General features: G+C 69.7%; 46 protein-coding genes and 1 pseudogene (1 of these 47 running past the window's edge). 34 read left to right on the top strand and 13 right to left on the bottom strand.

Annotation, left to right across the window (positions count from 1 at the left end):
* The 24 genes from CSC71_RS10935 to CSC71_RS10820 form a co-directional block, all read left to right on the top strand.
* Positions 1-1,576, top strand: the 3' portion of a protein-coding gene (locus CSC71_RS10935) for a nitric-oxide reductase large subunit (RefSeq protein ID WP_162374409.1). The gene continues 749 nt to the left of window position 1, outside the view; the window shows 1,576 of its 2,325 coding nt (coding positions 750-2,325); its start codon lies off the left edge, out of view; it ends in the stop codon at positions 1,574-1,576.
* A gap of 423 nt (positions 1,577-1,999) precedes the next feature.
* Positions 2,000-3,025, top strand: coding sequence for a sigma-54 interaction domain-containing protein (locus CSC71_RS10930; RefSeq protein WP_246192162.1), 1,026 nt, complete (start codon positions 2,000-2,002; stop codon positions 3,023-3,025).
* Between the two features lie 314 nt (positions 3,026-3,339).
* Entirely contained in the window at positions 3,340-3,660 is a 321-nt protein-coding gene (locus CSC71_RS10925) for a hypothetical protein (RefSeq protein WP_162374408.1), read from the top strand.
* 5 nt (positions 3,661-3,665) lie between these two features.
* On the top strand, positions 3,666-5,174 hold the full coding sequence (locus tag CSC71_RS10920; protein ID WP_162374407.1) for a phage tail sheath subtilisin-like domain-containing protein: 1,509 nt from the start codon (positions 3,666-3,668) through the stop codon (positions 5,172-5,174).
* Positions 5,175-5,187: 13 nt separating this feature from the next.
* Complete coding sequence (locus CSC71_RS10915; RefSeq protein WP_162374406.1) at positions 5,188-5,712, top strand: phage tail protein; 525 nt, start codon at positions 5,188-5,190, stop codon at positions 5,710-5,712.
* Positions 5,712-6,407 carry a hypothetical protein gene (locus tag CSC71_RS10910; RefSeq protein ID WP_162374405.1) on the top strand — a complete coding sequence of 232 codons (696 nt, stop codon included), beginning with the start codon at positions 5,712-5,714 and terminating at the stop codon, positions 6,405-6,407. Before CSC71_RS10915 ends, CSC71_RS10910 begins: the two co-directional genes overlap by 1 nt.
* Positions 6,408-6,414: 7 nt before the next feature.
* Positions 6,415-7,095 (top strand): hypothetical protein, encoded by a 681-nt coding sequence (locus CSC71_RS10905; RefSeq protein ID WP_162374404.1) that lies wholly within the window; start codon positions 6,415-6,417, stop codon positions 7,093-7,095.
* The gene (locus CSC71_RS10900; protein ID WP_162374403.1) at positions 7,092-8,444 is read left to right on the top strand and encodes a Pvc16 family protein; all 1,353 of its coding nucleotides are present in this window, start codon (positions 7,092-7,094) and stop codon (positions 8,442-8,444) included. The genes CSC71_RS10905 and CSC71_RS10900 overlap by 4 nt, the downstream gene beginning before the upstream one ends.
* Positions 8,441-10,384 carry an AAA family ATPase gene (locus tag CSC71_RS10895; RefSeq protein ID WP_162374402.1) on the top strand — a complete coding sequence of 648 codons (1,944 nt, stop codon included), beginning with the start codon at positions 8,441-8,443 and terminating at the stop codon, positions 10,382-10,384. Before CSC71_RS10900 ends, CSC71_RS10895 begins: the two co-directional genes overlap by 4 nt.
* Complete coding sequence (locus CSC71_RS10890; RefSeq protein ID WP_162374401.1) at positions 10,381-10,623, top strand: hypothetical protein; 243 nt, start codon at positions 10,381-10,383, stop codon at positions 10,621-10,623. Before CSC71_RS10895 ends, CSC71_RS10890 begins: the two co-directional genes overlap by 4 nt.
* Complete coding sequence (locus CSC71_RS10885; RefSeq protein WP_162374400.1) at positions 10,620-12,752, top strand: eCIS core domain-containing protein; 2,133 nt, start codon at positions 10,620-10,622, stop codon at positions 12,750-12,752. Before CSC71_RS10890 ends, CSC71_RS10885 begins: the two co-directional genes overlap by 4 nt.
* Positions 12,749-14,314 carry an eCIS core domain-containing protein gene (locus CSC71_RS10880; RefSeq protein ID WP_211367989.1) on the top strand — a complete coding sequence of 522 codons (1,566 nt, stop codon included), beginning with the start codon at positions 12,749-12,751 and terminating at the stop codon, positions 14,312-14,314. Before CSC71_RS10885 ends, CSC71_RS10880 begins: the two co-directional genes overlap by 4 nt.
* Positions 14,257-15,681 (top strand): eCIS core domain-containing protein, encoded by a 1,425-nt coding sequence (locus CSC71_RS10875; RefSeq protein ID WP_162374398.1) that lies wholly within the window; start codon positions 14,257-14,259, stop codon positions 15,679-15,681. Before CSC71_RS10880 ends, CSC71_RS10875 begins: the two co-directional genes overlap by 58 nt.
* Positions 15,682-15,690: 9 nt before the next feature.
* Complete coding sequence (locus tag CSC71_RS10870) at positions 15,691-16,353, top strand: CIS tube protein (protein WP_162374397.1); 663 nt, start codon at positions 15,691-15,693, stop codon at positions 16,351-16,353.
* Positions 16,354-16,363: 10 nt separating this feature from the next.
* Positions 16,364-16,711, top strand: a complete 348-nt coding sequence (locus CSC71_RS10865; protein WP_162374396.1) for a Base plate wedge protein 53 — start codon at positions 16,364-16,366, stop codon at positions 16,709-16,711.
* Positions 16,712-16,713: 2 nt separating this feature from the next.
* The gene (locus tag CSC71_RS10860) at positions 16,714-17,844 is read left to right on the top strand and encodes a hypothetical protein (RefSeq protein WP_170295397.1); all 1,131 of its coding nucleotides are present in this window, start codon (positions 16,714-16,716) and stop codon (positions 17,842-17,844) included.
* Positions 17,841-18,350, top strand: a complete 510-nt coding sequence (locus CSC71_RS10855; protein WP_162374395.1) for a phage baseplate assembly protein V — start codon at positions 17,841-17,843, stop codon at positions 18,348-18,350. Before CSC71_RS10860 ends, CSC71_RS10855 begins: the two co-directional genes overlap by 4 nt.
* Positions 18,351-18,357: 7 nt before the next feature.
* The gene (locus CSC71_RS10850; RefSeq protein WP_246192159.1) at positions 18,358-18,669 is read left to right on the top strand and encodes a hypothetical protein; all 312 of its coding nucleotides are present in this window, start codon (positions 18,358-18,360) and stop codon (positions 18,667-18,669) included.
* 12 nt (positions 18,670-18,681) lie between these two features.
* Positions 18,682-19,050: a GPW/gp25 family protein gene (locus CSC71_RS10845; RefSeq protein WP_162374393.1), complete on the top strand. Its 369-nt coding sequence runs from the start codon at positions 18,682-18,684 to the stop codon at positions 19,048-19,050.
* Positions 19,047-21,641 carry a putative baseplate assembly protein gene (locus CSC71_RS10840; protein WP_162374392.1) on the top strand — a complete coding sequence of 865 codons (2,595 nt, stop codon included), beginning with the start codon at positions 19,047-19,049 and terminating at the stop codon, positions 21,639-21,641. The genes CSC71_RS10845 and CSC71_RS10840 overlap by 4 nt, the downstream gene beginning before the upstream one ends.
* Complete coding sequence (locus tag CSC71_RS10835; protein ID WP_162374391.1) at positions 21,638-24,349, top strand: putative baseplate assembly protein; 2,712 nt, start codon at positions 21,638-21,640, stop codon at positions 24,347-24,349. Before CSC71_RS10840 ends, CSC71_RS10835 begins: the two co-directional genes overlap by 4 nt.
* Entirely contained in the window at positions 24,346-26,460 is a 2,115-nt protein-coding gene (locus CSC71_RS10830; protein ID WP_162374390.1) for a hypothetical protein, read from the top strand. The genes CSC71_RS10835 and CSC71_RS10830 overlap by 4 nt, the downstream gene beginning before the upstream one ends.
* Before the next feature lie 17 nt (positions 26,461-26,477).
* Positions 26,478-29,723 carry a DUF6519 domain-containing protein gene (locus tag CSC71_RS10825; RefSeq protein ID WP_162374389.1) on the top strand — a complete coding sequence of 1,082 codons (3,246 nt, stop codon included), beginning with the start codon at positions 26,478-26,480 and terminating at the stop codon, positions 29,721-29,723.
* Between the two features lie 14 nt (positions 29,724-29,737).
* Positions 29,738-30,247 (top strand): hypothetical protein, encoded by a 510-nt coding sequence (locus tag CSC71_RS10820; RefSeq protein ID WP_162374388.1) that lies wholly within the window; start codon positions 29,738-29,740, stop codon positions 30,245-30,247.
* A 21-nt stretch (positions 30,248-30,268) separates the two neighbouring features.
* Here the strand turns inward: CSC71_RS10820 and CSC71_RS10815 are convergent, their stop codons facing one another.
* Positions 30,269-30,706, bottom strand: coding sequence for a DUF4124 domain-containing protein (locus tag CSC71_RS10815; RefSeq protein ID WP_162374387.1), 438 nt, complete (start codon positions 30,704-30,706; stop codon positions 30,269-30,271).
* 248 nt (positions 30,707-30,954) lie between these two features.
* On the opposite strand from CSC71_RS10815, the gene CSC71_RS10810 reads away from it, so the two are divergent.
* Positions 30,955-32,031, top strand: a complete 1,077-nt coding sequence (locus CSC71_RS10810) for an SAM-dependent methyltransferase (protein ID WP_162374386.1) — start codon at positions 30,955-30,957, stop codon at positions 32,029-32,031.
* A gap of 78 nt (positions 32,032-32,109) precedes the next feature.
* Here the strand turns inward: CSC71_RS10810 and CSC71_RS10805 are convergent, their stop codons facing one another.
* The 9 genes from CSC71_RS10805 to cmk all read right to left on the bottom strand — a co-directional run bounded on the left by CSC71_RS10805 (position 32,110) and on the right by cmk (position 42,342).
* Entirely contained in the window at positions 32,110-33,474 is a 1,365-nt protein-coding gene (locus tag CSC71_RS10805; protein ID WP_162374385.1) for a replication-associated recombination protein A, read from the bottom strand.
* A 41-nt stretch (positions 33,475-33,515) separates the two neighbouring features.
* On the bottom strand, positions 33,516-34,154 hold the full coding sequence (gene lolA, locus CSC71_RS10800; RefSeq protein ID WP_162374384.1) for an outer membrane lipoprotein periplasmic chaperone LolA: 639 nt from the start codon (positions 34,152-34,154) through the stop codon (positions 33,516-33,518).
* Between the two features lie 104 nt (positions 34,155-34,258).
* On the bottom strand, positions 34,259-35,158 hold the full coding sequence (galU, locus tag CSC71_RS10795; RefSeq protein WP_162374383.1) for a UTP--glucose-1-phosphate uridylyltransferase GalU: 900 nt from the start codon (positions 35,156-35,158) through the stop codon (positions 34,259-34,261).
* A complete protein-coding gene (locus tag CSC71_RS10790) occupies positions 35,155-37,062 on the bottom strand; it encodes a polysaccharide biosynthesis protein (RefSeq protein WP_211367986.1) in 1,908 nt (635 codons plus the stop codon). The genes galU and CSC71_RS10790 overlap by 4 nt, the downstream gene beginning before the upstream one ends.
* Before the next feature lie 22 nt (positions 37,063-37,084).
* Positions 37,085-38,053 carry an MraY family glycosyltransferase gene (locus CSC71_RS10785; protein WP_162374382.1) on the bottom strand — a complete coding sequence of 323 codons (969 nt, stop codon included), beginning with the start codon at positions 38,051-38,053 and terminating at the stop codon, positions 37,085-37,087.
* A complete protein-coding gene (lapB, locus tag CSC71_RS10780; RefSeq protein WP_162374381.1) occupies positions 38,053-39,231 on the bottom strand; it encodes a lipopolysaccharide assembly protein LapB in 1,179 nt (392 codons plus the stop codon). The genes CSC71_RS10785 and lapB overlap by 1 nt, the downstream gene beginning before the upstream one ends.
* Positions 39,232-39,416: 185 nt before the next feature.
* Positions 39,417-39,725 (bottom strand): integration host factor subunit beta, encoded by a 309-nt coding sequence (locus tag CSC71_RS10775; RefSeq protein WP_162374380.1) that lies wholly within the window; start codon positions 39,723-39,725, stop codon positions 39,417-39,419.
* 75 nt (positions 39,726-39,800) lie between these two features.
* Positions 39,801-41,492 carry a 30S ribosomal protein S1 gene (rpsA, locus tag CSC71_RS10770; protein ID WP_162374379.1) on the bottom strand — a complete coding sequence of 564 codons (1,692 nt, stop codon included), beginning with the start codon at positions 41,490-41,492 and terminating at the stop codon, positions 39,801-39,803.
* 172 nt (positions 41,493-41,664) lie between these two features.
* Entirely contained in the window at positions 41,665-42,342 is a 678-nt protein-coding gene (gene cmk, locus CSC71_RS10765) for a (d)CMP kinase (RefSeq protein ID WP_162374378.1), read from the bottom strand.
* 179 nt (positions 42,343-42,521) lie between these two features.
* Between cmk and ykgO the strand changes: the two genes are divergently transcribed.
* The 9 genes and pseudogenes from ykgO to CSC71_RS10720 all read left to right on the top strand — a co-directional run bounded on the left by ykgO (position 42,522) and on the right by CSC71_RS10720 (position 49,212).
* Positions 42,522-42,647: a type B 50S ribosomal protein L36 gene (gene ykgO / locus CSC71_RS10760; protein ID WP_010342887.1), complete on the top strand. Its 126-nt coding sequence runs from the start codon at positions 42,522-42,524 to the stop codon at positions 42,645-42,647.
* A gap of 220 nt (positions 42,648-42,867) precedes the next feature.
* Entirely contained in the window at positions 42,868-43,200 is a 333-nt protein-coding gene (locus CSC71_RS10755) for a hypothetical protein (RefSeq protein WP_162374377.1), read from the top strand.
* Positions 43,201-43,230: 30 nt separating this feature from the next.
* A complete protein-coding gene (locus tag CSC71_RS15710; protein ID WP_162374376.1) occupies positions 43,231-43,587 on the top strand; it encodes an excalibur calcium-binding domain-containing protein in 357 nt (118 codons plus the stop codon).
* A gap of 55 nt (positions 43,588-43,642) precedes the next feature.
* Positions 43,643-44,674 carry an agmatine deiminase family protein gene (locus tag CSC71_RS10745; RefSeq protein WP_162374375.1) on the top strand — a complete coding sequence of 344 codons (1,032 nt, stop codon included), beginning with the start codon at positions 43,643-43,645 and terminating at the stop codon, positions 44,672-44,674.
* A gap of 36 nt (positions 44,675-44,710) precedes the next feature.
* Positions 44,711-45,592, top strand: a pseudogene (locus CSC71_RS10740) (carbon-nitrogen hydrolase); the annotation flags it as partial.
* A gap of 10 nt (positions 45,593-45,602) precedes the next feature.
* The gene (locus CSC71_RS10735; RefSeq protein WP_162374424.1) at positions 45,603-46,133 is read left to right on the top strand and encodes a GNAT family N-acetyltransferase; all 531 of its coding nucleotides are present in this window, start codon (positions 45,603-45,605) and stop codon (positions 46,131-46,133) included.
* Between the two features lie 48 nt (positions 46,134-46,181).
* Positions 46,182-46,811, top strand: a complete 630-nt coding sequence (locus CSC71_RS10730; RefSeq protein WP_162374374.1) for a TetR/AcrR family transcriptional regulator — start codon at positions 46,182-46,184, stop codon at positions 46,809-46,811.
* Positions 46,812-46,981: 170 nt separating this feature from the next.
* Positions 46,982-47,860, top strand: a complete 879-nt coding sequence (locus CSC71_RS10725; RefSeq protein ID WP_162374373.1) for an alpha/beta hydrolase — start codon at positions 46,982-46,984, stop codon at positions 47,858-47,860.
* A gap of 116 nt (positions 47,861-47,976) precedes the next feature.
* A complete protein-coding gene (locus tag CSC71_RS10720) occupies positions 47,977-49,212 on the top strand; it encodes a TraB/GumN family protein (protein ID WP_162374423.1) in 1,236 nt (411 codons plus the stop codon).
* A gap of 163 nt (positions 49,213-49,375) precedes the next feature.
* On the opposite strand, the gene CSC71_RS10715 is transcribed toward CSC71_RS10720, so the two are convergent.
* Genes CSC71_RS10715 through CSC71_RS10705 form a run of 3 tightly spaced genes read right to left on the bottom strand, consistent with a single transcriptional unit; the run spans position 49,376 to position 57,127 of the window.
* Positions 49,376-52,456, bottom strand: a complete 3,081-nt coding sequence (locus tag CSC71_RS10715; RefSeq protein ID WP_162374372.1) for an efflux RND transporter permease subunit — start codon at positions 52,454-52,456, stop codon at positions 49,376-49,378.
* A gap of 4 nt (positions 52,457-52,460) precedes the next feature.
* A complete protein-coding gene (locus CSC71_RS10710) occupies positions 52,461-55,958 on the bottom strand; it encodes an efflux RND transporter permease subunit (protein ID WP_162374371.1) in 3,498 nt (1,165 codons plus the stop codon).
* Positions 55,955-57,127 (bottom strand): efflux RND transporter periplasmic adaptor subunit, encoded by a 1,173-nt coding sequence (locus CSC71_RS10705; RefSeq protein ID WP_162374370.1) that lies wholly within the window; start codon positions 57,125-57,127, stop codon positions 55,955-55,957. The genes CSC71_RS10710 and CSC71_RS10705 overlap by 4 nt, the downstream gene beginning before the upstream one ends.
* Positions 57,128-57,671: the final 544 nt, after the last annotated feature.

Here is a 57,671-nt window from a genome sequence, read left to right as displayed (position 1 = left end):
CAGCGTGCTTTTCCTGATCGCCGGCATCGCCCTGCTGGGCTGGCATCATGCCCGGACCCACGAGGATGACCCGCCTGCCCTGCCCGCTACGGATCCGCTGGCCACGCTTCGCATCACTCCCTCCATGCGCGCGACGGCCAAGTACTTCTGGGTGGTCCTGGCGCTGTTCCTGGTGCAGATCCTGCTCGGCGCGATCACCGCCCACTACCAGGTCGAGGGACAGGTCGCCTACGGCTACCCGCTGTCCGAGGTCCTGCCCTACTCCATCACCCGCACCTGGCACACCCAGCTGGCCGTCCTGTGGATCGCGGTGGCCTGGCTGGCCACGGGCCTTTACATCGCGCCAGCGATGTCGGGCCATGAACCCAGGTACCAGCGGTTCGGCGTCAATTTCCTCTTCGTCTGCCTGCTCGTCATCGTGGTGGGCTCGTTTGCCGGCCAATGGATGGCCATCCAGCAGAAGCTGGGGCTGGATCACAACTTCTGGTTCGGCCACCAGGGTTGGGAGTACGCCGACATGGGCCGCTTCTGGCAATGGTTCCTGTTCGTGGGCCTGCTGCTGTGGCTGACCCTGGTCGGACGGGCCCTGTGGCCCGTATTGCGCGGCGCCAGCGGTCCGACCCGCACCGTCGTCGGGCTGATGTTCCTGTCCACGATCTGCATCGGGCTGTTCTTCGCCTCGGCACTGATGTGGGGCGAGCGCACCCACATCTCCGAGGTCGAGTACTGGCGCTGGTGGCTGGTCCACTTGTGGGTGGAAGGCTTCTTCGAGGTTTTCGCCGCGGCGGTCATGGCGCTGATCTTCGTGCGCCTTGGTCTGGTGGGTGCGAAGTCGGCGTCCACGGCCGTCCTGTTCGCCACCATCGTCTTCATGTCCGGCGGCGTGCTCGGGACCCTGCACCATCTGTATTTCGTGGGCACGCCGACGGCCGTCGTCGCGCTCGGCGCCAGCTTCAGCGCACTGGAGGTCGTGCCGCTGGCGTACCTGGGCTTCGAGGCCTACCACACCTACCGGATGGGCAAGGCCACGCCGTGGATGACGCGGTACCGCTGGCCAATCCTGTTTTTCATCGCGGTGTCCTTCTGGAACCTGGTGGGCGCCGGACTGTTCGGCTTCCTCATCAATCCGCCGTTGTCGCTCTATTTCATGCAGGGATTGAACCTGACCCCGCTGCACGGCCACACCGCCCTGTTCGGCGTCTACGGCATGCTCGGCATCGCCCTCGTCCTGTTCTGCATGCGCGGCCTGCGCGGCCAAATGCAATGGAACACCGGCGCGCTGAAAACGGCCTTCTGGTGCCTGAACATCGGGCTGGCGCTGATGGCGCTGCTGACCTTGCTGCCATTGGGCACGATGCAACTGCTCGCGGCCATCGAGCACGGCTACTACTACGCGCGATCGGCGGAATTCATGCAGAAGCCCATCGTCGAGATGCTGGTATGGATGCGCGTACCGGGCGACGTGATCTTCAGCGTCGGCGCGATCGCGCTGGCGTGGTTCGTGTTCCGGCTCTGGGTTGCGCCGCGAAGCGCGCCTTCGGCCGACGGAGCCGAAGAACATGGCCTGGAGCGGTGATATCCCGGCCGGTTGATCGCCATGCCGGGAACATGGCGATCGAGGGATTGCGCCGCGTCGTCGCGTTGGCCGAGGAATTTCCCTGAAGCTTCACCGCTTTCGGAGGAACCGATGACGCCGACGTAGCCGACCTGCGTTGCCCGGGGCGCGCAGGGTCGCTGACGGTGCCAAGCCACGAAGCCGGATCGCCATCCGTGCATTTCTTGACATGGTCTTCACATCGCAAACGCGTTGGCCTGATGGCTCTCCGCCCTGCGTTGTGAATGGCAAACCGGCTGCCATGCGGTAGCCAACAACCCATCGGCAAACTACAACTCACAGGGGGTTGCAGCTTAACCATCGCGATCGCGCGCATGGGGCCCGTTACGGATCGCTCTGCCGGCGACGGCAGCGACCAGGGCCCGTGCACCGGGAGGCATTACGATGACACGGGAACAGGCCCAGCCCCTCGACGCCGCAACGGCATGGACCGAGGAAGCCGATCCCGACTTCCGCCCGCTGCACGGCATGCTCGGCGCATCGCCGGCGTTCCGGCGGATGACCGATGCGATCCGCATGCTCGCCCGGTCCGATGCGCCGGCGCTGATCGACGGCGAAACCGGCTCCGGCAAGGAACTGGCCGCCCGTGCGGTGCATTACCTCAGCGAGCGCCGCGCCCGCCCCTTCGTGCCGGTGAATTGCGGCGCGATCCCGGAAGCCCTGCTCGAGTCGGAACTGTTCGGCCACGTCCGTGGCGCCTTCACCGACGCACGCGGTTCGCGCACCGGCCTGGTGACGCATGCCGAAGGCGGCACGCTGTTCCTCGACGAGATCGACACCCTGCCCGCCAAGGGCCAGGTCGCGCTGTTGCGCTTCCTGCAGGACCGGCGGTACCGGCCATTGGGCCAGTCCGGCGAGCTGGTTTCCAACGCGCGGATCATCGCCGCCAGCAACAAGGGCCTCGAGCGCGAAGTCGAACAAGGCCGTTTCCGCAGCGACCTGCTGTATCGCCTGAACATCCTGCGCCTGCGCGTGCCGCCATTGCGCGAGCGCGGCGAAGACATCCTGTACCTGGCGCAGCATTTCGCCGCGATCTACGCCAAACGCTACGGCCTGTGCAGCCATGGCATCGGCGCCGGACTGCGCGACTGGCTGCAGCAACACCATTGGCCCGGCAACGTGCGCGAGCTGGAAAACACCATCCACCGCCTGGTCCTGCAGTGCGACGGCGAGATCCTGCATGATCCGGAACTGGGCGCGGAGGTTCCGGGCGACGGCCGCCCCGGCGATTTCAAGAGCGCGAAGGCCGAGGCGATCGCCTCGTTCGAAAAGAACTACCTCGCGCTCGTGCTCGCGCAAACCGGCGGCAACGTCAGTGCGGCGGCACGCCTGGCCCAGACCGACCGGCGCGCGCTCGGGCGCCTGTTGAAGAAGCACGGCGTCGATTGCGACCGCTACCGCGGCAGCTGAACCGATCGCGCTTCCCCGCCATCCGCGACCGCCCTGGTTCGTGGCGCGATGCCGCGCGCACGGGCATTGCGGTTGCCCGCGGGCACGGGCCGGGCGATTGCCGCCCCGGTGGTAGGGAGGATTCGTCCCACCCGCCCTCGCCCGCCTGCGCGGCCATTTCCGGGGATTTTCCTGCATCCGGAGCGCGGACGGCTGCGCACTTCCGGACCCAACCCGTTTCAAGAACATTCTTCAACCAGTTGATTCCGATGATGTTTTAGATCTGGCATGGACCCTGCTCCACTGCATGCAAACGGGTCACACCAGGTGCAGCCATGTCGGCAAGCGCAGGGCGGTCGCTAGGCGAACTCCACGACGCGCTGCGCGGCTACATCGCCCGGCACCCGAACGCCGCCGACGGGCTGGACGGCATCCGCTGGTGGTGGTTGCCGCCGCACCTGCAGGGTGTGACCCGCGAACGCTTGCACGAGGCGCTGATGGACCTGGTCGAACGCAACGAAATGCTTTGCACCGCCCTGCCGGACGGCACCGAACTGTACGCGCGCGCGGTTGCGAACCACGACGCGCGCGAACGCAATGGCCATATCCACTCCGTCGTCCCGGCCCCGACGACATCCCCCGAACCGAAGGAGTAGCTTCAATGCCAGCGACTCTCACCTACCCCGGCGTCTACATCGAGGAAGTCCCCAGCGGCGTGCGCACGATCACCGGCGTGGCGACGTCGATAGCGCTGTTCATCGGCTGGGCCGCCCGCGGTCCGCTCGACAAGGCGGTGCGCATCACCAGCTTCGCGGAATACGAGCGCCATTTCGGCGGACTCGACCTGCGCACGCTGCTCGGCTACTCGGTCAAGCACTTCTTCGACAACGGCGGCGGCGACGCCTACGTGTTGCGCCTGGCCAGCACGGAAGCGGAAGACGACGAAGACAACGCCGCGAGCGCCGGCGCCAGCAGCGGCGACCTGTCCTTCGCCGCCAGTTCCCCGGGCGCATGGGCCAACGACTATCGCGTGCGCATCACCCAACGCACGGACGACACCACGCGTTTCAAGCTGGAGGTGCTCGACGATCCCGTCGACGACAACGCCGTCGTCGAAACCTTCGAGAACCTGTCGATGGACCCGACCGATCCGCGCTTCGTCGAGGACGTGATCAATGGCCGTTCGCTGGCGATCACCGTCGACGCCACGGGCACGACGACGCCTTCGGACGGCACCACCGACCTCGACGGAACCGACAGCGGCAGCGACGGAGTGGTCTGGAGCGCTACCGACGGCGATTTCCACACCGCGCTGCTGGCGAGTTTCGGGCTGGGTACGCCAACCGACCGCATCGACCTGTTCAACCTGGTGTGCGTGCCGGGCCTGACCGATCCGGACACGGTGACGACGCTGCAGACGCGCTGCCGCGAACGTCGCGCCTTCCTGATCGTCGATGCGCCGGAAGGCACGCCTGTCGCCGACATGCCCGACGTGCAATCCGACCTGGCCGGCACGGACGGCAACTACGCAGCGCTTTATTACCCGTGGATCCGCTCGCCGGATCCGCTCAAGCAGGGCGCGAGGCGCCCGTTCCCGCCCTGCGGCTTCGTCGCGGGCGTATATGCGCGCACCGACGCAGGCCGCGGCGTGTGGAAGGCGCCTGCCGGGATCGATGCCGGGATCAATGGCGCATCGGAACTGGAGCTGGCGCTCAGCAACGCCGAGAACGGGCAACTGAACCCGCTCGGGATCAACTGCCTGCGTTCGCCGCCGGTATACGGCTCGGTGGTGTGGGGTGCGCGCACCCTGCACGGCCACAACGACCGCGCTTCGGAATGGAAATACGTGCCGGTGCGGCGCATGGCGCTGTTCCTCGAGGAAAGCCTGTACCGCGGCACGCAGTGGGTGGTGTTCGAGCCCAACGACGAGCCGCTGTGGGCGCAGATCCGCCTGAACATCGGCGCCTTCATGCAGAACCTGTTCCGCCAGGGCGCGTTCCAGGGCAGCACGCCGCGCGAAGCGTACTTCGTCAAGTGCGACCGCGAGACCACCACGCAGAACGACATCAACCTCGGCATCGTCAACATCCACGTCGGCTTCGCCCCGCTGAAGCCCGCCGAATTCGTGGTGATCAAGCTGCAGCAGATCGCCGGCAACATCGCCGCCTGAGGAGCGAACGACCATGGCCCAGTTTTCCGTCAATCCGACGCGCTTCGATCCGTACAAGAACTTCAAGTTCCGGCTGAAATGGGACGGCCGCTACGTGGCCGGCATCAGCAAGTGCTCGGCGCTCAAGCGCAGCACCGAAGTGGTCGAGCACCGCGAAGGCGGCGACCCGAGCACCTCGCGCAAGTCGCCCGGGCGCAGCAAGTACGAGCCGGTCACGCTGGAACGCGGCGTGACCCACGACACCGAGTTCGAGAAGTGGGCGAACAAGGTGTGGAACTACGGTTCCGGCCTCGGCGCCGAGGTTTCGCTGAAGGATTTCCGCAAGGACATCATCCTGGAGGTCTACAACGAGGCCGGCCAGCTGGTGCTGGCCTACAGGATCTACCGCTGCTGGGTCTCGGAATACCAGGCCCTGCCCGACCTCGACGCCAACGCCAACGCGGTCGCGATCCAGACGCTGAAGCTCGAGAACGAGGGCTGGGAACGCGACTACGAAGTCACCGAACCGGCCGAGCCGGTCTTCACCGAGCCGGCCTGATGCGGGGCGAAGCGCTGCTGCTGGCCATGTGGGAAGGCGCGCTCGGCCGTCGCGGCGCGCAACGCGAACAGGCGCTGCTCGACGCCACGCCGCGCTCGCTGCCGGAACGCAACCTGCTGGCACTGCGCCGCTACGCGCAGTTGTTCGGGCCGGCGGCGGAGCTGGTCGGGCACTGCGCGCATTGCGGCGCGACGGTGGAGTTCATGATCGACGCCGGGCAGTACGCCGGCGCGCTCGCGCAGGACGCAGCCGGGAACGACGCCGGGGAAACCCGCTGGCACGAACTGGAAGCAGGGAACGGCGCCACGCCGCGCTTCCGCCTGCCGGTGCCGGCCGACCTGCATGCACTGGATGCGTTCGACGATCCGGACGCCTTCGCCGAGGCGCTGTTGGCCCGCTGCGTGGACGGCGGCATGCCGGCGGATGCCGAAACGCGCGATGCGATCAGCCGGCGCATGGAGGCGCTGTTGCCCGGCGCGCTGCTCTCGTTCTCGCTGCACTGCCCCGACTGCGGCGGCACCTGGAACGCACCGCTGGACCCGCTGGAACTGCTGTGGCGCGAACTGCGCCTGCGCGTCGAGCGCCTGTTGTCCGACATCGCCGCGCTGGCGCGCGGTTTCGGCTGGAGCGAGCGCGACATCCTCGAACTCGGCCCGATGCGCCGCGCCGCCTACCTGCAACTGCTGGCCGCCTGAGGACGCCATGCCCGACTTCCTGCGCCAGCCCGCCCCCCGCCAGGCCGATGCCCTGCAGCCGGCATCGCCGCTGCGGCCCATGGCCTGGCCGGGCCCGGCAGCCGCCATGGACGGCATCGAGCCACAGGACGGCGCGACGATGCATGCGCACGACGAAGCCGCAGATCGCCCGGGCGTCCCCGCGCTTCCGCCAACCGCCCACCGGCAATCGCCGGTTGCGGGCGAGCCGCCGCTCGCCGCGCTTCCATCGCAACCTCGGCAAGTCGCGCCTGCGCATCGGCTCCGTGGCGAGACGAACGCGACGGCACAGGCATCGACCGCCGAGCCGGCCGCGGCACGTCTGCAATCGCCCCGCATCGCGACGGCACCGGTCCGTGTCGCCGAACCGCCGTTCGCCGCCATCGACGATGTTCGACAACCACTGCAGGCCGACCCTCCGGCCATCGCACGGCCTTCCGCGGATCCGGCAGGAATTGCCGCCGTCGCCGCACCGATCTCGCCGGCCACGGTCGCCCGCTTCGTGCAGGAACACGCCTCCCCCGCCCCGCCACCGGCGATCCACGTCAGCATCGACCGCATCGACGTGCGCGCGCGTTCCGCCGCGCCATCCCCCGCGGCATCGAGGCCGCGGGCGATGCGCGAACCGCAGAGCCTGCACGACTACCTGCGGGGGAAGGCGACGCCATGAGCTCGCCGCTGGCCATCGGCGCGGTCAGCGCGGTGCTGCGCAACCTGCTCGACGACGCGATGATCACCAGCGCCGTCCCGGCGCTGGGCACCACGGTCAGCGTCAGCGCGGTCGCGCCCGATACCATCGACCTCGACGACGGCAACGCATCGCCGCGGCTCAACCTGTTCCTGCACCAGGTCACGCCGAACAGCGGCTGGCGCAACGCCGCGCTGCCCTCGCGCACGCCATCCGGCGAACGCGCCACCAACGCGCCGCTGGCGCTGGACCTGCATTACCTGGTGACCGCCTACGGCCGCGAGGATTTCCAGGCCGAGATCCTGCTCGGCTACGCGATGCACGTGCTGCACGAACGGCCGTGGCTGGACCGCGCCTCGATCCGCACCGCGCTCAATTCCAACCCGCTCAACGTCGGCATGCTGCCGCCCGCGTTCCAGGCGCTGTCGCAATCGGACCTGGCCGACCAGGTGGAGGCGATCAAGATCACCCCGGCCGCGCTGGGCACCGACGAGATGAGCAAGCTGTGGTCGGCGATCCAGAGCCACTACCGGCCGACCGCGGCGTACCAGGTATCGGTGGTGCTGATCGAAGGCACGCGTCCGGCGCGCAGCCCGTTGCCGGTGCTGTCGCGCGGCCGCGTCGACGAGGACACGCAGCGCGACGAAGGCGTGCGGGTCAACCCCGACCTGCTGCCGGCGACGCCGACCCTGCTCGGCGTCGAGCCGCCGAACAAGCAGAAGACCGCGCGGCTGGGCGAGACCGTGACCGTCACCGGCGTGCGCCTGTCCGGTACCGGCACGCGCGTGCGCCTGGCGCACCGGCTGCGCGAAACGCCGCTGGAAATCGCCGTGACCGTCGATGCGGCCGGGAAGCGCTTCGAACTGGCGCTGCCGAACGACCCCGCCGCGCAATCCGACTGGCCGGCCGGCACTTGGGCGATGAGCCTGCTGCTGACGCCCGACGGCGAGGACGAGGAGCGCGAAAGCAACGCCATACCGCTGCAGATCAGCGCCGCGCCGGTCATAACGGCCAGCGGTGCGCCGCTGAACCTGCCGGCGGCTAGCGTCGTGCGCGGCGCAATGCCGCCGCGGGTGCGGGAGACGCTCGCCTCGCGGCCGCAGGTCCGGCGCGAACAGCGCGCCGTGCTGATGCTCGGTTCGGCGCAGGGCAACGCCAACCCGCGCTCCGCGGACGCGGACCCGCTGGTGTTCGATTTCCCGGACGAACTCGCCGCCGGAACCTACCCGGTGCGACTGCGGGTGGACGGCATCGACAGCGAACTGATCGTCATCGCGGAAGGACAGGCACCGGTGTTCGACCCGGCGCAAAGGCTGACGGTGCCGGCATGAACGTGCACACGCGCATCGCCACCGAAGCGCCGAGCTGGGCAGAACGCAACCAGCGCTGGCTGGTCGCGCGCATCGCGCGATTGCGCGAACGGATCGAGCGCCTCCAGGCCGGCGATGCGGCAGCGACCGACCTTGTCGAAGCCGATGCCGACGCCGAAGTCGATTTCGGCCCGGCGCTGGAGCGCTGCGCCGAATTGTTCGGCCTGAGCCGCTTCGAACGCGACGTGTTGCTTCTCTGCGCCGGCGCCGCGCTCGACGCCGACCTGGCGCGGGTGGTGGCCGCCGTCGGCGGGCACGCCGACGGTGCGCCGACGTTCTCGCTGGCGATGTCGTTGCCCGGCGAACCGCACTGGGATGCGATGTCGCCGCAGGCGCCGTTGCGCTACTGGCGGCTGCTGTCGCTGGACGGCGGCAACCCAAGCCGCGCCGCGATGCGCATCGACGAACGCGTGCTGCACTACCTGACCGGCGTCGCCGCGATCGACGAGCGGCTCGACGGCATGCTCGAGATCGTGTCGGCGCCGCCCGCCGTCGCGCCACCCGACTGGGTGGCACAAGCCGTCGCCGCGCTGGCCAGCGGCACGAACTGCGTGCAGTTGCACCGGCCCGGCGCCGCACCGACGCGCGAACAGATCCTGCCGCTGCTCGCCGCGACCGGGCATGCGGCGTTGTGGCTGCGCGACCTGCCGGACGACCCGCTCGCCCTCGCCCGAACCCTGCGCCTGGTCGACCGCGAAGCGGCGCTGTCGCAGGCGCTGGTCGTGCTCGACGCGCGCGACGGCATTCCCGCCGCGCTGCCGGCGCAGGTGCAGGCGCGACTGCGCAGCGCGCTGGTCGTGGTCGGCGGCGAGCCGGCCAGCGCCCCGGACCTGCGCCTGCGGCGCATCGCGTTGCCGGCATGGACGCCAGCGGAACAAGCGGCCGAACTGGTGCAGCGGTCCCGCCGCCTCGGCGCGACGCCGGACGAAGTCGACCTGCACGCGGCGTTCGCCGAAGCCTGCGAGCAGTTCGCGCTGTCCGACCCGCGCGCGCTCGACGAAGTCGCCACCCTGGTTGCCGGCGCGGGACCGGACCCGCGGTGCGCGGCGGAACAGGCCTGGCGGGCGTTGCGCGAACACAGCCGCGACGGCCTCGACGCGCTCGCCCAGCGCATCGATTCGGGCACGACGCTCGACGACCTGGTGCTGCCCGACGCGCAGCTTGCCATGCTGCGCGACATCGGCCGGCAACTGCGGCACCGGCGCCGCGTGTACCGCGACTGGGGTTTCGCCGCGCGTTCGTCGCGCGGGCTGGGACTGGCCGCGCTGTTCGCCGGCGAAAGCGGCACCGGCAAGACCATGGCCGCCGAGGCGATCGCGAATGCCGCCGGGCTCGACCTGTACCGGGTCGACCTGGCCAGCACGGTCAGCAAGTACATCGGCGAAACCGAGAAGAACCTCAAGCGCATCTTCGATGCCGCGGAAGCCAGCGGCGCGGTGCTGCTGTTCGACGAAGCCGATGCGCTGTTCGGCAAGCGCAGCGAGGTCAAGGACAGCCACGACCGCTACGCCAACATCGAAACCGCCTACCTGCTGCAACGGATCGAGGCCTACCGCGGCCTCGCGATCCTGACCACCAACATGAAGAACGCGCTGGACAAGGCCTTCCTGCGGCGAATCCGCTTCGTCGTGCAGTTCCCGTTCCCGGACGAAGCCGCGCGCGTCGAACTGTGGCGGCGCCAGTTCCCGGCGCAGGCGCCGCTGGACCCGGAGATCCGCTGGGAGCCGCTGGCGCGGCTGCAGCTCGCCGGCGGGCACATCCGCGGCATCGCGCTCAATGCGGCGTTCATGGCCGCGCACGAAGACGCCGCGATCTCGCAACGCCACCTGACCGCGGCCGCGCACGCCGAACTGGCCAAGCTGGAACGCAGCCCGGGCACGCAGACCGGAGGCCGCGGATGAACCGGGAACGTTCCGCCGCTTCCGCGGTCCACCTGCGCATCGGCCGGCTGCTGGTCGATGCGGACGTGCTGCCGAACGGCATCGCGCCGGGCGACCTGCAGGCGCGCCTGCAGGAGGCGCTGGCCATGCGCTTCGCGGAATCCGGTTTCGCCGGCCGCGATGTATCCGGCTGGCTCGACGCCACCGCCGGCGCGATCGAGACGCGGGTGCGGGACGCGCTGCCGGGGACGGCAACATGAGCCTGCTCGCCGCACCGGTCGCGCGGCAGGCCACGCCGATACCGCAGCGGCGCATCCAGCGTGCCTGCCAGTGCGGCGGCAGCTGCGACAAATGCCGCAAGAAGAAACTGCAGCGCGACGCCGACGGCGCTGCAGTGGCGGCGTTGCCGATGCCCGCCGGCCTCGACCGCGGCGGCACGCCGCTGGCGCGGCCGCTGCGGCAACGCCTGGAACCGCTGTTCGGCACCGGCTTCGCCGACGTGCGCGTGCACGACGACGCGGCCAGCCACCAGGCCGCGGACGGCCTGCGCGCCAATGCCTTTACCTGGGGCCAGCACATCCACTTCGGCGCCGGCCGCTTCCGACCGGACAGCGAGCGGGGCCTGCACCTGCTCGCGCACGAACTGACCCATACCGTGCAGCAGCGCGGCAGCGCGCCGGCCGCCGCGGCCGACGGCATCGAAGTCGATGCGCCGGATACGCCGATGGAACGCGAAGCCGACGCCAGCGCCGATGCCGTCGTCGCCGGCCTGCATGCCCGCATCCGCACCGGCGGCATGGCCGGCGTGCAGGCGAAACTGCAACGCGCCCCGCTCAACGGAACCGTCGAACGCAAGATCGACGAGTTCACCACCATCAGCATCACCCGCAACCTGGTCGCGCAGAGATGCCGGGAGCAGGCGGTGACGACAGCGACCCCGCGCAAGAAGATCTTCTTCTGGGACGAGGACGCGCAGGCCGTTGGCCTGAACTACAGCATCTGCAACGGCAAGGTGCAGCTGGAAACCGGGGCGTCCCTCGACTACTCCGATGTCGAGCGCGCCGCGCGCGACCTCATCGGCCGGGTCCGTCGCGATCCGGCTGCCGGCAACGACGCCCTGCGCGACGCCGTGAACAGCGCCTCGCTGTCTGCCAACGGCCACATCACCTTCACCGTCAGCAGGACCCTGGAAGTCAAGGCGACGTCGGAATCCAGCGCCGGCGTGCAGCAGCAATCCGCGCAGGTCAGGCTGCGGGTGCTGGTGAACACCGCCAGCGACAAGGTGCAGGTGCTGGTCGAAGGCGGCGCCGGCATCACGCAGGACCAGGTGCGCAAGGAAGTCGAAACCTTCGTGCGCGGCCAGCTCAACCTCGGGCCGGTCGCCATCGAGGTCAAGTTCACCCATACCGACACCACGCCGGGCGGCGCCCCCGGCACGTCGCAGAACGTGCTCGAAGGCCGGATCGGCACCGGCCCGATCAACGTCGGGCCGGGCACGCTGGACCTCGGTTGCGGCTTCACCCGCATCGGCAACGAACCGCCCGTTTTCACCTGCGGTCCGCGCGTCACCGGGAAACCCGACAAGCCGAAGAAGGTGGATTGCTTCGAATGCGTCTGCCCGCCACCGAAGCCCGAATACACGTGCCGGCGCACGGTCAAGGCGCACGACAAGCTGGAGCGCGAGGCGCGCACGTCGATCGTCAAGCTGCTCTACAAGTACGACCGGGCGGTTCCGGCCAAGCAGGACGACTTCGAGGGCCAGATCGAAGGCATCGGCAGCATGGTCCTCCGGGGCGACTACACCGTGCGGCGCATCGACGGCTTCGCCTCGCCGGAAGGGCCCAATCCGGAAAAGACCACCGAGTACAACAGGGACCTGAGCGAAAGGCGCGCCAGGCACGCCCATGCCGCGATCTCGAAAGCCATCGGCACGGGCGCGAAAACGCCGCTGCCGCCGGCCATCGGACGCGGCGAATTGCTGGGCGAATCCTCGAAGCGACCGGGCGATGAAGCCAGGAACACGGAGCTGGTCGCGGAACTGAAGGCCCGCCTGGAAGGCAGGAGCGACGAGGAAAAACTCGACGTGCTCGGCATCTCCGAAGCGGCGCGCAAGGATCCCGGGCAACGCAGGCAGGTGCTGGCCGACATCCAGGCCTTCATCGACGGCAAGGACGAAAAAGGCGCGCTGTCGCGCCGCGCACGCTGGGAAAAGATATTCCCGCCGCTGCGCCGGGTCGAGGTGGAGCTGTACCAGCCGGAGATAAAGACGCCGGTGAAGGACAGCGACGACCCGCAGGCCTGCGCCGACGAGGACAAGGCGTACGCCGACGCTCGGCTCGGCGAAATACCCGTCGAGCAACGCGTACCGCTCGAGGAATGCAGGCGATGAACCGGGACAACGACCTGCCCCCGCCGCAATCCGCATCGCGGCAGCGCATGCGGGCACCGGACGTGCGCAGGGCGCTGGACGCCCCTGCCGTCGCGCTGCCGCCCGCCCTGAACGGCGAACTCGCGCGGCACTACGGCCGCGACTTCGGCGACGTGCGCATCCACGCCGATGCCGAGGCGGGCGCCTCGGCGCTGGCGCTCGGCGCCGAGGCCTACACCGTCGGCCGCGACATCGTGTTCGCGCCCGGCGCCTACCGGCCCGGCAGCATCGAAGGCCGCCGCCTGGTCGCGCACGAAGCCGCGCACGTGCTGCAGCAGGACGGGCGGGTTGCCGCGGGCGGCGCATTGCGCGTCGATGCGCACGACAGCGCGGCCGAGCACGAGGCCGAGCGCGCGGCGACGGGATTCGGCCGGCCGGAAAGCGCGGCGACGCAGGCGCCGCGGCCGCGGCATGGGCCACCGACCCTGCAGCGCTCGTTGTTCGGTTCGATCGTCGGCGGGTTGCTCGGCGGCGGCGCGGGCGCCGGCATCGGCATCGCCATCGGTTCGCTGCTCGGCCCGGTCGGCATGGTCGTCGGCGGCATCGTCGGCGGACTCGCCGGCCTGGTCGGCGGTGCGATCGTCGGCGACCTCGCCTCGCGCCGCAGCCGCGGCCTGAGCAGCGCCGAGAAGACCTACCTGCGCGAGATCTTCCGCGACTCGGTCGACTACGACGCGGTCACCATCACCCGCGGCAGCGCGCTGTCCGCCGGCGCGGCGCGGACCACCGGCAACACCATCAACCTGCAGGACGAACATTTCGTCGGCGACACCCTGGACCTGTCGGACGCCGGCACGCTGGTCCTGGCGCACGAGATGGGCCACGTCTGGCAATACCAGAACGGCGGCCTGGCCTACATCCCGTCCAGCCTGATTCCGCAGATCAAGGCCGCGGTCACCGGCGGCGACCGCAACGCGGCCTACAACTGGCGCGACGCGGTGCGCAACCACATCGACTGGGCCGACTGGAACGCCGAGCAGCAGGCCGAATGCATCTCCGACTACAACGAAGCGCTGCGCCGGCTGAACGCGGACGCCTATTCCGCCGATGCCGAAGGCGGCCAGCAACGGCTGCGCGACATCGAGACCGTGGTCCTGGCCGAGCCGTACATCGAGCTGGTGCGCGCGCGGGTCGGCGCACCCGGCTCGTCGCGGCGGCGGCGCGAGCCGTCAGCGACGCCGGCGGATGCGGGGGGCGCGCCGGGAGCCGGGCGTCGGTCCGCATCGAGCGCCGCGCGACGACCGATGCCGCGGGGCGCGCGTCGCCATACCGCTCCGTGCCCGGCACCATCGCGGCGAAACCCGCACGGCTGCAAATCGGCGCAGCCGATGGTGCCGGCGAGCGGGAAGCGGAGCGGGCTGCCGATGCGGTGGCCGACGGACGCACGCCGCGCGTGCAGGCATGGCCGGACGGAAATACCCCGCCCTCCCCCGCCGTTTCCCTTCACGACGATGCAGCCGCAAGCATGGACGCGGCGCTGGCCGGCAGCGGGCAGCCGCTGGAGCGTTCCAGTCGCGAGTTGATGGAAGCGCGTTTCCGCCGCGATTTCTCGCAGGTGCGCGTGCATGCCGATGATTCCGCAGCCGCTTCCGCCGAAGCATTGCAGGCCCATGCCTATACGACGGGCCACGACATCGTGTTCAACCGCGGCGCCTACGCGCCGCATACGCAAGCCGGCCACCGCCTGCTGACCCACGAGCTGGCGCACGTGGTGCAGCAATCGGCGCTGTCCGGCGCGCCGCATCCGCTGCGGCGATTGATCCAGCGCCAGCCGACCTCGTTGTCGGCGATCCCGGCAGCCGAACGCCGCGCCATCCACGTCGGCACGACCGCGGTGACGGTACCGACGGCGCGGATCACCGCGTTCTTCACGATCATGCCGAGCGGCCGGCCCAGCGAATCGCGCTCGGTCGGCGCGACCAACAGCTTCGATCCTGCGATCCCGGCCGCGCTGCACACCGGGCTGGGCAGCATCGCCGCCTGGATCGCCGGCGACACCAACGCGCTGCCGTTGAACAGCAGCATCGAGGTCGACCTGGACCTGAGCGCGCACGGCGGTGCGCGCACCACCTATCGGTTCACCCATTTCACCCACACCACCGGCAGCGGGAGTACCGCGAGTTCGGCGACGATCATGCTGATCGAACAGGTCGGCGCCACGCTGGCCGCGCCTGCGGCGCAGACCGTGCCGACCAGCGGGACCTTCACGGTCGGCTCAAGCAGCTTCACCGTCAGCGGCAATTGGACCGACGCCGACTACACCACGCTGCACCAGGCGCTGGATCTGCTGCCGGCGGCATCGCTGACCGCCGCGGCCGGCCTCACATTCCGTCGCATCGGCACGGGCACCGGCGCGGAAGGCGGGCACTACGACAGCGCCACCGACACGGTGGAACTCAACAACCTCGCCTTCCCCGCATCCAGCGACCTGCGCGTCGGGCAGCGCCCGCTGGCGGTGCGCAACGTGCTGCACGAAGTCGGCCACGCGATCGACCTGCGCGTGCTCGAACGCGCCTGGCAGGCCTACAACAGCGCCGGCCAGACCCCGGCCGCACGACGCACGCTGCTGGCCGTGCGTTCCCCATCCGGCAGCCGTTGGGGCGCCGCCGCCGACGGCAGCGGCAACGACGAAATCCAGGAGAACGCCGGCGATGCATCGCCCGCCTTCCGCGCCGCGGTGCGCCGCGACGGCGTGCGCCGCGACACCAGCGGTTCCCGCACCACGCCAGAGGGCACCACCGCCACGCTCAGCGGCGGCGTCACGACCTATTCGGATACCGACTACCAGGAGATGTACGCCGAATCGTTCGCGATGTACGTCGGGGCGCGGGAAACGCTGCGCCAGTTGCGGCCGGCCACCTTCGCCTATTTCCAGAGCCTGTATCCCTGAGCCGCGACCATGAGCCTTTCTTCTTCCCCGAAACTGATCAAGGGCGGCCTGGTGATCCTGCCGCCCGGCGGCAACGGCGCGCCGCGGCGCACGATCGCGCTGCAGTACAACCCGGATTCGCTGTCGCGCAGCTACCAGGTGCAGGGCACCGGCGGCGAAGGCGGCGGCGAGCGCGCGCAACCGTTCCGGCTGAAGGGGCCGGCGATCGAAACCCTGCGCATCGAAGCCGAGATCGACGCGACCGACCAGTTGGAACGGCCCGGCGACAACTCCACCGCCGTGCGCCACGGCATCGCCCCGCAGATCGCGGCGCTGGAATCGCTGGTGAACCCATCGGTCGACGAGCTGCTGGCACTGGACGCGCTGGCCTCCGGCGGCGCGCTCGAGATCCTGCCGCCCGAAGCGCCGCTGGTGCTGTTCGTGTGGGGCCGCAACCGCGTCGCGCCGGTGCGCGTGACCGAGCTGTCGGTGACCGAGGAAGCCTTCGACGCCGCGCTCAACCCGATCCGCGCCAAGCTCAGCCTGGGCCTGCGCGTGCTGTCCACCGACGACCTCGGCTTCCGCCACCGCGGCGGATCCCTGTTCGTCAACCACCTGCGCACGCGCGAATCGCTGGCCGGCCAGTCGGCCAGCGCCGCGCTGGAAACGCTGGGCCTGGACGCCCTGCCCTGAGGAACCGACGATGAGCACCGATCCGATCCAGTTGCTGATCGACGCGGGCGCGATCCCCAGCGAGCCCTTCGACCCGATGAGCCGCTACCGCGGCGTGCCGCTGGCGCTGTTCGAGCGCGGCGCCGGCGAGCCGCCGCTGCCGTTCGTGCGCCGCCGCTTCATCCCGCAGCGCCGCGACATCTCGATCGCGGTGGAAGCGACCGTCGCCGCGTTCGACCGCCCCGACCTGCTCGCCGCGCGCGCCCTCGGCGAACCGTTGCTGTACTGGCGCATCGCCGACGCGAACGCCGTCGCCGATCCGTTCGAACTGAGCGATCGCCCCGGCGAGCGCGTCGCCATTCCGGGGGGCGCGGCCTGAGCATGGACGTGCGTGGCGTCAAGCTGAAGCTGCTGATCGGCCCGGTGCCGGTACCGGCGCCGCGCGAGATCGTCGAGGCGCTGGTCTCGGCGAAGGTCGAGGCCGGCTCCGGCGACGCGCAGAGCGGTTTCGAACTGACCTTCGAACTGCCGGCGCGTTCGCCGCTGCGCACGCTGTTCCTGATCAGCGGCGGCGGTGGCGGCGTGCCGCTGATGCGCGTGGTGCTGGTGGTGACCATCAACGGCCGCGACGAAGTCATCGCCGACGGCATGGCGACGAACGTGGACACCGTGCCCGGCGAAGGCGGCGTGGGCAAGCTGGTGGTCAAGGGCAAGGACCTGTCGGCGCTGATGGACGTGATCGAGATCCCCGGCCTGCCGTTCCCGGCGATGCCGCCGTCGCTGCGGGTGCTGGCGATCCTCGCCAAGTACGCGGCGCTGGGCGTGGTGCCGATGGTGATCCCGAGCATCGTCGACGAGCCGCCGTTGCCGACCGAGCGCATTCCGTCGCAGCAGGGCTCCGACTACGCCTACGTCAAGCGCCTGGCCGGCGAGGCCGGCTACGTCTTCTACGTCGAACCCGGCCTCGCGCCGGGCAACAGCATCGCCTACTGGGGCCCGGAGGTGCGCGTCGGCGAACCGCAGCCGGCGCTGACCACCGGCATGGACGCGCTGACCAACGTCGAGCAACTGTCGTTCAACTTCGACCGCGAACGCAAGAAGATGCCGATCGTCTATTTCCAGGAAGCCAACAGCAAGGTCGGCATCCCGGTATTGATCCCCGACGTCACTCCGCTGAACCCGCCGCTGGGCGCGATCCCGCCGCTGCCGCCGAAGATCGAGAAGCTGGCCGACACCGCGCACCTGGGCGTGGCCGGCGCGCTGGCCAGGGGCCTGGCTTTCGCCGGGCAGAACAGCGATTCGGTGTTCGGCAGCGGCCAGCTCGACGTGGCCCGCTACGGCCGCCTGCTGAAGTCGCGGCGTCTGGTCGGCGTGCGCGGCGCCGGCCTGCCGTTCGACGGCCTGTACTACGTCAAGAGCGTCAGCCACCAGATCGAACGCGGCGCGTACCGGCAGAGCTTCTCGCTGGCGCGCAACGGCCTGATCTCCACGATCCCGACGGTGCCGACATGAGCGATGCACGCTTCTACGGCAAGTTCCGCGGCTCGGTACGCAACAACGTCGACCCGATGATGAAGGGCCGGCTGCTGGTCGAGGTGCCCGACGTCGGCGGCAACCTGCTCAGCAGCTGGGCGATGCCGTGCCTGCCGGTGGCGGGCATGAACATGGGCATGTTCACCGTGCCGCCGATCGGCGCCGGCGTTTGGGTCGAGTTCGAACGCGGCGATCCCGACTATCCGGTGTGGGTCGGCGGCTACTACGCCGAGGCCGACATCCCGGTGCTGGCGCGAATGGTGCCGCCCGGCGTGTCCGGGATCACCCTGCAGACGCTGGCGAAGAACGGCCTGGTGATCAGCGACGTGCCCGGCCCCACCGGCGGCATCCTGATCCAGACCAGCGGCGGCGCGATGATCTCGGTCAGCGACGTCGGCATCGTCATTTCCAACGGCAAGGGCGCGACGATCAACATGACCGGCCCGACCGTCGACATCAACCTCGGCGCGCTGACGGTGGTGTGAGATGCCGATGCCCATCCTCCATCTCGGCGCGACCGTCATGTGCATGCACGCGGGCACCGCGACCGCGACGATGCCGTTCCCGCGGGTGACGCTGTCCGGCCAGCCGCTGGTGCAGGTCACCACGCCCTACGTGATCGCCGGCTGCTCGCTGTCGGCTTCGTCGGGTCCGTTCTGCGCGAGCGGGCAATGGATCGTCGGCGCGACGCGCGTGCTCGCCGGCGGCTTGCCCGCGGCCATCGTCGGCGGCACCGCGGTGTGCATCGCCACCGGCACCGGCATGCAGGCCGTGGCCACGCAGACCCGCGCGCTGGCGACCTGAAGGAGGATGGCGATGGCGCATCTCGACTTCCCCTACCACTTCGACGGCCGCGGCCGCAGCGCGCAGACCGGCGACGCCGACCACGTCCGCGACCTGATCGAACAGGTGCTGCTGACCGCGCCCGGCGAGCGCGTGATGCGCCCGGACTTCGGCAGCGGCCTGCTGCAACTGGTGTTCGAACCGAACAGCGCGCCGATCGCCGCCGCCACCCAGATGCTGGTGCAGGCGTCGCTGCAACAGCACCTGTCGCACCTGATCGCCGTGCAGCGGGTGCAGGTCGAGAACCTCGACGGCACGCTGCTGGTCGGCATCGACTACCGCCTGCTGCGCGACGGCAGCGAGCGGCGCGCCACCGTGCAGGTGGCGGGAGGCGGCGCATGAAATTCCATTGCTGCGACCCGCGCCGGCTCGAGGTGCTGCGCCGCTTCGGCAGCGACAACGCCATCGACTTCGTCGAAGTGCTGGACCGCGCCGCGCCGCCCGGCGTGCCGCGCCAGCGCACGCTGTTCGTGCGCCTGCTGCGCGACGGTTTCGCGCTGGCGCCGGACAACCTCCGCATCGACGGCGGCGAGCGCATCCGCCGCGTCGGCGTGGCGTGGTGCGCGCCGGCCGACGCGCTGCCGGCCGAGGCCGAACCGGGGCTCGTGGATGGCGTCGACGACCTGCCGCGCACGCTGGTGGTGCGCACCGACGGCGAAGGCGATTTCTCGCGCTACACGCTGGCGCTCGTCGCCGATTCCGGCAGCGGCGATCCGCCGCCCGGCTTCGACCCGCGGCTGTCGCGCATCGAGTTCTCGTTCAAGGTCGAATGCCCGTCCGACTACGACTGCGCGCAGTCGCAGCCGTGCCCGCCGGAGCCGGTCGAAATCCCCAACATCGACTACCTCGCGAAGGACTACCCCGGTTTCCGGCGGATGATGCTGGACCGGCTCAGCCTGCTCGCGCCGGGCTGGGGCGAGCGTTCCGCCGCCGACGTCGGCGTGGCCCTGGTCGAACTGCTGGCCTACGCCGCCGACAACCTGTCCTACCGCCAGGACGCGGTCGCCAACGAGGCCTACCTTTCCACCGCGCGCCGCCGCGTCTCGGTGCGGCGCCACGCGCGGCTGGTCGATTACCGCCTGCACGACGGCTGCAACGCGCGCGCCTGGGTGCAGGTGCGCGTGGCCGAAGGCGGCGGCGAGGTGGTGCTGGCGAAAGGCATGCCGCTGCTCAGCCGCGTGCCGGATGCGCCGGCGGTGCTGGAACGCGGTTCGCGCGCCGAGCGCGAAGCGCTGGCCGCCGACCCGGGGGTGTTCGAAACCGCGCATCGCCTGGTGCTGCACGAAGACTGCAACGAACTGCATTTCCATGCGTGGGGCGCCCTCGGCTGCTGCCTGCCGCGCGGCGCCACCGAAGCGACGCGGGTCGGGCATCCGCCGCTGGCGCCGGGCGACGTGCTGGTGCTGTGCGAAGTACGCGGTCCCGCCACCGGCAACGCAGCCGACGCCGACCGCGAACGGCGCTGGGCGGTGCGCCTGACCGAAGTCGAGGCGACGCAGGATCCGTCCGGGCAGCTGTTCGCCGAACCGCCGGTCGATGCGCCGCTCGACGTCACCCGCATCGCCTGGGACGCCGCCGACGCGCTGCCGTTCCCCTTGTGCCTGGGCGTTGCCGAGCGTCCCGGCGAAATCGTCAGCGTCGCCCTGGGCAACATCGTGCTGGCCGACCACGGCCGCAGCCTGCCGCCGGATCCGGAAGAACTGCCGCCCGTGTCCGGGGACGTGCGCCGCTACGCGCCATCGCCGCAGGAATCCGGATGCCGTTGCGATACCGAGCCCGCGCCGCCGGTGCCGGTGCGCTACCGGCCGACGCTGGCCGGGCGCCCGCTGACGCACGGCTTCGACCTCGCCGAACTGCTGTCCGCCCTGCCCGGCTCGACCACCGACCCGTTCTGGCCGGCCAGCCTGCTGCTGCCGCTCGACGTGCGCCACGCCTTGCCGCGCATCGTCCTGCACGGCACCGACGGCGTCGGCGAGCGCCTGTGGCAGTCGCGCCACGACCTGCTCGGCAGCGGCGCCGGCGATCCGCATTTCGTCGTCGAGACCGAACCCGACGGCCTCGCCCGCCTGCGCTTCGGCGACGACCGCCACGGCGAACGACCGAACCCGGGCACCGCGTTCGTCGCGAACTACCGCATCGGCAACGGCAGCGCCGGCAACATCGGCGCCGACGCGCTGGCGCACCTGGTGTTCGACCCCGGCCTGTACGACAACCCATTGGACGTGCCCGACCCCGGCCTGATCGCCGGCGTCGGCAATCCGATGGCCGCCGCCGGCGGCATCGACCCCGAGGACGTCGAAGCCGTGCGCCGCGACGCGCCGTACGCGTTCCGCACCCAGGAACGCGCGGTCACCGCCGCCGACTACGCCGCGGCCAGCGAGCGCCACGCCGAAGTCGCGCACGCCGCCGCCACGTTCCGCTGGACCGGCAGCTGGCACACCGTATTCGTCAGCGCCGACCGCCCCGGCGGCGCGGAAGTGGACGCCGCGTTCGAAGCGCGCCTGCGCCGCCACCTCGAGCGCTTCCGCATGGCCGGCTACGACCTCGAAGTCGATTCGCCGCGCCCGGTGCCGCTCGACATCGCCCTGCACGTCTGCGTGAAGCCCGGCCATTTCCGCAGCGACGTGGTGCAGGCGGTGGAACGCATGCTCAGCGCGCGCATGCACGGCGACGGCAGCCGCGGCCTGTTCCATCCCGACAATTTCAGCTTCGGCGATCCGGTCTGGCTCAGCGCCGTGGTCGCCGCGGCGCAGGCGGTGGAAGGCGTGGCCTCGGTGCGCGTCGATCGCTTCCGCCGCCTGAACGATGGCGGCAATGCCGCGCTCGAGGAAGGCGTGATCCGCATCGGCCGGCTCGAGATCGCGCAACTGGCCAACAACCCGAACTTCCGCGAACGCGGCCGGCTGGTGCTGTCGGCAGGAGGCGGCCAATGAACGCACTCGTTCCCGACGCCAAGGCGCGCGCCGCGCCGCTGCCGCCCGGCAGCGAAGCCTGCGGCTGCTGCGAAGGCATCGACGCCAGCACGCCGCAGCGGCACGCCAACCGCCACGGCCTGTCGGCGGTCGCCTACCGCATCGGCAACCACGCCGATTTCCGCGCCAGCCTGTTCGCCGGCCTGTCCGATTCGCGATTCAAGCCGCTCGACAGACTGCTGACCCGCGACACGGACGATTTCGCCCGCGGCCTGGCCGACGCCTTCGCCTGCGCCGCCGACGTGCTGAGCTTTTACCAGGAGCGCATCGCCAACGAATCGTGGCTGCGCACCGCCGGCGAACGCGTGTCGCTGCAGGAAATGGCGCGGCTGATCGGCTACCGGCTGCGGCCCGGCGTCGCCGCCGAGACCTGGCTGGCGTTCGCGCTGGAACCGCCGCGCGAGCCGCCGGCCAACGCGACGAAGGATCCGGGCGCGTTCGTCACCGGCATCCCCGCCGAGGTCGTGCTCGACACCGGCCTGAAGGTGCAAAGCGTGCCCGGGCCCGGCGAGAAACCGCAGACCTTCGAAACCGTCGAAACGATCACCGCGCGCCCGGAGTGGAACGCCATGCGGCCGTGGCTGTCGCTGCCGCGCGTGCCGGCGCTGCACGACACCCATGCGTGGCTGCAGGGCGTGCGCACCGGGCTGAAGCCGGGCGACGCACTGCTGATCGTCGGCGCCGAGTTCGACGCGAACCCCACCAGCAACCGCTGGGATTTCCGCATCCTCAGCGAAGTCGTCGCCGACGCCGGTCGCGACCGCACCTACGTGGCATGGAAGCGCGGCCTCGGCTCGCTGGTGCCGTCGATGAACCCGGCAGGCAGCGGCGTGCGCGTGTTCGCGCTGCGCCAGCGCGCCTCGGTGTTCGGCCACAACGCGCCGATGTGGCGGACGATGCCGGCGGAATTCCGCAGCGCGTACCAGGGTTCGCCCATCGCGTTGGCCGCCATGGCGCGCAGACTGGGCACGGGCGCGGACGTGGTCGGCGACATCGACGATTTCGAATTGTCCGCCTACCCGGGCAACGACGACTGGCCCGACTTCATCCTCTCGCCGGCCGGACCCACCTCCAACGGCGGCCACGTCGACCTCGACGCCGCCTACCCTGCGATCGCGCCGGGCGGTTACGTGGTGCTCGCGCGCGGCCAGTACGACTATCCGAACGAACCGGCGCCGGGCGGCACCTATCTCGAGCTGTACCGCGCCAGCGCGGTGTCGGAAGTCTCGCGCGACGAGTTCGCGATTTCCGGCAAGTCCACGCGCCTGCGCCTGATCGGCGACAACTACGCGCTGTTCAGCGGTTACGTGCGCGCCACCAAGGTGTTCGCGCAGTCGGAAGAACTGCCGCTGGCCGAGTACCCGGTCGAAACCGCGGTGCAGGACGATGAAATCCCGGTCGCGGTTCCGCCCGCCGGACTCGAGGCCGGGCGCCGCATCATCGTGCAGGGCGCCGATGCGAACGGCGCCGCGGTCGTGCACCAGGCCGTGCTGAGCGGGCCCGCGCGCGCAGCGGGCAAGTACGCGGTCCTGGACATCGCGCCGCCGCTGCCGGTGCAGCTGGAACGCGACACGGTCGTGGTCGCGGCGAACGTCGCGCTGGCGCGCCACGGCGAAACCGTCACCCAGGTGCTCGGCTCCGGCGACGCCAGCCAGGCGCACCAGCGCTTCGAACTGAAGCAACTGCCGCTGACCTTCCGCGCCGCGCCGACCGAGATCGGCGCAGCCAGCGAACTGACCGTACGCGTCGCCGGCGTCGAGTGGAAGGAATGCCCCACCCTGTATGGCGCCGGCGCCAACGACCGCGTCTTCACCCTGCAGACCGACGAGGCCGGCCGCGAATGGCTGCGCTTCGGCGACGGCCGCAACGGCGCGCGCCTGCCCAGCGGCAACAACAACCTGCGCGCGACCTACCGCAAGGGCATCGGCCGCGATGGCAACGTGCGCGCCGACACCCTGACCCAGCCGGTGACGCGGCCGCTCGGCCTGAAGGGCGTCGCCAACCCGGCGCCGGCGCAGGGCGGCACCGATCCGGAACCGGCCGAGCAGGCGCGCGAATCGATCCCGCTGACCACGCGCACGCTGGGCCGCGCGGTGTCGCTGCTCGACTACGAGGACTTCGCCCGCGCCTACGCCGGCATCGCCAAGGCGCAGGCCACGGTGTTGCGCCTGAAGCACGGCCCGGCGATCGGCATCACCGTCGCCGGGCAGGACGGCGCGACCATTTCGCCGGGCAACCCGCTGTGGGGCAACCTGCGCGACGCGCTGCTGGCCAACGGCGACCCGCGCGTGGAACTGCGCCTGCTCGGCTACCAGGCCAGCACGTTCCGGATCGGGCTCAAGGTCAAGTGCGATCCGGATTACGAAAGCGATGCCGTGCTGGCCGCGGTCGAGGCGGCGCTGCGCAGCGCCTTCTCGTTCGCGAAACGCAGCCTCGGCCAGCCGGTGCAGCAATCCGAGGTCGTCGCCGTCGCCCACGGCGTGCCGGGCGTGGTCGCGGTCGACCTCGACCTACTCTACGGTGGCACCGCGCCCCACGCGCAGACCGGGGTCTCGCGGCAGGTGCGCCTGCTCGCCTCGCGCATGCGCGTGTCCGCCGGCACGCCGCTTCCGGCCGAACTGCTGACCCTGCATCCCGGCCCGCTGCACCACCTGGAGGCGATGCCATGAGCCTCGACGCCGAACGCCTGTATGCCCTGCTGCCGGCGGTCCAGCGCCAGCGCGATGCCGAACACGGCCAGCCGCTGCGCGCGCTGCTGGCGCTGTTCGCGCGCGAGCTCGAGGCGCTGGAGGAGGACATCGAGCAGCTCTACGACGACCAGTTCATCGAGACCTGCGAGGACTGGGTCGCGCCCTACATCGGCGACCTGATCGGCTACCGCCCGCTGCGCGGCGCCAGTCCCGCGGTGTCGTCGCCGCGCGCCGAGGTCGCCAACACCATCGCCTATCGCCGGCGCAAGGGCACCGCGCTGATGCTGGAACAGCTGGCGCGCGACCTGACCGACTGGCCGGCGCACGTGGCCGAGTTCTTCGAGCAACTGGCGACGACGCAGTACATGAAGCACCTGCGCCCGCATTCGCTGGCCACCGCCGATCTGCGTTCGCAGGCGGCGATGCGTTCGCTGGGCGGCGCCTTCAACACGGTCGCGCACACCGTCGAAGTACGCCGCCCGGAACGCAGCGCGCGGGGCGGCGGCGGGCGCTACAACATCCCCAACATCGGCATCTTCCTGTGGCGGCTGTTGCCGCTGCGCCTGTCCGGCATCCCGCTGGTGGCGCATCCCGGCGATGCCGGCGGCACGCGGTTCCGCCTGAACCCGCTGGGCGCGGACCTGGCGCTGTTCCGCCAGCCGCGCAGCGAGGACTCGATCGCGACGCTCAGCGAACCGGTCCACGTGCCCGCGCCGTTGCGCGTGCGCGGGATGGCGGCCGCGGTACGCGCGGCGAATGCGCCCGATGCGACCGCGGAAGCGCAACGCCGCGACGACTACGGCCCCGGCGAAAGCCTGGTGCTGCTGCGCCCCGGCGCGCAGCCCGGCGACTGGGAGCCGGTGCCGGTGGAGGAAATCGTGGTCGCCGACCTGCGCGACGTCGACGGCGGCGACTGGAACCACCAGGACGCGATTCCCGCCGGCCGCATCGCCATCGACCCGGAACGCGGCCGCGTCGTGCTCGGCACCGGCGTCGACCCGCAACTGCGCGCGACCTTCCGCTACGGCTTCGCCCGCGCGATCGGCGGCGGCGAGTACGAGCGCACGCCGGAGGGCGAAACGCTAGCGATGCAGGACACGGCCAACGCGTCCGCGGCGCTGCAACCGCACCTCGACGCGATCCGCGGCGGCGGGCGCCTGCTGGTCGAAGACAGCCTGACCTACGCCGGCCCCTTCGCGTTCCGCGTCGATGCGCCGGCCGATCCGCAGGACGCGGGCCGCGAAGTGGTCGTTGCCGCGGCGAACGGCGCGCGGCCGCTGCTGGCCGCCGGCGCCGACATCGAGCTCGACATCGGTGCGCGCGGACGGCTGGTGCTCGACGGGCTGGTGGTTTCCGGTGGCGCGTTGACCCTGGCCGCGGCAGCCGACGACGAACCGCGCGAGCTGGTGCTGCGCCACTGCACCCTGCTGCCGGGACTGGCGCTGAATCCGGATGGCGGCGCTGCGTCGCCGGGTGCGCCGAGCCTGGCCGTCGCGCACCCGTTCGCGAAGCTGACGCTCGAACACTGCATCGTCGGCGCGCTGCAGGTCGCCGACGGCGCCGAGGTCGAGATCGTCGACAGCATCGTCGATGCCGGCGCGCCGACCGCGCCCGCCTACGCCGGCATCGCCGCCGACGCGCCCGGCGGCACGCTGACCATCCGCGACAGCAGCGTGATCGGCAAGCTGCGGGCGAAGGTCATCGAACTGGCCTCGGACTGCATCTTCCACGCCGCGCGCGCCGGCGGCGATCCGTGGCCCGCGCCGGTGTGGGCGCAACGCACCCAGCAGGGCTGCGTGCGCTTCTGCTGGCTGCCGGCGGATTCGATCGCGCCGCGCCGCCATCGCTGCCTGCCCGACGCCGACCACCGCGATGCGCGCCCGCATTTCGCTTCGCTGCGCTACGGCCAGCCGGCCTACCTGCAACTGCGCGCCAGCACCGCAGCGGAAATCCTGCACGGCGCCAGCGACGAAGGCGAAATCGGCGTCATGCACGCCCTGTCGCAGCCGCAGCGCGAAGCCAACCTGCGCATCCGCCTCGACGAATACCTGCGTTACGGACTGAACGCGGGCGTTTTCCACGTCACCTGATTTGATGGAGTCACGCCATGGCCACCGATCTCTCGCGCATCCGCCACGATCCCCTGCTCGACTGGGCGGGCGTGCAACTCAAACAGGGCGGCGTGCTGCTGGACGCCGACGCCAACGAAGCGGCGGCGGTACTCGACCGCCGCCTGCGCGCACTGGCCAGCGACGTGCTCGGTCGCGCCACGGTGTCGCAGACCACGCCGGACGCATTCCGCATCACCATCGCGCCGGGCGACCTCGACATCGGCCGCGGCCGCCTGTACGTGGACGGCCTGCTCGCCGAAAACCACGGCGCCGGCGACGCCGAGTTCGACCCGCTGCTGGCCGAACCGCGCTTCGCCGATGCGGTCCGCTACAGCGCACAGCCGTACCTGCCGGAACCGCCGCCGCTGCCGACCAGCGGCCGCCACCTCGTCTACCTCGACGTCTGGCAGCGCGAAGTCACCGCGCTGGAGAACCCCGGGCTGGTCGAAAGCGCGGTCGGCGTCGATGCGAGTTCGCGCCTGCAGACGGTGTGGCAGGTGCGCGTGCTCGATGCCGAGGCCGGCGCCGGTTCGACCTGCGCCACGCCCGACGGCGAAATGCCCGGCTGGGCCGACCTGATCGCGCCCAGCGAGGGCCGGCTGACTACCGGCACCTTCGAAGTGCCGGCGGTGCAGGACCCGTGCGAGCTGCCGCCGACCGGCGGCTACCGCGGACTCGAGAACCAGCTGTACCGCGTGGAGATCCACGACCCCGGTCTGCCCGGCGCCGGCGCCACCTTCAAGTGGTCGCGCGAGAACGCCAGCGTCGGCGCGCGCGTCGCCAGCGTGGTTTCCGCCACCGAACTGGAACTGGAAAGCCTGGGACGCGACGAGGTGCTCGGCTTCGCCGACGGCGACTGGGTCGAGATCCTCGACGACGCGCGCGAATTCGCCGGCCTACCCGGCGAGATGCGCCGCATCGACATCCCCGACCCGAGCAACCGGCGCATCGTGTTCGCCCCGGCCCTGCCCGCGGCGATGCTGCCGGGCAGTTTCCCCGATGGCGCGTGGCCGGCGCAGCGCAACCTGCGCGTCCGCCGCTGGGACCAGAAGGGCCGCGTGCTGCGCACCGGCGCCGGCGGCAACACCGTGCAGGTCCAGGACCTCGACGCGCCCGCTTCCACCGGCGTGATCGACGTGCCGGCCGCGGGCACCGAACTGCTGCTCGAACGCGGCGTCACCGTGTCGTTTTCCAGCATCGGCACGCGCGGTTTCCGTCGCGGCGACTGGTGGGTGTTCGCGGCGCGCACCGCCGACGCCTCGGTCGAATTGCTCGACGCCGCGCCGCCGCGCGGCATCCACCACCATTACGCGCGGCTGGGCATCTGGGACGTCGGCACCGGCATCACCGATTGCCGGCACCCGTGGCCGCCTTCCGGCGGCGACGATTGCGGCTGCACCCAGTGCGTCAGCGCGGAAGACCACAACAGCGGCCGGCTCACCCTCCAGACCGCGGTCGACCGCCTGCGCGACACCGGCGGCACCGTGTGCCTGAAGCCGGGCAACTACGTGCTGTCCGAGCCGGTGCGCATCGCCGGCGCGCGTTCCATCGCCATCCGCGGCCAGGGCACCGCCACGGTGATCGCCGCGCCGGGCGCCGCGTTCCGCATCGAATCGGCGATGGCCATCGCGATCGAGAAACTGGCGGTGCTGTCGCTGGGCCGCGAATCGGCGATCGAGGCCCGGACCGTGCTCGGCCTCGCGCTGCGCGAGCTGCTGCTGTTCGTATTCCAGAACAGCGACCTGCGCAACGCGGCGATCTCGCTCGGCGGCCTGTGCGCCGGCGTGGCGATCCGCGACAACCTGGTCCTCGCCAGCGACGGCATCCGCACCGACACCGGGCAGCGCGGCGACGATCCGCCCTTCGCCCTGCTCGCCGCGCTGGAGATCGAACGCAACGTGCTGTCGTGCCAGCGCCGCGGCATCGCGCTGGACGGCACGGTCGCGTGGCTGTGGGAAAACCGCATCGCCGCCAACCAGTTGCTGATCTGCCGCAACGGCGGCGTGGCCACCGGCGGGCTTGCCGCACCGGGCGCATCGCTGCACATCGTCGACAACAACCTGGGCCTGCAGGGCAGCGGCATCGCCTGCGCGCGCGGCGGCGCGTGGATTTCCGGCAACAAGCTGCAGTTCCAGAATGCGGAAAGCCGCAGCGGCGTCTTCGACGGCATCGCCCTGGTCGCGGGACTGAATCCCGCCGGCGTCGACCAGATGCAGGTGCTGGCCAACCAGGTCGGCGGCTTCAGCGGCGCCGGCATCGCCATCCGCGCGCCGGTGCGCGACCTGATCGTCAAGCTCAACATCGTCAGCGCCTGCGGCAACGGCATCGTGATGGAAGAGGACGCCGAATCCGACTCGGCCAGCATCGAGAACAACCACGTGCGCGGCATCGTCGGCGCGGCACGGGCCAACGATGCCGGCATCGCCGCCGGCATCTCGGTGCTGCGCACCGCCAGCGCGACCATCGCCGGCAACCAGGTGCACGAGATCGGCACCAGCCAGCAGGCACGCGCGCTGTCGGTCGGGATCATCGCCTCGGGCGTCGAGCGCCCGCGCATCGCCGACAACGAGGTCAGCCGGATCGGCCCGCCGCTGCGCATCGCCGGGCGCGCCGTCGGCATCCTGGTGCGGACGCCGTTCGAACAGGCGGAAATCGCCGGCAACAGCGTGCGCCGCGACGACGAGGCGCAACCCGACGATTCCGAATGGTACGCACTGGTGGTGCAGGACAGCCTGCGTGCGCCCGTCACCGACATCACCAACCGGGCAACCACGGCCGTCGCCCATGTCGCGGGCATGACCACCGTGCGCCTGGACGAACGGCGTACGCTGGTGATGGCCGGCCCCCGCGCCTACGTCGCCGTCGCGGCGCCCGAACTCGCCGCCGCTGCCGCGACCGCGACCGCGGCGGCGGCCGCAGCGGCACGCGGGTCGATCGCCATGGTCAAGGGCAACAGCCTGGCCGCGCGCGGCGGCGCGCCCGCGGTCGACCTGCGCACCAGCGCGGAGGTGATGTTCAGCGACAACCGCTGCGAACTGCTCGGTACCGGCAGGCTCCCCGGCGTGGTGGCGCTGTCGCCGGTGCTGGTGTTCTCGGCGAACCGCATCGCCGGCACAGGCGACATCGGCGCGGCGCTGACCGCGCACTCGGCAACCGTGCTCGGCAACGCGAGCCGGGCGCCGATCCGCCTGAACAACGCGCCGCTCAACGCGCCGTGGGATGCATTGAACGTCATCGGCTGAGGAGGAAAACCGCCATGCGCATCTTCGTGATCAAGCAGGACACCGACCTCAAGGGCGTCGGCGAAACCCTGCTGAAGAAAGCCGGCCAGCCGGACCGCGTTTCGCTGGAGCGGATCAAGTCGCTGAACCCGCACCTCGACGAAACGCGCGTCGCCGCCGGCACCGTGTTGCTGGTGCCGGATTCGCCGGAGTTCGCCACGGATCGGGCCGACCCGGTCCCGGCCAACGGTTTCGAAGGCCTGGAACGCGAAGTGTCCTCGGCGCTGCGCGCCGCCGGCACCCGCCTGCGCGAGGGACTGGCGCGGCGCGAGGAGCAGGACAAGGAAGCCGGCAAGGCGATCAAGAGCGCGGCGGTCGGCAAGCTCGCCACCGACGACGGCGAGTTGCGCAAGCGCCTCGACGACGCCGGCAAGCAGGCCGCCGCCAACGCCAAGGAAGCCAAGCAGGCCGCCAGCCGGTTCGATGCGATGGAAAAGGCGGTCGCCGCCGAGTTGGCCAAGCTGCGCGGCCTGGCCGGCCTGTGACGCAATCCGTCGGTCCGCCGGCTACCGTGCGCTGCCGCAGGCGCGCTCCACTGCGTCGTCGTAGAAGCGCGTGGCGTGCTCGGAACGTTGCGGACCCAGCTTCCCGAACGCCTCCCTGCGCCGCGACTTGGCCGCGCTGCAGGCGTCCACGCTGTAGTAGCGCGGCGCCTTCGCGCCATGCGCGGCGCTGCTGTAATAGAAGCCGGCCGTGGCCGGCGCGTCGTCCGGCGGGTCCTGCCGGTCCGGCTGGACCTTCGCGCGGCGTGGCGCATCGTTTGCCGCCGGCGCCGGCGTTGCAGGGGCCGTTGCCGGCGCCGGTTCGCTCAGGCCCGCCAACTCGCAGCGGTTCGACTGGTACACCACGTGCCCTGCGGCGTCCTGGCATTTGAAGACTTGCGCCTGCGCCGTGCCGGCCAACGCGCACAGCGCGCACAGGACGATGGCGAAATTTGCTTTCATGGATCCCCCCCCCTCGCCCCGAGCATAACGGCAACGGCCACATTCAATGTGTGCCGGATATCAAGGTTGCGTCCTGCTTCACAGTCCTGCGGATGCGGGGCTGGTAATTTTCCGTCCGGCTCTCAGGGGAAGCCGAGCCGCATGCCGGCAGGCTTGGCCGCGGTTTCGAACGCATGGTGCACGCAAGGTCCGCCGGATCCCGGCGGACGGCGCCCGTGCGACGACAAACTCCGCCCCCGAGGGAACCGATGCCATTGGAATTCAGTCCGTTACCCGTCGCGAGCAACGAGCGCGGCAACCTCACCGATCGCCTGGCCGAATCCGGCCGCATCCCCGACCCCCTGCTCCGCCTGTCCATGCGCCGCATGTGCGCGCAATGGCTGAAGGCCGAGCGCGACACGGATACGGAGAGCGTTTTCGCCAGGCAGCGGACCTGGCTGGAAGGCTTGCGCGACAGCACGCTGGAGCTGGAACCCAACGCGCCGGCGCAACCGCCGCAGGAGCTCCCGGCCGGCTTCTTCAGGCTGTGCCTGGGCCGGCAGATGAAGTACAGCTGCTGCTACTGGGAAGACGGCGTCGCTTCGCTGAACATGGCCGAGGACCGCATGCTCCGCCTGTGCGCGGAACGCGCGGAAATCGCCAACGGCCAGCGCATCCTCGAACTCGGCAGTGGCTGGGGTTCGCTGACGCTGTCGCTGGCCGAGCGCTACCCGAACGCGAAGATCACCGCGGTCACCCATTCGCCGCTGCAACGCGAGTACATCGAGGCGCGCTGCCGCGAGCGCGCGATCTTCAACGTCGAGGTCCTCCTCAGCGACACGCATCGCCTGGAACTGGCCGAAGCCGGCTACGACCGCGTGTTCGCGGTCGAGATGTTCGAACACATGGGCGACTACCGCCGGCTGATGGCGCGCATCGCCCGCTGGCTGGTCCCCGGCGGCAAGCTGTTCGTGCAGCTGTTCTGCCACCGCGAGTTGCTCTACCTGTTCGAAGGAAAGGAAAGCAACCCGTGGATGGGCCGGCACTTCTTCACCGGCGGCATGATGCCGGCCGCCGACACCTTGCTGCACCTGCGCGGCGACCTGAGCATCGAGCAGCGCTGGCTGCTGCCCGGCACGCACTACGAGAAGACCGCCAACGCCTGGCTGCAGAACCAGGACAGCAACCGCGACGAGGTCCTGAAGGTGCTGAAGTCCGTGCAGGGACCGTCGGGCGTCAACGTCGGCTACCAGCGCTGGCGCATGTTCTGGATGGCCTGCGCCGAACTGTTCGGCTACGACGGCGGCAACGAATGGATGGTGGCGCACTACCGCTTCGTGCGCTGACCGGGACCGGATCCTGTCCCTCGCCCGCGCCCGGCCCTCTCTCCCCGGTCGCGGGCGAGGGCCGAAGGGCATCGGCGATCAGGAACGCCGCGACTTGCGGACCGCTTCCGCGCGCGCGCTACGCAACGCGTCGAGTTTTTCCTTCAGCCTGATCTCCATGCCGCGCTCCACCGGCTGGTAGTAGACGCGTTCGCCCATCGCGTCGGGGAACGCGGTCTGGTCCAGGGCGATGCCGCCGGCGGCGTCGTGGTCGTACTGGTAACCGGCGCCGTAGCCGAGTTCCTTCATCAGTTTGGTCGGCGCGTTGCGCAGGTGCATCGGCACCTCCTGCGTGCCGTATTCGCGGACGTCGCGCTTGGCCGCGCCGAAGGCGACGTAGCCGGCATTGGATTTCGCCGTGCTTGCGAGGTAGATGACCAGCTGCGCCAGCGCCAGTTCGCCTTCCGGGCTGCCGAGGCGGTCGTAGGTTTCCCACGCGTCGATCGCCATCCGCAGCGCCCGCGGATCGGCCAGGCCGACGTCTTCCACCGCCATCCGGGTCATGCGCCGCGCCAGGTAGACCGGGTCGCAACCGCCGTCGAGCATGCGCGCCAGCCAGTACAGCGCGGCATCGGGATTGGAACTGCGCACCGACTTGTGCAGGGCCGAGATCTGGTCGTAGAACTGCTCGCCGCCCTTGTCGAAGCGGCGCGTGCGGTCGGCCAGCACCTGGGCCAGGGTCTTTTCGGTGATTTCGCCGCTTTCGTCCAGCGCCAGTTCGGCGGCGATCTCCAGCAGCGTCAGCGCGCGCCGCACGTCGCCGTCGGCGGCGCCGGCGATTTCCTTCAGCGCCTCGCCGGACACCTTGAGCCCCTGCCCGCCCAGGCCGCGGATGTCGTCATCGAGCGCGTGCCCGAGCGAAACCAGGATGTCGTCGGCCGACACCGCTTCCATCACGTGCACGCGGCAGCGCGACAGCAGCGCGGAGTTCAGCTCGAACGACGGGTTCTCGGTGGTCGCGCCGACGAAGATGATCGTGCCGCGCTCGATGTGCGGCAGGAATGCGTCCTGCTGCGCCTTGTTGAAGCGGTGCACCTCGTCGACGAACAGCACGGTGCGCCGGCCTTCGGCGAAGCGGTGCGCGGCCTCGGCCAGCACCTGCCGCACTTCCGGCAGGCCGGCGAGCACGGCGGAAATGGCGCGGAACTCCGCGTCGGCATACTTGGCCAGCAGCAGCGCCAGCGTGGTCTTGCCGCAGCCCGGCGGCCCCCACAGGACCATCGAATGCACGTAGCCCGATTCGACGGCGCGACGCAGCGCCGAACCCGGCGCCAGCAACCGCTGCTGCCCGACCATCTCGTCCAGCGTGCGCGGACGCATGCGTTCGGCCAGCGGACGCATCGCACTGCGATCCACCGCCAACAGGTCGGTATCGTCGTTCAGGGGAATTTTCGCCTTGGCCACCCCGGCATTCTAACGCCGGGCGTCGCGGCCCATGAGACGCCTCAGATGTCGCCGACCACGTCGACACCCTCGCCCGGCGAATAGCGGAAAGTGCCGCCGGCGAAGACTGGATTGCGCTTCCAGCCGCTGAATTCGATCACCGTGCGCTGGCCGACGCCATCGACGATTTCCATCTTCTGCAGGCCGTTCCTGCCGAAACCGAGGCTGGCGTTCTCGAAGCCGGCGTCGCCCTCCTGCTTCGGGGTCAGCTGCAGCCACTGCAGGCCGCCGCGGGCGCCGGTCTCGGTCACGTTGAACTGCTTGTCCAGGCGCGCCGGTTCCAGCAGCGCCGCCAGCGGGCTGTTCTGCTCCTCGGCGCCCTGGTCGCGCACGCTGGCCTGCTGTAGGTCCGGTTCGTAGATCCACACCTTCCGGCCATCGGCGACGATCAGCTGCTCATAGGGTTTCACGTATTCCCAGCGGAACAGGCGCGGCGCCGACAACGCGACGCGGCCGCTGGAAGACTCCTTCAGCTTGCCGCTGCCGTCGTAGACCTGCTGCACGAACTGTCCGTCCAGCCCCTTCAGCCCGTTGGTGAAGGCCTGCAGCTCGGCGCGCCCGCCCGCCTGCGCCGCGCCGGCCACCAGCAAGGCGGACAACAGCAGCGGCCGGGACAGGAACTTGGCGAGGTTCGACGACATGGATCGGATCCGGATCTTCGGCATGGCGGGAGTTTGGGAAGCGGGAGCTGAACGGACACCGAAACATCGCCCGGACACGTTGCCGCCGTTTCGCCGGGATTCGACTACTGGGATTCGATGACGCCCAGTTCGCTCAGTGCGTTCTGCATCAACTGGCTGGCCGCGTCGCTGAGCTTTTCGTGGTCCAGCGCGTAACGGATCGTCGCTTCGATCAGCCCGATGTGGGTACCGCAGTCGAAACGCGTGCCCTGGAAGCGATAGGCATCCACGGCCTGTTCGTCCAGCAATTGCGCGATGGCGTCGGTCAGCTGGATCTCGCCGCCGGCGCCGGGCCGGGTGCTTTCGAGCAGGTCGAAGATGCGCGGATCGAGCACGTAGCGGCCGACCACCGCCAGCGTGCTGGGCGCGGTCTCGGGGCTGGGTTTCTCGACGATCCCGCGGATGCGCCCGGAGCGGTCGGCGAACGACTCCGTGGCGACGATGCCGTAGCTGCCGGTCTGCTCGCGCGGCACGTCCTGCACGGCGATGACGCTGGAGCCGCGTGCCTCGGCCAGGTCGGCCATCTGCTTCAGCGCGCCCGGCCCGCGGTTCCAGATCAGGTCGTCCGGCAGCAGCACCGCGAACGGCTCGTCGCCGACGATCGGCTTGGCGCACAGCACCGCGTGACCGAGGCCGAGCGCCTCGGCCTGGGTGACGAACACGGCGCGCACGCCGGGCGGCAGCACGTTGCGGATCAGGTCGAGCTGCTCCCGCTTGCCGGACTTCTCCAGCTTCTGCTCCAGCTCGTAGGCCTTGTCGAAGTAGTCGGCCACCGCGTGCTTGTAGCGGTTGGTCACGAAGACCAGCGTATCGCAGCCGGCCTCGATCGCTTCGTCGACCGCGTACTGGATCAGCGGCCGGTCGATGATCGGCAGCATTTCCTTGGGGACGGTCTTGGTGGCGGGAAGGAAACGGGTGCCCAGTCCCGCGACGGGGAACACGGCCTTGCGGATGCGACGGGTCATCGAGTGCTTCTGGCCTCGCGTGCGGGGAACTGCACGATTGTAGCGCCGGCGTCGGCGGCGACCAGCGGGTTGAACTCGGGAATGGCGGCGCGCAGCACGCGGGAAATCTCTTCGTTGTCGTAGTTGTCGACCGCGGCCTTCAGCAACAGCAACGCCTTGGCCAGGATTTCCGGATGCACTTCGCGGGCGCGCGCCTCGAGGATCTTCGAATGCGAGGTCGGGCGATACAGTTCGTCGGCGTGGAACAGCGTTTCGTGCAGCTTCTCGCCCGGGCGCAGGCCGGTATAGCTGATGGCGATGTCCTTGCCCGGCTGCTTGCCGGCCAGCCGGATCATCTGCTCGGCGAGCAGCCGGATCGGCACCGGCTCGCCCATGTCCAGCGTGTAGATCGACGAATGCGCCGCGCTGGCCGCGGCCTGCACGATCAGCTGGCTGGCTTCGGGGATGGTCATGAAATAGCGCGTCACTTCGGGATCGGTGACGGTGACCGGCCCGCCCTGGCGGATCTGCTCGCGGAACAGCGGCACCACGCTGCCCGCCGAGTCGAGCACGTTGCCGAAACGCACGGTGACGAACCGCGTGGACTGCCGGTCGTCGAGGTTCTGGCAGATCATCTCCGCCAGTCGCTTGGTCGCGCCGAGCACGTTGACCGGGTCCACCGCCTTGTCGGTGGAGATGAACACGAAGCTGGGGACGCCGGCAGCGCGGCAGGCGCGGGCCAGCACTTCGGTGGCCAGCACGTTGTTGCGCACGGCCTCGCGCAGCTGCTGCTCCAGCAACGGCACCTGCTTGTAGGCGGCGGCATGGAACACCGCATCGGGCTCGGCGACGCGCAGCACGTGCGCGACCGCGGCCGGGTCGCCGCAGTTGCCGAGCAGCGGCAATACCTCGAGGTCGGGGAAGGCGCGGTGCAGTTCGGCGTGGATCGTGATCAGCGCCAGTTCGTCGACTTCCATCAGGGCGATGCGCTGCGCGCCGTGGCGCGCGCACTGCCGGCACAGCTCGGAGCCGATCGAACCGCCGGCGCCGGTCACCAGCACGGTGCGTCCGCCCAGCCAGCCGCGGATCAGCTTCCAGTCCGGCGTCACCGGCTTGCGGCCCAGCAGGTCCTCGATGGCGACTTCCTTCAGTTCGCCGGGCAGCGAACGCCCTTCCAGCACGTCGACCAGGCGCGGCACGGTGCGGAACGGCAAGCCGGTGCTTTCGCAGATCGCCACGACGCGCTGCATCGCGGGCGCGTCCAGCGAAGGCATCGCGATGACCAGCAGGCGCGCGGCGGTCTCCTTGGCGATGACCGCGGCTTCTTCCAGCTTGCCGAGCACGGGCACGCCATGCAGCTTGGTGCCGATCATGCCGACGGCATCGTCGAGCAACCCGACCGGCCGGTAGGCGCCGCTGCGGCGCAGGTCGCGCAACAGGGTTTCACCGGCGCGACCGGCGCCCAGGATCAGCACCGGCATCGCGGTGTTGTTGTTGAAGCTGGCGTACTGGCTGTCCTTCCAGGCCCGGTAGAACAGGCGCGGCAGCCCCAGCAGGCCGGCCAGCGCGAACGGATACAGCACCAGCACCAGCCGCGACTGCATCTCGAGGTGGTTGTACAGCGCCAGCCCGAGCACGATCGCGAGCAGGCCGAGCAGGCAGGCCTTGAAGATGTTCCACAGGTCGGGGACGCTGGCGAAGCGCCACACGCCGCGGTACAGGCCGACCCGCCAGAACACCAGGCCCTGCGCGACCAGCACGATCGCCGTCTCGGTCGACCACAGCGGATAGCCCGGCGGCGGCAGGATCGCCGCGTAGCGCCATTGGTGCAACGCCTGCCAGCAGATCCAGACCATGCACAGGTCGTGGGCCACGATCGCGAACCTGGGCAACCACGCAGCCATGTAGGTGCGCCACGATGTCATCACTGAACAGTTCCTTCCGCCGTCATCCATGTTCCTTCCCGTGGCCCCATATCCAGACCAATGCCGCGCCCAGATACCAGAACCCGGGAATCCATGCCCCCGCCGCCCCTCCCGGGCGCAGGCCATGAAGCATCAACCCTACTGCGCCCACGCTGAACACCGCATAGGCCGTGCAGATTGTGACATGGCCATGGCGCCTGGCCCAGCGCTGGTAGACATGCTCCACGTGAGGCGTCCACCAGCGCTCGCCCTTGAGCATGCGCCACGCCAATGTGAAGCCCGCGTCTACGACGAAGGCGCAAACCGGCAAGGCCAGCCAGCCGTACGCGTCCGGCGCGACGACCAACCCGGCCGTCAGCAGCGCCGCCAGCGCATAACCCAGGCCGCCGCTGCCGACATCGCCCAGGAAAATGCGCGCCCGCGGGAAATTGAACGGGAGGAAGCCCGCCGCCGCCGCCGCGAGGCCGGCCGCCAGCCAGTTCCAGGGCTGCGGCAGTACCAGCGCCAGGCCGGCGGCGGCGATCATCGCCTGGCTGGTCGCCAAGCCATTGATCCCGTCCATGAAGTTCCAGACGTTGACCAGTCCCATGGCCAGCACGAAGGCCGCCACGGCCAGCCAGATCTGTCCGCCCGCCGACCATGCGGCCCAGGCCAGCAACAGCCCGGCGACGGCCTGCACCACCAGCCGCGGCCACGGCGCCAGCGGGCGATGGTCGTCCAGCCAGCCGATGCCCGCCACCAGCAACAGGCCCGCGGCGAAAGCCGACAGCTGGCCGCGCGCCGGCGGGAAGGCGGCGATCAGCCAGGCACAGCCCAGCAGCAGCACGACGACGAGGGCGACGCCTCCCCCACGCGGAGGGGCCTGGTCGGGGCTGGGGCGTTCGCCGGGCTGGTCGAGCAACCGCCTGCGCAACGCATAGCGCAGGGCCCAGACGGTAACCGCCGCCGCCGCCGCCGCGTGCAGCAGTATCCAGGCTGGCCAATCCGGCATCAGACCACCGCGTAGTTGTGCAGTGGCTTGACCGTGCCCCACTCCTTGCAACTGGGGCACTGCCAATGGTGGGTGCGCGCGCCGAAGCCGCAGCGGGTGCAGCGATAGCTGGGATTGCGCACCAGCAGCTGGTCGGTGATGTGCTTGAGGTCGCCGAGCGTGGCCGCCGGGTCGGCGCCTTCGGCCAGGGTCAGGTCGATCAGCGCCGCCTCGCCGCGCACCGACGGCCGGTCCTTCAACTGCCGGGCCAGGTAGGCGCGCGCCGCGGCCAGACCATCCTGCTGTTCGACCAGCCGGGTCAGCGCCAGCACCGGCGCGATGCCGCGATAGTGCTCGGTCATCGCCGAGAGGAAATTGCGCGCGCCGGACAGGTCGCCGACCTTGCGGTAACCCTCCATCAGTCCCGGCAGGATCTCCGGCAGGTATTCCGGATCGTTGCGCGCGGCGCGCTCGAAGGCGCGGATCGAATCCTCGGCATTGCCCGCATCGGATTCGATGCGGCCTTCGAGGATACCGGCGCGCACGCTGCCCGGATCGGCCTGGTAGGCCCTAGCGATCTGGCCGCGCGCGGCGGCGAAATCGTTCGCCGTGCGGCAGCGCTCGGCCAGTTCGCAATGGAACTGCGCCACCAGCTTGCCCATCGGCTCGCCGGTGACTTCCTCGTAGCGGGTCGCGTTGTCGATCGCCTTTTCCCAGTCGCGCTCCGCCTGGTAGATGTCGATCAGGTGCTTCAACGCCTGCGGCGCGCGCTGGTCGATGCGCGCCAGATCGGTGAACACGGTTTCCGCACGGTCCAGCAGGCCGGAGCGCATGTAATCCTCGCCGAGCGCCAGCAGCGCCTGCACCTTCTGCTGGTCGCTGAGGTCGTTGCGCTGGACCAGGCCCTGGTGCAGGCGGATCGCGCGGTCGACCTCGCCGCGGCGGCGGAACAGGTGGCCCAGCGCGACCTGGGTCTCGAAGGTTTCCTTGTCCAGCTCGGCGATGTGCAGGAACAGTTCGATCGCCTTGTCCGGCTGCTCGTTGAGCAGGTAGTTCAGGCCGCGGAAGTAGGTGCTGGACAGCTTGCTGACCTGGGTGTCGCCGTGGCGCTGTCCGCCCCTGCGGCCGATCACCCAGCCGCTGAGCGCCGCCAGCGGCAGGAACAGGAAGAACCAGAACCACTCGTTGAGGAATTCCATGGAGGATGCGACCTGTCGGTTGCCGGCGTCGGAACCCGTCGCGTCGATGCGCCGGCATGCACGCACCGCGGGAAGTCCCTGCGCCCGGGAAGCGCCTAGCTTAGCCGAGACCGCGCGCATGCAGCATCACGCGCAAACAAAAACCCCTCCGCGAGGGAGGGGTCGGAACCTGCTGCGGAAGCGGATCACTCGCCGCCGGCGTCTTCGATCGGAACCACGTCGCTGACGCGCTCGCGCAATTCCTTGCCCGGCTTGAAATGCGGCACGTGCTTGGCCGGCAGCGCCACCGAATCGCCGGTCTTGGGATTGCGCCCCAGGCGCGGCGGACGGTAGTGCAGCGAGAAGCTGCCGAACCCCCGGATCTCGATGCGTTCGCCCTGCGCCAGTGCGCCGCCCATCATCTCCAGCAGCGACTTCACCGCCAGATCGACATCGTCCGGCTTGAGGTGCGGCTGGCGGCGGGTCAGGATTTCGATGAGTTCGGATTTGGTCATCGGTCGCGTCGTCGGGACGATAGCCAACCATCGCCGGCCCGACGGATCGGGCCGGCGCGGCGTTCGCTTAGCCGATTACTCGGACTTGCCGCCCTCCAGCTGCGCGCGCAACAGCGCGCCCAGGCTGGTGGTGCCGGCAGCCGCTTCGGCGTTGGACTTGTTGTACTCGGCCAGCGCCTCGGCGGTCTCGGCTTCGTCCTTGGCCTTGATCGACAGTTGCAGGCTGCGGCCCTTGCGGTCCATGCCCACGAACTTGGCTTCGATCTTGTCGCCGACCTTCAGGTGCTGGCTGGCGTCGTCGATGCGCTCGTGGCTGATGTCGCGCGCGGAAACGTAGCCCTCGATGCCTTCGGCCAGTTCGATAACGGCGCCCTTGGCGTCGACTTCCTTGACCGTGCCTTCGACCTTCGAGCCCTTCGGATGCGCGGCCATGTACTGGCCGAACGGATCCTGCTCCATCTGCTTCACGCCCAGGCTGATGCGCTCGCGCTCCGGATCGACCGCCAGCACCACCGCATCGAGGGTGTCGCCCTTCTTGAAGTTGCGGGCCAGGTCCTCGCCGGTGGAGTTCCAGCTGATGTCGGACAGGTGGATCAGGCCGTCGATGCCGCCTTCCAGGCCGATGAAGATGCCGAAGTCGGTGATCGACTTGATCTGGCCGGAGACCTTGTCGCCCTTCTTGTGGGTGGCGGCGAAGGTTTCCCACGGATTGGCCATGACCTGCTTCATGCCCAGCGAGATGCGGCGGCGCTCTTCGTCGACGTCCAGCACCATCACTTCGACCTCGTCGCCGACCTGCACGACCTTCGACGGGTTGACGTTCTTGTTGGTCCAGTCCATCTCGGACACGTGGACCAGGCCTTCGACGCCCGGCTCGATCTCGACGAACGCGCCGTAGTCGGTGACGTTGGAGACCTTGCCGAACACGCGGCTGTTGGCCGGGTAGCGGCGCGAGATGTTGTCCCACGGATCCTCGCCCAGCTGCTTCAGGCCCAGCGAGACGCGGTTGCGCTCGCGGTCGTACTTCAGCACGCGCACGTCCAGTTCCTGGCCGACTTCGACCACTTCGGACGGATGGCGCACGCGCTTCCACGCCATGTCGGTGATGTGCAGCAGGCCGTCGATGCCGCCGAGGTCGACGAACGCGCCGTAGTCGGTCAGGTTCTTGACCACGCCCTTCAGCACGGCGCCTTCCTGCAGCTTCTCGATCAGCTGCTCGCGCTCCTCGCTGTGCTCGCTCTCGACGACGGCGCGGCGCGAGACCACGACGTTGTTGCGCTTGCGGTCCAGCTTGATGAGCTTGAACTCGAGTTCCTTGCCTTCCAGGTAGCCGGGATCGCGCACCGGGCGCACGTCGACCAGCGAGCCGGGCAGGAACGCGCGGACGTCCTTGATGTCGACGGTGAAGCCGCCCTTGACCTTGCCACTGATGCGGCCGGTGATGGTCTCGTTCTTCTCGAGGGCTTCCTCCAGCTCGTCCCACACCATCGCGCGCTTGGCCTTCTCGCGCGAGAGGACGGTTTCGCCGAAGCCGTTCTCGATGGAGTCCAGCGCCACCTTGACGGTGTCGCCGATGCCCACGTCGATCTCGCCGGCTTCGTTCCGGAACTGTTCGATCGGCACGATGCCTTCGGACTTCAGGCCGGCGTTGATCACGACAACGTCGTTGCGCACGTCGACGACGGTGCCGGTGACGATGGCGCCCGGCTTCAGCTTGGCCAGTTGGGTCTGGCTCTGTTCAAACAGTTCGGCAAAAGATTCAGTCATTGGTTGTTTACTCGGTTGATGAAACAGACCGCGGTCCCGCTTTCTGGCGGGGCGCCACGATCCACCCGTTTGCGGCCTTCGGCGGGATTGCCTGTCGGCCTGGATGTCGGAGTTGGAAAACCGGAGGGAGTCGTTCCCGCCGGGCCTGGCCTGCCGTCGCGAGGCCGGCCGGTCAGCCTTGCGGCTTCACGACCGCGAGCACGCGCGCGACGACTTCCTCGATGCCGAGGCCGGTGGTGTCGACGAGGACGGCGTCTTCGGCCGGCTTCAGGGGCGCCACCGGACGCTGGGCGTCGCGGGCGTCGCGGGCGAGGATCTCCCGCAGCAGACCGTCGATTGTGACTGAAACTCCTTTTTCTTTCAACTGCTTATACCGTCTTTCCGCCCTTTCTTCGGCGCTGGCGGTCAAAAACACCTTGTACGGCGCATCCGGGAAGATCACCGTGCCCATGTCGCGGCCGTCCGCGACCAGGCCCGGCGGGCGGCGGAAGGCCCGCTGGCGCTCCTTCAGCGCCGCCCGGACCTCGGGAATGGCGGCGATGGCCGAGGCCACGGCGCCGGTGGTTTCCAGCCGCAATTCATCGGTGGCATCGACCCCGTTGACGAGGACCCGGAGGTCCCCGGACGCGGTTTCGGCGAAATCGATGACGGTGTCGAAGGTGCAGCGGACCAGGGCCGAAGCGTCGGACAGGTCGATGTCGGCCCAGCTGGCCGCCACCCCGACCGCCCGGTACAGCGCGCCCGAGTCGAGGTAGTGCCAGCCGAGCCGGGTCGCGGCGAGGCGGCTGACGGTACCCTTGCCGGCACCGGAGGGGCCGTCGATGGTCAGGACGGGGACGGTTTCGGTCATCTGAAGGCCGCTTCGGGTTGGGGAAACCGGCAGATTATTGCCCAGACGGCAGCGTCCGGGCCGCATCCGCTCGGCCCGGCCCTGCAAATGCTTGATTCGACGAAGAAAGACCGGCTAGAATAGCGGGCTTCGCATTTTCGTCATCCCATCCACCCAACCGTTTCTGCCGAGGTTCCATCATGAAGGTCCTGTCCTCCCTGAAGTCGGCGAAGGCCCGCCACCGCGACTGCAAGGTCGTGCGCCGCCGCGGCAAGGTCTTCGTGATCTGCAAGTCGAACCCGCGTTTCAAGGCGCGCCAGCGCTGATCGCGGCTTCCGCTTGCCTCCTCGAAAAACCGCCCTCCGGGCGGTTTTTTGTTGCCGGGTTTTCGTGGGAACACGGCCGCGCGGGCATGCGCGGCCGGGGAACCGCCCGCGCCGCGCCGCGCATGGCGGTCGCGCCCGGGCACGCGCCTACGCAGGACTGGTTCGCTTTTTTCCTCCGCGGGTTTTGCTATAAAAGCCCGGTCTACCGGGGAGCCTTGCCATGAACCGTCGCATCTTTGCCCTGCCCTTTGCCGCCCTGATCGGCTGCGTCGCCACCAACGCCATTTCCGCCGACACGCTGCTGATCGACCGCGCGAACAAGCTCGCCGCCGCCGCACCGGTGCGTGGCCAGACCGCCCAGCAGGTGGTGGCCCGCTTCGGCGAGCCGCTGCAGAAACTGAACCCGGAAGGCGGCCAGAAGAAGCAGTGGCCGGTGATCAACCGCTGGGTGTACGCGGACTTCACCGTCTATTTCGAGAAGAACCGCGTGATCGACGTGGTCGCCAACAAGGCCAGCCCGGACGAGATCGGACCGAAGCCGCCGATCAGGTAATGGCTTTGCGCGGTTGGGGGAACCGCGAACATGCGACTTGCAAGCAAGCTCCTTGCGATAACGCTCGGGTTCGGGATGGCGGGCAGCGCGCTGCCGCACGGGGGCGGCCTGAACAAGGATGGCTGCCACTGGAACCGGAAGACCGGCGAATACCATTGCCATCGAAGCGGCGCATCGCCGATACGTCCATCACCCGCTTCCGGCAATCGCCTGGCTCCCTCTCCAGACCCGCCGCCACGGCCCAGGCCGAACTCCCGCGCCTTCGCCAACTGCGCCGAAGCGCGGGCAGCCGGCGCCGCGCCCGTACGCCGCGGCGACCCGGGCTACGGGCCGCATCTCGATCGCGACAACGACGGCATCGGCTGCGAACCCTATCGCGGGCGTTGACGACCCGGCTTGCCTTAAACTCTGCGCCCCCTTCTCCACGCAGTCGCCGCAGCCCATGACCACCGCCTTCCGTTTCCCCGCGGAGTGGGAAAACCAGTCCGCCGTCCTGATCGCGTGGCCGAACGAACACACCGACTGGGCGCCGCGGCTGGGCGAGGTCGAGGAAACCTACGTCGCCCTGGTCGCCGCGATCACCCGTTTCCAGCCGGTGGTGATCTGCGTGGCCGACGACGACCTGCAGACCTACGCCGAAGCGCGCCTGCGCTCGGCGCGCGTGCACATGGACAGCGTGCGCTTCGTATCCAACGTCGAATACGACGACACCTGGCTGCGCGACTCCGGCCCGATCACCCTGCGCCACGACTCCCGCTTCAAGCTGCTCGACTTCCGCTTCACCGGCTGGGGCGGCAAGTTCGAGGCCAGCCGCGACGACCTGCTGGTCGGCGAGCTGGCCGGAATGGACATCTTCCATAACTATTTCGTGCAAAGCATTGATTTTGCTTTGGAAGGTGGCGCCATAGAGACCGACGGCGACGGTACCCTGCTGACCACCTGGCGCTGCCTGCACGAACGCCACCCGGACGCCACGCGCGAGGAACTGACCGCCAAGCTGGCCGGCTGGCTGAACCAGGACCGCGTGCTGTGGCTGGACCACGGCTACCTGGAGGGCGACGACACCGATGCCCACATCGACACCCTCGCCCGCTTCGCCCCGGGCGACGCCATCGTGTTCCAGGCCTGCGACGACGCATCCGATTCCCACTACGCCGAACTGAAGGCGATGGCCGACGAGATCGCCGCGCTGCGCACCCGCGATGGCCGGCCTTACCGGCTGTTCCCGCTGCCGTGGGCGAAGCCGATCATCGACGAAGGCCGGCGCCTTGCCGCTTCCTACGCCAATTACCTGATCATCGACGGCGCGGTGCTGGTGCCCGCCTACGGCGACGCGGCCGACGCGAAGGCGGCGGAAGTGATCGCCGCCGCCTACCCGGGCCGCGAAGTCGTGCAGGTGCCGTGCCGGCCGCTGATCTGGCAGAACGGCTCGCTCCACTGCATCACCATGCAGCTTCCCGAAGGCCTCATATAGGCGGGCCGGAACCCGGCCCATGGATAGAATGCGCGCATGAACACCAAGACCCTGCCCGTCGCCCTGATCCAGGAAAGCAACCACGGCGACGCGGATGCCAACCTGGCCGTGATCGAAACCCGCGTGGCCGAGGCCGCGAAGCGCGGGGCGAAGCTGGTGCTGCTGCAGGAACTGCACAACGGCGCCTATTTCTGCCAGCACGAATCGGTCGACGAATTCGACCTGGCCGAACCGATTCCCGGCCCGTCGACCGAGCGCCTCGGCAAGCTGGCCAGGCAGCACGGCGTGGTGCTGGTCAGCTCGCTGTTCGAGCGCCGCGCCGCCGGGCTGTACCACAACACCGCGGTCGTGTTCGAAAAGGACGGCGGCATCGCCGGCAAGTACCGCAAGATGCACATCCCGGACGATCCGGGCTTCTACGAAAAGTTCTACTTCACCCCCGGCGACCTCGGCTTCCAGCCGATCGACACGTCGGTCGGCCGCCTCGGCGTGCTGGTGTGCTGGGACCAGTGGTACCCGGAAGCGGCGCGGCTGATGGCGCTGGCCGGCGCCGAACTGCTGCTCTACCCGACCGCGATCGGCTGGGACCCGTCCGACGAGCCCGCCGAGAAGAACCGCCAGCGCGACGCGTGGGTGCTCAGCCACCGCGGCCACGCCGTCGCCAACGGCCTGCCGGTGCTGTCGTGCAACCGCGTCGGCCACGAAGAGTCGCCGCTCGATGCGGCCGGCATCGACTTCTGGGGCAACAGCCACGTGCTCGGCCCGCAGGGCGAACTGCTGGCCGAAGCCGGCGGCGACGCGACGATCCTGAGCGCCGAGGTCGACCTCGGCCGCAGCGAACACGTGCGCCGGATCTGGCCGTTCCTGCGCGACCGCCGCATCGACGCCTACGATGGCCTGCTGAAGCGCTACCTCGACTGCCCCCGCCGTGAGCCCCATCGTCCGCAACGCCAGCGAAGCCGACGTTCCGGCGATCGCCGCGATCTATGCGGCCGAGGTGCGCGACTTCGTCAACACCTACGAATACGACGCCCCGGACGAAGCGGAAATGCGGGGGCGGATGCGCAACGTGCTCGCCGGCGGCTATCCATACATCGTCGCCGAACTCGGCGGCCAGGTCGTCGGCTACGCCTACGCCAGCAGCTTCCGTTCGCGCGCGGCCTACCGCTGGGTGGTGGAGAACTCGGTTTACGTCGCCGCCGGCCGGCAGGGCAAGGGCATCGGCGCGGCGTTGCTGCGGAAGCTGATCGCGGAATGCGAAGCCCGCGGCTTCCGGCAGATGGTCGCGGTGATCGGCGAGGCGGGCAACACCGCGTCGATCCGGCTGCACGAGCGCTTCGGCTTCCGCCACGTCGGCACCTTCCCGGGCATCGCGTGGAAGCACGACCGCTGGCTGGACACGGTGTTCATGCAGCGCGCGCTGGGCAAGGGCGACACTGCCGAACCGTCCGTCGGCTGACTCACCCAGACGCTTGCAGAATACGAACGGTCGTGCTTTTATTCGGACATGGCCCGGACCGGTATTGCCAGCAAGGGAGCCGCGACGCGTGAGGCGATCCTCGCGCACGCCTGCGCGCTGGCCCGCCTGCACGGGCTGGAAGGCCTGACCATCGGCAGCCTGGCCGAACAGGTCGGCATGTCGAAGAGCGGCGTGTTCGCCCACTTCGGTTCGCGCGAGGAACTGCAGATCGCAGTGCTGGACCACACCGCCGAACAGTTCGTGCAGCGCGTGCTGGCGCCGGCGCTGAAGCAACCGCGCGGGCTGGAGCGCCTGCGCTCGATCGTCGCGCATTGGTTCGACTGGGTGCGCCACGACGAGCAGGGGGAAGGCGGCTGCCTGTTCGCCGCCGCCGCCAGCGAATTCGACGACCGCCCCGGCCCCGTGCGCGACCGCCTGCTGCAGCACCTGCGGACCTGGCGCGAGGAACTGGCGCGCGCGGCGGCGCAAGCCATCGAAACCGGCGAACTCGCCGCCGATGCCGACCCCGCGCAGCTGGCGTTCGAAATCTACGGCATCGCCCTGGCCGTCCACCACGATGCCGGCATGGGCGGCATCGCCAGCGCCCAGGAACGCGGCCTGCGCGCCTACGCACGGCTGATCCAGGCCCACGCTCCCGCCCCTCCCCCCACCCGGTAACCACCGAGGAGTTCGCGATGGATGTTTCATGCTCAGAAAATAGCACGACCGTTCGTATTCAAGCCCGGCCGCAAACCGGCGCCTGGCTGAAACCGGACTGGCGCCTGTCCCTGCTGCGCGCGGGCATGCGCTCGCTGGGGAGAATCAGCACGCCGCTTGCGGCCAGGGCGATGGACCGTGCCTGGTTTTCCGCGCCGCGCACGCGTCCCCGCCCCGCTGCACAGACCTGCCTGGACCGGGGCGAACGTTTCGCGCTCGACGTCCACGGCCGCCGCGTGGTCGCCTGGTCGTGGGGCGAGGCAGGCCCGGCGGTGTTGCTGCTGCATGGCTGGGGCGGCCATGCCGGGCAGATGCACGCCTTCGTCGCGCCACTGCGCGAAGCCGGATTCCGCGTCGTCGCCTTCGACGCGCCGGCGCACGGCGCCTCCGATCGCAGCCGTCTGGGCGGGCGCCGGGTGACCTTCTTCGAAATCGCCGAAGCCCTGCGCACGGTCGCGGCGGCGGCCGGGCCGCTGGCCGGTCTCGTCGCGCACTCCGGTGGCTGTGCCGCCGCCGCGCTGGCGATGCGCGAAGGCTGGGAAGCGCCGACGCAACTGGCCTTCGTATCGCCCTTCGCCGTGCCCTCCGAAACGATCGACGATTTCGCCACCGCGATCGGCGCCAGCGAGGACGTCACCGCCCGCTTCAGCGCCGGCGTCGAACGCCGCTTCGGGCGCCCGTGGTCGCATTTCGACATCCCGAACCTGCCGGAACGACTCAAGCACCGCGCGCTGCTGGTGGTCCACGATGCCGAAGACCGGGAAGTGCCGTTCGCGCACGGTCGGGCGCTGGTGGACAGCTGGCCGCGGGCACGGTTGCTGACCACGCACGGCCTGGGCCATCGCCGCCTGCTGCAGGATCCGGACGTGGTCGCGCAAGTGGCCGGGTTCTTCGCGCCGGCACGGCAGGCCTGGCCCGGACCGGAGGCCTCGTCGCCGGGTAGCGCGCGCCACGAGCTCGACCTCGCCTACGAAACCAGCGGCCTGGGCCCGCGCCACGGCCCCGGCTGAACCCGCGGAGGCTGCGGCTTTCCTTGCCTGCGCCGACCCACTACCCTGTCGTCCTGTCTTCCGCTGTACCGATCCGACGGCGCCGCAAGGCGCCGTCGCCGTTCCTCCGCAGGAAAATCCGCTTGCACGCCACCGAAACCCCGGACACGCACCTTCAGCCCGGCCTCGCCGGCCAGCCGCACCGCATCGTCGAGCGCGATGGCGTGCGCTACACCCTGCTCGGCACCGCGCACGTGTCGAAGGCCAGCGTCGACGCGGTGCGCGGAGCGGTCGCCAGCGGCGCCTTCGACACCGTCGCGGTGGAACTCGACGCCGGCCGCCTGCAGGCGCTGACCGACCCGGATTCGATGGCGAAGCTCGACCTGGTCCAGGTGATCCGCGACGGCAAGACCGCGATGTTCGCCGCCAACCTCGCCCTTGCCGCCTACCAGCGCCGCCTCGCCGAGCAGCTCGGCGTCGAACCCGGCGCGGAACTGAAGGCCGCCGCGCACGACGCGCGCGAACGCGGCCTGGCCCTGCACCTGATCGACCGCGAGGTCGGCCTGACCTTCAAGCGCGCGCGGCAGAAACTCGGCTGGTGGGACCGCGCCAAGCTCGGCGGCGGCATCCTCGCGGCGCTGTTCGTCGACGAGGAAGTCGCCAACGACGAGATCGAAAAACTCAAGCAGGGCGACCTGCTGGAAGCCAGCTTCGGCGAATTCGCCGGCGGCAACCCGGCGCTGTACGAAGCCGTCATCGCCGAGCGCGACCGCTACATGGCCGCGCGCCTGCGCGAGTCCGCGGACGCGGCCTCGGGCGCCCGCGAAGTGCTGGCCGTGGTCGGCGCCGGCCACCTCGCCGGCATGGCGAAGCATCTCGCCGAAGACCGCGCTGCGCCCGATGCGGTCAAGCGCGAACTGGAGGCGGTGAAGCCGAAGTCGCGCGTGCCGTGGATGGAACTGGCCATCGCCGCGTTCCTGCTCGGCGGCTTCGCCTGGGGCTTCTGGAAGGGCGGCGTCGACGTCGGCGCCGACCTGATCGTGCAATGGGTGCTGGCCACCGGCATCCTCGGCGCGATCGGTTGCGCCATCGCCGGCGGACATCCGCTGAGCATCCTTTCCGCCTTCGTCGCCTCGCCGCTGACTCCGCTGCACCCGGCGCTGGCTTCTGGCACGGTCAGCGCCTTCGTCGAAGCGACGCTGCGCAAGCCGACCTACGCCGATTTCCTGGCCCTGCGCGACGACGTCAACACGGTCAGGGGCTGGTGGAGGAACCGCGTGGCGCGGGTGCTGCTGAACTTCTTCCTGACCAGCCTCGGCACCGCCATCGGCGTGTGGACCGGCGGGCTGCGCATGCTGGGCAAGCTGGTCTGAACGCGGATTCCTGGCCCGCGTCCGGCCAGCGCCACGCCCCCCAGGGCAATAGTCGCACCCAAGACGATCTCGATGCCGCCGCAGGCCGGATCGCGGAAAGTTCCAGCCGCACCCGCAATGGAGCATCGGAAAGGCCCGCGGCGCCCCTCGTCGCCGCGTGCCGTCATGCACCCTCTTCGGCCATTGCCGCTCCCGCCGCGGCCCTGTTGCCGCGCGCCTTCGCCGCCAGCCGCTTCGAGCCGTTGCGGATGTCGTCCAGGATCGCGTAGATGGTCGGCAGGAACAGCAGACTGACCACGGTCGAGAACGCCAGCCCGCCGGCGATGGCGCGCGCCATCGGGAAGTACGGCGGCATGCCGCGCGCGGTCTCGGTGTTCAGCGCGATCGGGATCATCGCCAGGATCGCGGTGCCCATGGTCATCATGATCGGGCGCAACCGCTCGCGGCTGCCTTCGATCAGCGCCTCGGTGCGCGGCAGGCCGCGCCGGCGCAGGTTGTTGATGTGCTCGATCATCACGATGCCGTTGTTCACCACCACACCCATCAGCACCAGGATGCCGATCACCGCCATGATGTTCATCTCGGTGCCGGTGATCCAGAACAGCCAGTACACGCCGAAGATGGAGAACACCACGCAGGACATGATCGCCAGCGGGAACAGCAGCGACTCGAACACCGCGGCCATGATCACCACCATCAGCACCAGGGCGATGCCGATGCTCCTCATCATCTGCGACATGCCGTCGAAGTTGATGTTGAAGCCGCCGGTGTTGAAGGTGTAGCCGTAGCCGGGCGGGAACTGCACGCCCTTGAGCATCGTCTCGATCTCCTTGCGCGCCTCGTCCATCGGCACGTCCTTGGCCAGCCCCGCTTCCACCCGCAGCATGGTCTGCCGGTTCAGGCGCTGGATCGACGTGGCCGACGGCGTCACGCCGACGTTGACCATCGCCAGCAACGGCACTTCCTGGCCGCTCGGGGTGCGCACCATGAAGGTGGACAGGTCCTCGATGGCGTAGTCCTCGGAACCGGCGAAACGCACGTTGACCGGGATTTCCACGTCGCCGCGGTGGAAATCGCGCAGGCTCGATCCGCGCAGGGCCATGCCGATGAACTGCGCCACTTGCTGGGCGCTGAAGCCGTAGGCGGCGGCGCGTTCGCGGTCCACCTGCACCGTCAGCTCGGTGTTGGCGTCGCCGGTGTCCACGCGCACGTCGCGCAGCTTCGGATTGCGCGACAGCATCGGCACGATGTCGTCGGACAGTTCCTTCAGCGTCTGGCTGGAATCGCCGATCAGGCTGAACTTGATGCCCTGCCCCTGGTTGCCCATGTCGCCGGGCCAGCCGATGCCGATGTTGGCGCGCGCCGATTTCGGCAGGCCCTTGCGCACCTGTTCCTGGATCTGCTTGCTCTGTTCGGGGTCCTTGACCCCGTCCAGGTACAGGCGGGTCGAGGCCCAACCCTGCTCGCTGTAACGGCTGTAGACCTGCTTGATCCTGAATTCCTGGCGGTGGGCGTTGACGAAGTCCTCGACCTTGGCCACTTCCTTGCCCATGTCCTCCTTCGAGTACGCGCCGCGCCACTGGTAGAAGATGTTGATTTCCGTGGGGTCGCTATCGTCGCCGCCGCCCTTGGTCATCTTCATCGGCACGACGCTGAGCGCGGTGATCAGGGCGATGCCCGCCACGCTCCAGCCGCGGTGGTCCAGGGTCCAGCGCAGTACGCGCGCGTAGCGTTGCTGCAGGCCGGCGATCCACGGCGACTTCAGCGCCGGCGGCGTCCGCATGCGCGCCGACAGCATCGGGATCAGGCTGATCGCGACCAGCCACGAAGCCAGCAGCGATACCGAGATGGTCACTGCCAGCTGGGCCAGGTAGATGCTGATGATGTTCTTCTCGCCGAACAGCATCGGCAGGAACACCACGCAGTGGCACAGGGTGCCGGCGGACAGGGCGATGGCGACGTGGCGGGTGCCGACGATCGAGGCCAGCCACGGCTTGTCCGGATAGCGCTCGCGCTCCTGGTAGATGCTTTCGACCACGACCACCGCGTTGTCCACCAGCATGCCGACCGCCAGCAGCAGGCCCATCATCGACAGGATGTTGAGGGTGATCCCGGCGAAGTACATGAAGCCGAGGGTCATGACGAAGCAGATCGGGATGGCCGTGGTCACCATCAGCGTGGACGGCCAATGGCGCAGGAAGGCGTACAGCACGATGACCGACAGCACCAGGCCGATGCCGCCGGCCTCGGCCAGCGCCAGCAGCGACGCGGTCACCGCCGCGCCCTGGTCCCAGGCGGTTTCGATGGCGATACCCTGCAGGGCGGGATCGGCCTCGAGCTGCTTCAACTCCTCGCGGATGTTGCGCGACAGGTCCACCAGGTTGGCGGCGCGTTCCTTGTAGATGTCCACGCCCACGCTGGGCTTGCCGTCCATCTTGCGCACGTAGTTCATCCGCTGCGGTTGCAGCGAGACCTCGGCGATGTCGGAAAGCCGCGTGCCGGCGTTGCCGATGGGCAGGTCGCGCAGCTGCTGCAACTCCAGCAGTTCGCCCTTGGGCTGGACGCGCAGGCGCTGCCCGGCCTCGGTGATCTGTCCGGCGGAGACCGAGAAGTTCGCCGCCTGCAGCTTCTGCACCAGGTCGTTCAGGGCCACGCCGTGCGCGCTGAGCCGGTCCTTGTCCAGCGCCACCAGCACTTCCTGTTTGGCCACGCCCTCCACTTCGACGCGGGCCACGCCGGGCAGGCGCTCCAGGCGCTGCTTGATGGTGCGCTCGATCAGGTCCGCGCGCGCGGTCAGGTCGGTTTCGCTGGTCAGGCGCAGGCTGATCGCCTCCTGGTCGCTGGTGCTCCAGCGCTGCACGTAATAGCGGCGGAAATCGTCGGGCAACTGGTCGCGGATCGCGTCGATGCGCTCGCGCGCGTCCGAGGCCGCGATGGCGATGTCCTTGCCCCAGTCGGAGAACTCGACCTGCACCGAGGCGCCCTCGGCGTTGGCGCGCGAGTTCATCGTCTTGATCCCGGACATCGTCGACAGCGCTTCCTCCACCGGGCGCAGGATGTTGCGCTCGACCTCTTCCGGCGTGGAGCCGGCGTACGGCAGCGAGACGAAGAAGAACGGGATGGTGGCTTCCGGTTCGGCTTCCAGCGGCAGGCGGAACGAGGCGATCAGGCCGATCGCCACCATCGACACGAACAGCATGATCGTGGTGACCGGGCGGCGGATCGACAGTTCGGTGATGTTCATCCGCTCACCCCTTCAAGGGATCATGGTCGTGGGCGAGGACCTCGGCGACCTGCGCGGCGGCGTTGCGCGCGCGGCGGCCGCGCTCGGCGTAGTACTCGTCCGGCTTGCGGTCCAGCAGGTCGTAGACGATCGGGATCACCACCAGGGTCAGCATGGTCGACACCAGCAGGCCGCCGATCACGGTGATGGCCATGGGACTGCGCACTTCCGCGCCTTCGCCGAAGGCCAGCGCCAGCGGCAGGAAGCCGAACACCGCGCACAGCGTGGTCATCATGATCGGGCGCAGTCGCGAGCGCGCGCCCTCCACCAGCGCCTCGCGCTTGGCCACGCCTTCCTCGCGCAACTGGTTGACCTTGTCGATCAGGATGATCGCGTTCTTCACCACCAGGCCAACCAGCAAGATCAGGCCGATGAAGACGACCACCGACACCGGCGATCCGGTCATCGCCAGCGCGCCGACCGCGCCGACCAGCGCCAGCGGGATGGTGAACAGGATCACGAACGGGTGCAGCAGCGACTCGAACTGCGAGGCCATCACCAGGTAGACCAGGAACACCGCCAGGCCGAACGCGAACAGCAGCGACTTGATCGACTCGCCCAGTTCCTCGCCCTGGCCGCCGATGCGCATGCCGACCTCCGCGCCGAGCGGGTTCTCGGCCACCATCTTCTCCACCTCGATGACCGCCGCGCCCAGGTCGATGTCGCGCAGGTTGGCCGAGACGATCGCGACGCGGCGCTGGTCGGCGCGGTGGATTTCGCTGGGGCCGGTGGTCGAAACCACGTCGGCGACCGAGGCCAGCTCCACCGGCGCGCTGCCCGTGGGGTTCACGATCAGGCGACGGATGTCGTCGACCGAGGAGCGCTCGGACTCCTGCACGCGCACCAGCACGTCGATCTTGCGGTCGCGGAAGCTGTAGCGGGTGGCGACGTTGCCGCGCACCTTGTTGACCACCGCATCGGCGATCTGGCGCGTGGTCAGGCCCATCGCGGCGGCGCGGTCCTGGTCGAACACCACCTGGATTTCCGGGAAGCCCTGCTCCACGGTCGACTTGACGTCGGCGTAGTGCGGACTGTTGCGCAGCATGCCGGCGAGCTTGTTGCCGGCCACGCGGATCGCCTCGAGGTCGTTGCCTTCGATCTCGATTTCCAGCGGCGGCGACAGCGAGAACAGCTCCGGACGGGCGAAGTCGACCTGCGCGGCGGGATACGCCTTCAGCGTTTCGCGCAGCTTGTCGGTCAGCTCCGCCTCGCGCGAGGTGTCGTCCATCACCACCGTCAGCTTGCCGATGTTCTCGCCGCTTTCGGTCGGGCTGGCGTCCAGCCGCGTGCCGGTGCCGGACACGCCGTACAGCAGGCGCACGCCGTCCTCCTTCGCATGCTTCTGCTGCACGTCGCGGATCAGCGCGTCGGTCTGCGCCAGCGGCGTGCCCGGCGGCAGCTTGGCGGTCATCTCGAAGCGGTCCTGCGCCAGCTGCGGGATCAGGTCGGCGCCGAGGAACGGCAACACCACCAGGGTCAGCGCGAACGCCAGCGCCGCGCCGCCCAGCACCCGCCCCGGCCGGCCCAGCGCGGCGGGAAGGATCCGCAGGTAGGCGGCTTCGGCGCGGTGGTACGGCGCCATCGCCAGGTCGCTGGCCTTGCGCATCACCGGCCCGACCACGGCGGCGATGCCGCGGAAGACGCGCACCACCGACCACGCCGCGCCGAAGAAGATGCCCTTGAACACCGCGACGAAGCCGCGGCGCGCGAAAGCCGCCGGCCGCTTCCATTTCTGCTCCGGCTGCCAGCGCCCGCGCGGCGCCTCTTCCGGGAATTCCAGCGGCGGGCGGCCCTTCAGCGCGCTGAGCATCGGGATCAGCGTCATCGACACCACCAGCGACACCGCGATGGCGATCGCCACGGTCAGCGCCTGGTCGCGGAACAGCTGCCCGGCGATGCCCTGCACGAACACCAGCGGCAGGAACACCGCGATCGTGGTCAGGGTGGAGGCGACTACGGCCATGAACACTTCGCGGGTGCCGGCGATGGCCGCGTCGAGGATGCCGAGGCCGCGCTCGCGCGCCTTGGCGATCGATTCGAGCACGACGATGGAGTCGTCGACGACCAGGCCCGTCGCCAGGGCCAGGCCGCCCAGCGACATCACGTTCAGGCTCAGGCCGAGCTGGCCCATGAAGAAGAACGTGGTGATGATCGACACCGGCAACGACAACGAGATGACGAAGGTGCTCCAGCCGTCCTTGAGGAACAGGAAGATGATCAGGATCGACAGCAGGCCGCCGATCACCGCATCGACCTTCACGTCGCTGATCGCGTGGCGGATGAACACCGACTGGTCCTCGACCACGGACATCTCGATGTCCTTGGGCATCTGTTCGCGGATCAGCTTCAGGCGCGCTTCCAGCGCATCCGCGGTCGACACCGTGTTGGCGTCGCCTTCCTTGTAGATCGCCAGCTCCACCGCCTCGTGGCCGCCGCTGCGGATCACCGCCTCGCGTTCCTTGTAGCCCTGGCGCACGTCGGCCACGTCCTTCAGCCGCACCACCGGCGTGGCGCCGCCGGACCCGTTCCCGCGCAGCGCCGCGATCACGTTCGGGTCGCGGCTGCCGAGGATCGCCGACATCAGCTGCGCGTTGTCGCCGGTCGAGGACGCGCTCGAGCCGCCGGCCGTGGTCAGCAGCATCTCGCGCATCTGCTCGACCGTGGCGAACTGGTTGACCGTGCGCACCAGGTAGCGCTGCGAACCTTCTTCCAGGCGGCCGCCGGACAGGTTGACGTTTTCCTGCTGCAGGCGCTGGATCACGTTGTCCAGCGACAGGCCCAGCTGGGCCAGCCGGCGCTGGTCGATGTCGACCTGGATTTCGTCCTCCAGGCCGCCGCCGACCTTGACCGCGGCCACGCCGCTGACCGGCTCGAGCTTGCGCTTGAGGTCTTCGTCGGCGTAGCGGCGCAATTCCATCAGCCGGCGGATCGCGTCGGCCTCGCCGCCGCCTTCCTGCTTCGACGACAGCGCCAGGCGCATGATCGGCTGCGTGGACGGATTGAAGCGCAGCAGCACCGGCGGCTTCGCGTCCAGCGGCAGCTGCAGCGTCTCCATCTTGTCGCGCACGTCCAGGCCGGCCTGCTCCATGTCCGTGCCCCAGGCGAACTCGAGCACCACGTCGCTCTGCCCGGTGCGCGAGATCGACTTGAGCTTGCGCAGGCCCTTGACGATGCCCAGCGCCTCCTCGGCCGGTCGCGAGATCAGGGTTTCGACTTCCGCAGGCGCGGCGCCTTCGTAGTCGGTGCGCACGGTCAGCGTGGGATAGCTCAGGTCCGGCAGCAGTTCGACCTTCAGGCTCGACAGCGAGATCAGGCCGAACAGCACCAGGGTCAGCGTCATCATCGCGATGGTGACGCGACGGCGCGTGGCGAATTCGACCAGGTTGAAGCCGCCGGGCGCGGCCAACGGATCGTGCGGCACGTGGTCGCCGTGCCCGTGTCCCCCGGAAGCCGGCGCCGTCATTGCGCGGCCTGTGCGGGAACGGCCGACTTGCCGTCGCCGGCCTTTGCGGTCGCCTTCGCGGCCGCGGGCTTGGCCCCGGCGGCGCCGAGCACCTGCACCGCGCTGCCTTCGCGCAACGCGGCCTTGCCGGCGACGACCACGGCGTCGCCTTCCTTCAGCCCTTCGCGCACCTCGATCCAGCCGGCGTCGTCGTAACCCAGCTTCAGGCTGGCGCGCTGCGCCTTGTCGTCGCGGACCACGTACACCGCCGGGTCGCCGCCGTCCTCGAGCAAGGCGTTGCGCGGCACCACCAGCGCGTCGGCGCGCTGGTCGTAGTTGATGCTCAGGCGGCTGAACATGCCCGCCTGCAGTTCGCCATCGCCGGCGAACGCGGCGACCACGCGGAAGGTGCCCTTGCCGGTGTCGATCACCGGCGACACGCGGTCCACGGTGCCGGTGAACAGCCGGCCCGGCAGCGCGTCGGCGGTCAACGTCACCTTCTGCCCCGGCTCGAGCTTGGCGATCTCGCGCTCGGGCACGTTGAGCGTGGCCTCGAGCCGGCTGCTGTCGACGATGCGGATGATCGGCGAGTTGATCTGCACGAAGTTGCCCGGCTTGATGTCGCGCGAGGCGATCACGCCGGAAATCGGCGCGGTGACCGTGGTGTAGGACAGTTCCAGCTTGGCCGAGTTGTACTGGGCGCGGGCATTGGCCAAGTTGTACTTGATCTCGTCCAGGTCGTTGGCGCTGATCATCTGCTGCGCGACCAGCTTCTGCGCGCGCGCATAGCTGTTCTCCAGCTTGAGCATCTGCGCCTCGGCCTGGGCCACGGCCAGGCGGGCGCGGTCGGGATCCAGGCGCACCAGCGGCTGCCCGGCCTTGACCTGCTGGCCTTCCTCGACGAGTACCGCCAGGGCCACGCCGGAAGTCTTGGCGACGACCTGCGATTCCGCCCGCGGCTCCAGGGTGGCGGTGTTGGCGTAGCTGGCGGCGATGGCGCGGCGCTCGGCCTTGGCCACTTCCACCGGCACCGCATCCGGGCCCTTGTCGGCCTCGCCGGGCTTGCCGGCGCCTTCGCCGCCCTTGCCCGCCTTGCAGGCGCTCAGGGCGAATGCCCCGGTCAGGGCGATCAGGGTGAAAACTAGTGTTCGCAGGGGGAGCCGACGGGGCAGGCGGGCGGACGGAAGCATGGGTGGGGACCGTTGTTTAGGTGTTGTATCAAGGTATATCACTCGACCGCGGTGATTCTCATGCCGAAGGTAATGGTGACTTGCGATGGGAAGTCTGCTTGCGCCTCTTCGTTATCCGGCCGGGTGGACCTTCAAGCCGTTTGCCATCCCGGTAATGGACGCGGAAAGCGCGGAAAGCGTTGCAGGCGTGCACCGGCAACCACGCGTTGCCGGGCACCGCGGCATGGCCCGGCGCCGTGCGGAATCGCGATCGAAGCCGACAGCCTACCGCTACCGTGGCGGTCTTCGTGAACGGCAGGCTATACTCGCCCGCAGCCAAGTGCCGCGGTGGACGCGGCGCGCGCAAATCGGGAAATCCGGAAACACGACATGATGCGACCGCTGCCGTTCGCCGTTTGTCTTGCCCTGGCCGCCACGCTTCCGATGGCCGCCCTCACCGCCCCCCAGCAATCCGCCCCGGTCTCTTACACACCTCTGACTCTCCCGAAGAAGTGGAGAGACGGCCGCTAGGAGGGTACCTCATTACTCTACCAGACAAATATGA

The organism is Pseudoxanthomonas sangjuensis (genome assembly GCF_010211755.1).
GTDB lineage: Bacteria > Pseudomonadota > Gammaproteobacteria > Xanthomonadales > Xanthomonadaceae > Pseudoxanthomonas_A > Pseudoxanthomonas_A sangjuensis.
Note: the sequence above shows the minus strand (reverse complement) of the source record. Positions and strands in the feature narration are given on the sequence as shown.

Excerpts from the sequence above, each read along its gene's own strand:
- CSC71_RS10895 (WP_162374402.1), top strand. The coding sequence starts at position 8,441 with ATGAACGTGCACACGCGCATCGCCACCGAAGCGCCGAGCTGGGCAGAA.
- CSC71_RS10855 (WP_162374395.1), top strand. The coding sequence starts at position 17,841 with ATGAGCGATGCACGCTTCTACGGCAAGTTCCGCGGCTCGGTACGCAAC.
- CSC71_RS10745 (WP_162374375.1), top strand. The coding sequence starts at position 43,643 with ATGACCACCGCCTTCCGTTTCCCCGCGGAGTGGGAAAACCAGTCCGCC.
- CSC71_RS10905 (WP_162374404.1), top strand. The coding sequence starts at position 6,415 with ATGCCCGACTTCCTGCGCCAGCCCGCCCCCCGCCAGGCCGATGCCCTG.
- CSC71_RS10845 (WP_162374393.1), top strand. The coding sequence starts at position 18,682 with ATGGCGCATCTCGACTTCCCCTACCACTTCGACGGCCGCGGCCGCAGC.
- CSC71_RS10825 (WP_162374389.1), top strand. The coding sequence starts at position 26,478 with ATGGCCACCGATCTCTCGCGCATCCGCCACGATCCCCTGCTCGACTGG.
- ykgO (WP_010342887.1), top strand. The coding sequence starts at position 42,522 with ATGAAGGTCCTGTCCTCCCTGAAGTCGGCGAAGGCCCGCCACCGCGAC.
- CSC71_RS10880 (WP_211367989.1), top strand. The coding sequence starts at position 12,749 with ATGAACCGGGACAACGACCTGCCCCCGCCGCAATCCGCATCGCGGCAG.
- CSC71_RS10710 (WP_162374371.1), bottom strand. The coding sequence starts at position 55,958 with ATGACGGCGCCGGCTTCCGGGGGACACGGGCACGGCGACCACGTGCCG.
- CSC71_RS10820 (WP_162374388.1), top strand. The coding sequence starts at position 29,738 with ATGCGCATCTTCGTGATCAAGCAGGACACCGACCTCAAGGGCGTCGGC.
- CSC71_RS10810 (WP_162374386.1), top strand. The coding sequence starts at position 30,955 with ATGCCATTGGAATTCAGTCCGTTACCCGTCGCGAGCAACGAGCGCGGC.
- galU (WP_162374383.1), bottom strand. The coding sequence starts at position 35,158 with ATGACCCGTCGCATCCGCAAGGCCGTGTTCCCCGTCGCGGGACTGGGC.
- CSC71_RS10705 (WP_162374370.1), bottom strand. The coding sequence starts at position 57,127 with ATGCTTCCGTCCGCCCGCCTGCCCCGTCGGCTCCCCCTGCGAACACTA.
- CSC71_RS10725 (WP_162374373.1), top strand. The coding sequence starts at position 46,982 with ATGGACCGTGCCTGGTTTTCCGCGCCGCGCACGCGTCCCCGCCCCGCT.
- CSC71_RS15710 (WP_162374376.1), top strand. The coding sequence starts at position 43,231 with ATGCGACTTGCAAGCAAGCTCCTTGCGATAACGCTCGGGTTCGGGATG.
- CSC71_RS10875 (WP_162374398.1), top strand. The coding sequence starts at position 14,257 with ATGGACGCGGCGCTGGCCGGCAGCGGGCAGCCGCTGGAGCGTTCCAGT.
- CSC71_RS10840 (WP_162374392.1), top strand. The coding sequence starts at position 19,047 with ATGAAATTCCATTGCTGCGACCCGCGCCGGCTCGAGGTGCTGCGCCGC.
- CSC71_RS10910 (WP_162374405.1), top strand. The coding sequence starts at position 5,712 with ATGCGGGGCGAAGCGCTGCTGCTGGCCATGTGGGAAGGCGCGCTCGGC.
- CSC71_RS10755 (WP_162374377.1), top strand. The coding sequence starts at position 42,868 with ATGAACCGTCGCATCTTTGCCCTGCCCTTTGCCGCCCTGATCGGCTGC.
- CSC71_RS10920 (WP_162374407.1), top strand. The coding sequence starts at position 3,666 with ATGCCAGCGACTCTCACCTACCCCGGCGTCTACATCGAGGAAGTCCCC.
- CSC71_RS10850 (WP_246192159.1), top strand. The coding sequence starts at position 18,358 with ATGCCCATCCTCCATCTCGGCGCGACCGTCATGTGCATGCACGCGGGC.
- CSC71_RS10915 (WP_162374406.1), top strand. The coding sequence starts at position 5,188 with ATGGCCCAGTTTTCCGTCAATCCGACGCGCTTCGATCCGTACAAGAAC.
- CSC71_RS10830 (WP_162374390.1), top strand. The coding sequence starts at position 24,346 with ATGAGCCTCGACGCCGAACGCCTGTATGCCCTGCTGCCGGCGGTCCAG.
- CSC71_RS10785 (WP_162374382.1), bottom strand. The coding sequence starts at position 38,053 with ATGCCGGATTGGCCAGCCTGGATACTGCTGCACGCGGCGGCGGCGGCG.
- CSC71_RS10730 (WP_162374374.1), top strand. The coding sequence starts at position 46,182 with ATGGCCCGGACCGGTATTGCCAGCAAGGGAGCCGCGACGCGTGAGGCG.
- lolA (WP_162374384.1), bottom strand. The coding sequence starts at position 34,154 with ATGTCGTCGAACCTCGCCAAGTTCCTGTCCCGGCCGCTGCTGTTGTCC.
- CSC71_RS10865 (WP_162374396.1), top strand. The coding sequence starts at position 16,364 with ATGAGCACCGATCCGATCCAGTTGCTGATCGACGCGGGCGCGATCCCC.
- CSC71_RS10925 (WP_162374408.1), top strand. The coding sequence starts at position 3,340 with ATGTCGGCAAGCGCAGGGCGGTCGCTAGGCGAACTCCACGACGCGCTG.
- CSC71_RS10815 (WP_162374387.1), bottom strand. The coding sequence starts at position 30,706 with ATGAAAGCAAATTTCGCCATCGTCCTGTGCGCGCTGTGCGCGTTGGCC.
- CSC71_RS10790 (WP_211367986.1), bottom strand. The coding sequence starts at position 37,062 with ATGACATCGTGGCGCACCTACATGGCTGCGTGGTTGCCCAGGTTCGCG.
- cmk (WP_162374378.1), bottom strand. The coding sequence starts at position 42,342 with ATGACCGAAACCGTCCCCGTCCTGACCATCGACGGCCCCTCCGGTGCC.
- CSC71_RS10900 (WP_162374403.1), top strand. The coding sequence starts at position 7,092 with ATGAGCTCGCCGCTGGCCATCGGCGCGGTCAGCGCGGTGCTGCGCAAC.
- CSC71_RS10715 (WP_162374372.1), bottom strand. The coding sequence starts at position 52,456 with ATGAACATCACCGAACTGTCGATCCGCCGCCCGGTCACCACGATCATG.
- CSC71_RS10870 (WP_162374397.1), top strand. The coding sequence starts at position 15,691 with ATGAGCCTTTCTTCTTCCCCGAAACTGATCAAGGGCGGCCTGGTGATC.
- lapB (WP_162374381.1), bottom strand. The coding sequence starts at position 39,231 with ATGGAATTCCTCAACGAGTGGTTCTGGTTCTTCCTGTTCCTGCCGCTG.
- CSC71_RS10860 (WP_170295397.1), top strand. The coding sequence starts at position 16,714 with ATGGACGTGCGTGGCGTCAAGCTGAAGCTGCTGATCGGCCCGGTGCCG.
- CSC71_RS10890 (WP_162374401.1), top strand. The coding sequence starts at position 10,381 with ATGAACCGGGAACGTTCCGCCGCTTCCGCGGTCCACCTGCGCATCGGC.
- rpsA (WP_162374379.1), bottom strand. The coding sequence starts at position 41,492 with ATGACTGAATCTTTTGCCGAACTGTTTGAACAGAGCCAGACCCAACTG.
- CSC71_RS10885 (WP_162374400.1), top strand. The coding sequence starts at position 10,620 with ATGAGCCTGCTCGCCGCACCGGTCGCGCGGCAGGCCACGCCGATACCG.
- CSC71_RS10835 (WP_162374391.1), top strand. The coding sequence starts at position 21,638 with ATGAACGCACTCGTTCCCGACGCCAAGGCGCGCGCCGCGCCGCTGCCG.
- CSC71_RS10930 (WP_246192162.1), top strand. The coding sequence starts at position 2,000 with ATGACACGGGAACAGGCCCAGCCCCTCGACGCCGCAACGGCATGGACC.
- CSC71_RS10775 (WP_162374380.1), bottom strand. The coding sequence starts at position 39,725 with ATGACCAAATCCGAACTCATCGAAATCCTGACCCGCCGCCAGCCGCAC.